The sequence below is a fragment of the Bartonella schoenbuchensis R1 genome (genome assembly GCF_002022685.1).
In the GTDB taxonomy this organism is placed as follows: domain Bacteria; phylum Pseudomonadota; class Alphaproteobacteria; order Rhizobiales; family Rhizobiaceae; genus Bartonella; species Bartonella schoenbuchensis.
This window is the reverse complement of the sequence record NZ_CP019789.1, coordinates 1,367,844-1,425,514: the sequence shown is the minus strand read 5'-3', so window position 1 is coordinate 1,425,514 and position 57,671 is coordinate 1,367,844. Positions and strand designations below refer to the sequence as shown.

Below are 57,671 nucleotides of genomic sequence, written 5' to 3'. Positions count from 1 at the left end.
CCAGGGCCCGGGCGCTTTCGTCAATTTATGCAGTTGGATGCTGATATTGTAGGGGCATCAACAGTGGCTGCTGATGCAGAAGTCTGCATGATGGCAGCAGATAGTTTAAATAAATTGGGATTTGAGTGTGATGAGTATGTCATTCGTCTAAGTAATCGGAAAATTTTGGATGGTGTTTTGGAGGAAGTTGGTTTGGGGGGAGATGAACAAGCTGACAAGCGCTTAATTGTTATGAGGGCAATCGATAAGCTTGATAGACTTGGTTTGGAGGGAGTGGAGTTGCTTTTAGGGGAAGGCCGTTTGGATGAAAGCGGTGACTTCACGAAAGGAGCCGGACTAACTGATGACCAGATTAAGTATATCCTTGGTTTTCTGTCTATGAGGGATGATGAGGTAACGATTAATTATCTCAAAGCAATGATTGGTCATAATGCTCGCGCGTTTGAAGGGATCTGTGAACTTAAAGAAATGCAGGAAATTTTTGACGTCAATGGTTATCAGAAATGCATAAAGATTGATCTGTCGGTTGTAAGAGGATTGGATTATTATACGGGGCCTATTTTTGAAGCTGGATTGATCTATGATTCTTATGAGTATGAACATGAAAAAGTTGTCTTTGGATCTATTGGTGGGGGTGGGCGCTATGATGGGTTGATTGCACGCTTTCGTGATGAAAATGTCCCTGCAACGGGTTTTTCAATTGGTTTGTCACGTTTAAGATTAACTTGGCAAGGTATTGGGAAATTTCCTGTGTATGAAAAGACGGGTCCGGTTGTGGTGTTGGTAATGGATCAAGAGCCAGGCAGTGTTGCACGTTATCAGAACATGGTGAAGCAATTGCGCAATGCGGGTATTCGCTCTGAAGTATATTTAGGGGAGTCGGGCATTAAAGCACAAATGAAGTATGCGGATCGGCGCCGTGCACCTTGTGTGGTGATTCAAGGGTCACAAGAGCGCCAGTACAGGGAGGTTCAGATTAAAGATTTGGTGGAAGGTGCGCGTTTAGCCAATGAAATTAAGGATAATCAAACATGGCGTGAAAGTCGCCCAGCGCAAATAACCGTTAAAGAAAATCAATTGGTTCAAGCTGTGCAGGATATTTTGAGAGACCAAAAAAGGTAGATGTTTTTCCTTTTTGAAGGCTTAAAAACAAAAACAGCACAAATTCCTTAAAGGCGGTTTGTGCTGTTTTAATGTGCATTTTAAAAAATATAATCTTCTTTAAAGAAGTGATCTTTGTTTAACACTTAACCTTGAAGTGCTTTTAAGATATGTTGTGGTGATGAGACTTCGTATGGGTCTGTTGGGCAATTATCTGAATAGCCTTTTTCTTCAAACCAATGTTCAATAACCCCATCATTAATGACCGCTGCATAGCGCCATGAGCGCATTCCAAAGCCGAGGTTTTCTTTAGCAACGAGCATTCCCATTTTACGGGTAAATTCCCCAGAACCATCAGGGATTAATTTCACATTTTTAATGCCTTGCTTTTGACCCCAAGCATTCATCACGAAGGAATCATTAACAGAAAGGCAGTAAATTTCATCAATACCGACTTTTTTAAATTCGTCATAAAGTTTTTCAAAATCAGGAAGCTGAAAGGTTGAACAAGTGGGTGTAAACGCTCCCGGGAGAGAAAAAAGAATAACCCGTTTCCCTTTAAAGTAAGTGTCACTATTGACATCTTGCCACCGATAAGGATTATCCCCGCCGACTGATTCATCCCGTACACGTGTGTGGAAAGTTACGTTGGGAACTTGTTTTTTTATCATAATTACGCTCCTATAAGCCTTTTGGGATTGTGTTGCAAAAACGGTTTTTGTTTTTCAACGACGAATGTTGGAAGTGTAGTAGATTGTGATAAATTTGCAAGTATTTCATGTTTGGCAAAAAGGTTGAATGAAAGCTGCTCGAATAGGTAGCCCCCCTTAAATAAAAAGGGCTGCAGGGGGGGCGATCATTTAACTAAAAGGTGGTGTGGGAAGTTTCTGCATAAGATAAGCTATTTGATGAAATGTTAATTGTAGCAGATGTTCCCTTTCAAGTTGAGAAAATAGTAGGAAGGTTATTTTTATGATCGTCAACACTGTTTTGACAACAGCTTTTCATGATCAAAAACTGGGAACATCTGGTTTACGCAAAAAGGTATCTGTGTTCCAACAGCCCCATTATGTTGAAAATTTTATTCAGTCCATTTTTAACAGTGTTGGACCTCTTGAGGGAAAATTATTCATCCTTGGTGGGGATGGGCGCTATTTAAACGACAGCCTTATTCAGCTTGTGTTAAAAATGGCGGCTGCAAATGGTGTGGGCTGTGTTAAGGTGGGAAGAGGGGGCATTTTATCGACACCTGCTGTGTCGCACCTTATTCGCAAATATCATGCACATGGTGGGATTATTTTATCAGCAAGCCACAATCCTGGCGGTGTGAATGGTGATTGTGGTATAAAATATAATATTTCCAATGGTGGCCCGGCACCTGATTATTTGTGTGATGCTATTTTTGCAGCATCGCAACATCTTTCTTCTTATAAAATTGTTGAAGCTCCAGACATTGATTTAGAAACACAAGGGCGAAGTTTTATTGGCTCCATGCAGGTAGATGTTATCGACCCTGTGGCAGATTATGCTGCTTTAATGGAAGAGCTTTTTGATTTTGACTGCATTTTTCAAGCAGTGAAAAAGGGCTTAACCTTGCGGTTTGATGCTATGCACGCAGTTACAGGGCCTTATGCGCAAGAGATTTTTGAAAAGCGCTTAAACTTTCCTCAAGGAACAGTGGTCAATGGAACCCCTTTACCAGATTTTGGGGGCTCTCATCCTGACCCTAATTTGGTGCATGCAAAGGACCTTTATTGTTTGCTCATGTCTGATCAAGAGCTTGATCAAGGGCCTGATCTTGGCGCTGCTTCTGATGGTGATGGTGATCGCAATCTCATTATTGGTCGCAAACAATTTATCACGCCTTCTGATTCACTGGCTATTATGGCAGAACATGCGCACCTGATTAAAGGGTATCGCCAGGGCATTGCTGGAATTGCACGCTCAATGCCAACAGGGCGTGCTGCTGACCTTGTGGCACAAGAAAAGGGGATCAATCTTTTTGAAACGCCAACGGGATGGAAATTTTTTGGTACGCTTTTAGATGCCGGAAAAGTTACCTTGTGTGGTGAGGAAAGCTTTGGAACAGGCTCACACCATGTGCGCGAAAAGGATGGCTTATGGGCCGTGTTGTTTTGGCTAAACCTTTTGGCTCTAACAGGGCAAACAGCAGCACAAATTGTACAAAAACACTGGCACAAATATGGGCGTTTTTATTATTCACGTTATGATTATGAAAATGTTGAAGCACAAAAAGCTTATATGATGATGGAGCATGTGCGCACATTGTTACCCTTAGCAGGGGCAAAAATTGCTGGATTAACTGTTACACACTGTGATGATTTTGCTTATCATGACCCCATTGATGAAAGCGTTAGTGTAAAGCAAGGGGTGCGGGTGTTTTTTGAAAATGGGGCACGACTGGTCGTGCGTTTATCTGGAACAGGAACGGGGGGAGCAACTGTACGCATTTATCTGGAACAGTATGAAAGCGACCCCCGCAAATATACTCAAGATCTGCAAAAAGTACTTCAACCTTTATTTCTAGCAGCACTTGAATTGTTAAAAATAAAAGACTATTTGGGCCGTGAACGGCCCGATATTATAACGTGAAACTGTCATTCATCATGACATCAATTCATCCATAACATAAAATAGCCTTATTGTGAGTGGATCATCTTCTTTGGATCAACCAGTCGGTCGTAGTCAGCTTCAGTAATTCCGGCTTTTAAAGCTTCTTCCCGTAAGGTTGTTCCATTTTTATGGGCTGTTTTAGCAATATCAGCAGCTTTTTCGTAACCAATTTCTGGCGCAAGCGCTGTAACGAGCATAAGAGAACGCTCAAGAAGAGATTGGATATGATCTGTATTAGCACGCAGCCCTTTGATGCAGTTAGTATCAAAGGAACGCATAGAGTCACCAAGAAGTGAGAGAGACTGCAAAACATTATAACCAATAACAGGCTTAAAGGCATTGAGTTCAAAATGGCCTTGGCTTGCAGCAAATGTCACACTCGTCTGGTTTCCAAAGACTTGGCAGGCAACCATACTTAAAGCTTCACATTGGGTGGGGTTGACTTTTCCTGGCATAATGGAAGAACCAGGTTCATTTTCTGGCAAGCTCAATTCGCCTAAGCCTGAGCGTGGCCCTGACCCTAAGAAACGAATATCATTTGCAATTTTAAACAAATCAGCTGCTAATGCATTTAAGCTTCCGTGGAAATTGGCAAGAGCTCCATGGTGAGCGAGAGCTTCAAATTTGTTGTTGGCGGTTGTGAAAGTTACTCCTGTAAGTGGACTAATTGTTTCAGCAAATGCAACATCAAATCCTTTTGGTGCATTAAGGCCTGTTCCAACGGCAGTTCCCCCTTGCGCAAGCATTTGAACATCAATAAGAGCCATTTCAATGCGTTGGCGGTTGGCTTCTAGTGCAGCACGGTAGCCTGAAAATTCCTGCCCTAAAGTAAGCGGGGTGGCATCTTGCGTGTGCGTGCGCCCCAATTTTATGATGTCTGCAAATTCTTCTTCTTTTGTTTGAAGACTGGCAATAAGAGTATCAAGAATTGGAAAAAAATGTTGGCGTGTTTGCAGTGTGGTGGCAATATGAAGCGCTGTTGGAAAAGAATCGTTTGACGATTGGCTCATATTCACGTGGTCATTAGGGTGCACGGGTGCTTTGCTGCCAAGCGTTCCACCCAAAAGCACGCTAGCGCGATTGGCGATCACTTCATTGACATTCATATTGCTTTGTGTGCCAGACCCTGTTTGCCAAACAGCGAGGGGGAAATGTGTATCAAATGCACCAGAAAGCACTTCATCAGCAGCAGTGACAATCGCTTGCCCTATGTCTTGCGAGAGTTTCCCTTTTTGCATATTCACAAGAGCTGCTGTTTTTTTGATAAGACTTAAAGCATAAATCAATGAAAGAGGCTGTTTTTCTGAGCCAATATTGAAATTATGTCGAGAACGTTCTGTTTGTGCTCCCCAATAACGGTCATGAGGAACCGAAACTGTCCCCAAACTATCGGTTTCTTGGCGTGTTTTAACCATCATAAAATCCCTTAATATATATATTCATTAGTTTAGTAAAAGATAAGCATTTTTTGACCAGAATCAAAGAGCCAATTAGAATCAATGTAAAATGAATTATTTTATTTAGAATCCTTGACATTATGGATCAATATTTTTATATAAAATTTATTACTAGCACTCACCACTAGAGAGTGCTAATAAAATTTAAGATTAATCAGTTATACTAAGTTTTAAGGGTTTAAAACATGGCTAACACACAATTCCGCCCACTTCACGATCGTGTTGTCGTTCGTCGGGTTGAATCTGAAAATAAAACCGCTGGTGGGATTATCATCCCCGATACAGCAAAGGAAAAACCTCAGGAAGGTGAGGTAATCGCTGTTGGCAATGGCGCTCTTGATAATAATGGAAAGCGCGTGCCTCTCGAAGTGAAAGCAGGAGACCGCATCTTATTTGGGAAATGGTCTGGAACCGAAGTGAAGATTAATGGTGAAGAACTCTTAATCATGAAAGAATCCGACATTATGGGGATTTTGGGTTAATCCATTCTCTCAATTTGTTTCGTTTATTATATCCAAGGAGAAATTAAATGGCTGCTAAAGAAGTCAAATTTGGCCGTGAAGCACGTGAGCGCTTGGTGCGCGGTGTTGATATCCTTGCTAATGCTGTTAAGGTAACACTCGGTCCTAAAGGCCGTAATGTGGTGATTGACAAATCATTTGGTGCACCTCGTATCACGAAGGATGGTGTGTCCGTTGCAAAAGAAGTCGAGCTGGAAGATAAGTTCGAAAATATGGGCGCACAGATGTTGCGTGAAGTTGCTTCAAAGACTAACGATATTGCTGGTGATGGAACAACAACAGCAACTGTTTTGGGCCAAGCTATTGTGCAAGAAGGTGTAAAAGCTGTTGCTGCTGGTATGAACCCAATGGACCTCAAGCGTGGGATCGATTCTGCTGTTGCAGAAGTTGTTGAAAGCCTTTTCAAAAAAGCGAAAAAAATCCAAACTTCTGCTGAAATAGCGCAAGTAGGAACGATTTCTGCTAATGGTGCTTCAGAAATTGGTAAAATCATTGCTGATGCTATGGACAAAGTTGGCAATGAAGGTGTTATCACTGTGGAAGAAGCAAAAACTGCTGAAACGGAATTAGAAGTCGTTGAAGGTATGCAGTTTGATCGTGGGTACCTTTCACCTTATTTTGTCACAAATGCTGAAAAAATGGTGGCTGATCTCGACGATCCTTACATCCTTATTCATGAAAAGAAATTGTCTAATCTTCAATCCTTGCTTCCTGTTCTTGAAGCTGTTGTTCAGTCTGGTAAGCCTCTTCTCATTATTGCTGAAGATGTGGAAGGTGAAGCTTTGGCAACGCTTGTGGTTAATAAACTGCGTGGTGGTTTGAAGATTTGTGCTGTTAAAGCACCAGGCTTTGGTGACCGCCGTAAAGCGATGTTAGAAGATATTGCAATTTTGACATCAGGTCAGGTTATTTCTGAAGATGTTGGCATTAAGCTTGAAAATGTCACTTTAGATATGTTGGGCCGTGCAAAGAAAGTGCATATTTCTAAAGAAAACACAACCATCGTTGATGGCTCTGGACAAAAAGCACAAATCAGTGCTCGTGTAAGCCAGATTAAAGCACAGATCGAAGAAACAACTTCTGACTATGACCGCGAAAAACTGCAAGAAAGACTTGCTAAACTTGCTGGTGGTGTTGCTGTTATTCGTGTTGGTGGTGCAACAGAAGTTGAAGTGAAAGAAAAGAAAGACCGTGTTGATGATGCCTTGAACGCAACGCGTGCAGCGGTGGAAGAAGGTATTGTTGCTGGTGGTGGAACTGCACTCTTGCGGGCTGCAAATGCAATTACTGTTAAAGGAAGCAATGCAGACCAAGAAGCTGGTATTAATATTGTCCGTCGTGCTCTACAAGCTCCAGCACGCCAAATTGCGACTAATGCCGGTGAAGAAGCAGCGATTATTGTTGGCAAAGTGCTTGAAAATAATTCAGACACTTTTGGTTACAACACTGCAACAGGTCAATTTGGTGATTTGATTTCTTTGGGGATCGTTGACCCAGTTAAAGTTGTGCGTTCAGCTTTGCAAAATGCTGCATCAATTGCTAGCCTTCTTATCACCACAGAAGCAATGGTTGCTGAACTTCCGAAAAAAGAAACTCCAATGCCTCCAATGGGTGGCGGCGGAATGGGTGGAATGGGCGGAATGGATTTCTAAGCGCCTTAAACCCATAGGTAAAAAGAAACGGGCCATTTTGGCCCGTTTTTTATTGTGTTTTGAAAGTCTTACAAGTGTTTAAAAGCCTCATAAGGCATGTATATTACAAGGCATTCTTATACCTTGAAGCATTGTTGTATTTACAACTTTATATTTCACGCGCTTTTGGTGATCTTTGTATAATGTCTTTATATAATGCAGACTTTCGTGTGGTGCAGACTTCTTTCGTGTAATGCAAGCCTATTGGTCTTCTTTAATTGCTTGTCTGTTTTTCCTGCTATATTTTTTGTGCTGATAGGTTGCAACAGTTTGCGATACATACGCAACAAGTTCCCATAGCTTTTAAAAAATGATTTTCAGCAAATGATTGGTATGGGATATTTGTACAAGATGGCTTTTTTCTATTTGCTTATTTCTATTTGCTTGGGCGGGGGTACTTTCAAATTTATAGAATAACGTCTTGTGGCATGGCTTCAACGCCTAAAACTTCTGGAATGAAATGGCGCAAAAGATTTTCAATTCCGTGTTTGAGCGTGGCTGTTGAGGATGGGCACCCAGCGCATGCACCGCGCATATTTAAATAAACGATACCGTCTTCAAAACCACGAAAAGTAATATCCCCACCATCATTGGCAACAGCTGGGCGAACACGTGTTTCAAGAATCTCTTTGATTGTCATGACAATATCTGCATCTTTTTCGTCATAAAATTCTTCATACGCCTCAGGTGCTTGTGTTTGGAGAGTGGCATCATTGATAACAGTTGGGTCATTGGAAAGAAAATGTTCCATAATTGTGCCCAAGATCGCTGGTTTGAGATGCTGCCATTCCCCGTCATTTTTTGTTACAGCAATGAAATCATGTCCTAATAAGACACTGCTGACATTGGGAATTGTAAACAGTTTAGCAGCAAGAGGTGAATTTTGATCAGCTTCTTTGCTGTTGTGAAACTCTAACACACCTTTGGCAAGGACCACGCGGCCTGGTAAAAATTTGAGTGTTGCAGGGTTTGGTGTGGTTTCAGTTTGAATAAACATATATTATCCTTTTGTTGCGTAAGCTTTAAGGAAACAATTAACGCAAAAAAACTTAAATATTGATATAATCGTTTCAATATTTTTATTCCAAAAAATCGTTTAGAAGCACAATAATGGTAAAAACACCTTCTATTGACGATTAATGATTTAAATAAGCTCACCTGTTTTATGTTATCATGAAGAAGGTAAAACATGGTAGCGATATCTTGATGCTTGTTAATCAATTTGCAAATTTTATCCGTTTTTGAACTTGCATGCATAAGCAGTTTTATTAAAAGAACTGCTTTTAAAGGTTTAAAATGCACGTTATCAAGCATTTGTTCCTTTATGAATAAAGGTATATGTTTGCACTTGAAGATATGGGGGCACTTAACCTAACAAAAGGCAACAAGGGGTATTGTTTGCATCAAGTGCGGTTTTAGTTTGCACTTGTCATCGGCTATAGTTTTTTTCAATCAAAACTTATTGTTTATGAATGATGTAAAAAGCCAACAATTTCACGAACGTGCTTCATTGTGTTTTCAGCCAATAGGCTAGCACGCTCAGCCCCATCACGCAAAACAGAATCAATATAAGCATTATCTTGATGAAGACGGCGTAATTCTTGTGTAATTGGTGCCAATTTATGGACGACAAGATCAGCTAGAGTCGCTTTAAAAAGCGAAAATTGTTGACCTGAAAACTCTAAAAGCGCCTTCTCTTTACTGATTTGCGCAAAGGCTGCATAAATACCAAGTAAATTGTCAACTTCTGGGCGCCCTTCTAAAGCAGTAAGCTCATCGGGGAGGGGGGCGGAGTCTGTTTTTGCTTTGCGTATTTTTTGAATGATAAGATCAGCATCATCAGTTAAATTAATTCGTGAAAAATCTGAAGGATCTGATTTTGACATTTTCTTTGTGCCATCACGTAAAGACATAATGCGCATGCCCGTATCACCAAGAAGAGCTTCTGGTATTGGGAAAAAGCCTTGTTCTTTGTTTTCTCCCTCTTTTATGGGTTCTCCCTCTTTTATGGGTTCTCCCTCTTGTATGGGGATGCCAACATTTAAATGTGCAATCCGCTCAGCGTAATCATGATTAAATTTTTGCGCAATATCACGTGTGAGTTCAATATGCTGCTTTTGATCTTCTCCTACTGGAACATGTGTTGCACGGTAGAGCAAAATGTCAGCAGCCATAAGGCTTGGGTAGGCAAAAAGCCCAACAGATGCTTGTTTACGGTTTTTTCCAGCTTTATCTTTAAACTGTGTCATCCGTTGGAGCCAACCGATGCGGGCAATACAGTTAAAGATCCACGCTAATTCAGCATGTTGAAAAACCCGTGATTGGTTGAACACAATATGTTTTTGTGGGTCAATACCAGCAGCTAAAAAGGCTGCTGTAACTGCACGGGTTGAGCTTTCTAAGGTGAGTGGGTCAGGGTTAACCGTTAATGCGTGCATATCCACAACACAATAAAGGCATGTATAAGATGCTTGCAGTTCAACCCAGCGCTTAATTGCACCTAGGTAATTACCAAGATGCAAATTGCCACTTGGTTGCACACCAGAAAAGACGAGGGATGCGCAAGTGTCCATAAGAATAAGCCTTTCTTTAATGATGTTACGTATTGCTTTTGTTGTGGTAAAGCTTCTTTTTTGAAAGTCAAATAGGATATTATAGGCGCTGTTTCAAATTTTTACGTAAAAAAGGGAAATAGCTCATGCCAAGGGAAAAGCAAATGATACAATAAAACAATAGAATAGAGAAAATTAAACCTGCTAAAGTTCCTATTCGCAAGAAAAGTGGTGCTTGTGAGGATAAAGGAAAAGATAGAAACCCGAGTGCATAATACAAAGCTGCAGCCATTAAGAGAATGGCAACAATCAAACACCCAACCCACTTGATAAGCTGCATATCACATTTCCAATAACCGCGTTTGATAAGGGTGCTACAAAGCAAAAGTGTGTTAACCCATCCAGAGGTAATTTCTGCAATCACAATGCCACGTGCTGATAAAAGCGGAAATAATGTGAGCGCTAAACCAATATTGATCAAAACACAAATGCCTGCAAAAATCATGGGTGTTTTTGTATCTTCATGGGCAAAAAAGTTTGGAATGAAGACCTTTATGAGCACAAAAGCTGGAAGCCCTAATCCATAAAGTTCAAGCAGGTGTGCAACAGTGTGTGTTGATTGGCTTGTAAATTGACCACGCTCAAAGAAAAGGCTGACAATGGGGTTGGATATCAAAAAAAAGAGGATCGATGCCGGTAAGGTTAAAAACAGGGTAAATGCAATGGCATAGTTTTGCAAATAATTGGCTTCTTTATTATTTTTATTGCGGAAGGCTTTTGTTAACTCAGGTAAAAGAACAGTCGCAACAGCAATACCAACAACGCCTAATGGTAATTGATAAAGGCGGTCAGCATAAACCAAAGAAGAAACAGCACCTGGGTGGCTGGATGCAATATTGGTATTGATCAATAAATTGATTTGCGTAATTCCCCCCGTAATGGCAGCGGGAAATGCCAGGGTTAAAAGCTGGCGAACATTGGGGCTCAGATAAGGAAGACGTAGGGAAATTTTCATCCCACTTTGACGCAAAGCAACTGCAATTAAAGTAAGTTGAAGAAGGCCAGCAACCATAACCCCCCAAGAAAGGTTTAGCCCAATCTGCCAAGCATCAAGCTGAAATATCCAAGCATAGGCGAGCACACCGATCATCACAATATTTAAAAAGACGGGGGCAATAGCTGCAACAAAATAACGTTGTAATGCATTGAGCATTCCCCCCATCATGGCTGCTAAAGACATGCACGCTAAATAGGGAAACATAATTGCAGTAAAACGAATTGTAGCCTCAAATTTTGTTGCATCTTCTGCAAACCCTGGTGCAATTACAGTACGCACCAAAAAAGGCATACTTACTTCTATAGCAATGGTTAAAAGTAAGAGTAGCGAGAACAAAACACCAAAAACCTCTTCTGCAAATTTGCGTGCATTTTCAGTTCCATTTTCAGTAATTTTTTTTGAAAACAGGGGAACAAAGGCTGCGTTAAAAGCACCTTCAGCAAAAAGACGGCGAAATGTGTTTGGAAAACGAAAAGCTGCGTTGAAAGCGTCAGCAGCAGGACCTGTACCAAAAGAAGCTGCCATGAGTATTTCACGCACAAAACCAAAAAGACGACTTGTGCAAGTTCCAGAAGCAACAGTTATAAATTTTTTAATTAAGCTCATAAAGATATATTATGTTTGGAAAACAAAAATAGAGTTTGAAAAAAGCAAAAATCACAAGAGACCATGCAAATATTATCACTCATGTTAGTCTCATAGTATTTTATGACGGTGTTTGCCCTTTCTGTCAATAAAATGCATCAAAGTTACATACATCAAAGTTATTTGAGTGATATTTGCTCCACTTCAAGTTATAGATTTTATCATTCCTCTTCAATTGATCTATAAACAGAACAAAAGACAATAAACATAACAAAAGACAATAAGGGCAATATTGATGCCTTTTTAAAATATCTCCACGAACATTTTAAAATCTTATGCTGGTGTTAGTCGCATTCTTGCCGGTTCTTGCCTTCCTGAATTTTATGGTGGTATGACACGCTCTTATTACGTTTAGCTCCTCCCTGGTTACGAGCTTATACTTTTTGACTAAATGAGAGCTCACTTTATTCATTTACACATCATTCAAAATAAGGGGCTTTCTGCCTCTCAATTAAGGACAACCTCTGTAGGTTGAAAACTGTTTTTATTGCCAATTTTTTGAAATCACTTTATGAGTTAAAAAGTGTGTTGATCGTATACGCTGCAATCAAAAAGGGATTCAAAAAACCCTAAAATTCAAGTGCAAAGATTAACCCACTCTATGGTTTTCTCCGCGATTCCGGGAGTTTTTGTGATGTCCAGGTGCTATAGCACTAAAAGCAAAAAAGCTGACCTAAACTCAGTATTTTTGACTCCCGGAATACCAATGCGAGGGCGCTCGCTACCGGCAGGCGGAGGGGGGTGACCTAGAAGTGCAAAAAACATGAATGCATCATTATTCTTTACTTTATTCGTACATCATTCAAAATGAGAGGCTTTCTGCCTTTCGTTAAAAAACTTCTGTAAGTTGAAAAACTATTTTATTGCCAATTTTCTGAAATTACTTTATTAATTAAAAGGTGTATTGATCGTATACGCAGCGATCAAGAGGGATTCAAAAGTCCTTCCAGTTCGAACACAAAAATTAACCCATTATCATATGGGGTTCCCGGGATTCCGGGAGTTTTTGTGATGTCCAGGTGCTATGGCACTAAAAGCAAAAAAGCTGACTCGAACTCAGTACTTTTGACTCCCGGAATACCAATGCGAGGGCGCTCGCTACCCGGCGGGGGGTTGATCTAGAAGTGCAAAAAAATCCTCATAATGATATTTTTGTAGGCAAAAAAATCCGATATAGAAGAAGAATGTTGGGAATGTCTCAAAAAACATTGGCTCATCATTTAGGTATAAGCTTTCAACAAATCCAAAAATACGAAAAAGGATTAAATCGTGTAGGAGCTGGACGGTTGAAAGACATTGCCGATATATTTGATGTTCCTATTTCCTTTTTTTACCCTGACACCACAACAAAAGAAGGTGGTGTGCACCATCATGATGAAATTATATCGAGCAAAGAAGAATATCTGCTTTTAAAAAGTTTTAGAGTTCTTACATCAGTAAAACAGAAAGCAATTTTAGAATTAATTTCTGATCAGAAGTAAAACTTATTAAATTATAATATAGCGCTATTCTTTCTCATAAGTATTCATGAGAACTTCTAAAAACTCCTCATGGCGATAACAGTTCTGTTTAGCCATGGCCATGATGCAAAAATGATTAATGGCAACCGTGCTGCTCTTTAGTATTAATCTGTGCATCATCTGGCTTGTTCATGGTTTGAAAAAGCAGATGCAAATTTGGGTTTACCTGTCTCTTGAACTGTTAGTTATGCTTAGATGCAAGCTTGAAGTTAACATGTATATCTATAACCATAACGATGGAAAGATTTGTGGAAAAAATTACTTAAGAGTTATGTATGTGATGTAAAACGTAAAGAATTCCGGGCAGGGGGTATCTCAATATTTGTGCTGTTAAATCAGATGTGGCTTTTAAGGTGGAAGCATCCAGGTATATATGATTGAAATGGTGAAGCTGTTTCGGTTTATATAGCCTATATACTCTTGTTTCTTAGGTGTCATAGTGATACTCAATTTATTTTAATTATTAAAAGTATAAGTCATGCAATTATCTCCAATTTATTTTAAGAATAATCCATATAATCAAATTACAATTCTCTTTACTTTAGGCATTGTCTTTCTGTTGTTTTTTATTTTAGGAGATTCCGCTTATGCTGCTGGTGCACCAGTTGGATTACCATGGGAAACACCTTTAAAAAGAATTATGAGATTAATATCAGGACCTATCGCTTTTGGTATTTCTTTAGTTGCTATACTTATTGGTGGAATTGTTTTAGTTTTTGGTGGTGAGATTAACAGGCTTGTAAAGTGGGCTGTTCGTGTAGTTTTTGTTGTCAGTGTGGTCGTTTTTATCAACGCGCTCTTTGCAGGTGCTCTCTTGTAAATATGGTGATTGGAGAAATGCAATGGATGAAGAGTTAAGATGTACGCCCATATATCGTGCTCTTTACGAACCTAAGCTAATTATGGGAGCAGAGCGCGAACCAGTGCTGATTTTAACGCTTTTAATTGGCGTTTTTATTATTTCAGCAATGAGCATTGTTGCAACAATTATTGGCACGTGTATTTGGTTGATTGGCCTTTATGTGCTACGCAAAATGGCAAAAATTGATCCTATGTTGTTTCGCGTTTACATTCATTACTTGCGTTATCAGCGTTATTATCCAGCTCGCTCAAGCCCTTTTCGGGTTGCACGATCAAAATGGCCTTATTAGATGTTTTAATTAAAACATTCTCGTTTTAGTCTGGCTCGGTTTCTGATTTTTTAAATTTTGCCATCTTAATTGATGAAAGCTAAAATTATCCTCAAAAATTTAATTGGTTTTTGGGGTGGGAATATGGTGGTTTAAGAAAGCAGATGACAAAAAAATGATCTTGCGATAAGAAGTTTAAAGACTAAAAAGCGGGCACAATATAATATAAATAGATAATCATGAAAGAACTCACCCATATTGATCCTATAATTACCCATTATGATGCTGTATTTTGTGATGTTTGGGGGGTTGTGCACGATGGTGTGCGCGTTTTTGATTCAGCTGTGAAAGTTTTGCAGAAAATGCGCAAGATGGGGAAAAGCGTTGTTTTGCTCACCAATTCACCCCGACCACGTGAAGATGTTATAGCCCAATTGCAAAGGCTGAAGGTTGCCAGTGATTGTTATGATGCAATTGTCACTTCAGGTGATGTAACGCGTGATCTTATTTTGAGTGCACCGCAGAAGATCTTTTTTATTGGTCCGCAACGTGATTTGGCTTTGTTTAAAGGGTTAGCATGTGAGCTGGTTGAAGAAGAGGAAGCTGGTGCGGTGGTTTGCAGTGGCTTTTTTGAAGATTTTGGGGAAACGCCACAGGCTTATGAAGGTATGTTACAGCGCCTACAAGAACGGGGGTTGCCTTTTATTTGTGCCAATCCTGATATCACCGTTCATTGTGGTAATCAAACATTGTGGTGCGCTGGTGCATTGGCACAGCTGTACCAACATTTAGGCGGTGAGGTTCGTATTGCGGGTAAACCCCACGCACCTATTTATGAATGTGCTTTTGAAAAGCTAAAAAACATCCGCGGGACAATAGAAAAAAGTCGGATTTTGGCTATTGGAGATGGCATTTTGACCGATGTTAAAGGCGCTATCGATTTTGGTATTGATGTCCTTTATATTCTGGGTGGGATCCATTGTCATGACTATACGCACAATGGTGTGATCAATAAAGAAGCTTTGCACTCTTTTCTTGACCATTATGGTTATCAGCCACAAGTGATGATGTGGGCGCTTCAATAATGGATAATTTTTTGCGTCTTCAAGGGCACACAGAGATTCCTGAAATTTTACGTGGTGCAGTTTTAGCTATTGGGAATTTTGATGGTGTTCATCGTGGTCACCAAGCGGTGTTGCAAAAAGCGCTAGATTTAGCACGTGTAAAAAACAAGCCAGCTCTTGTGTTGACATTTGAGCCACATCCAAGAAGTTTTTTTCAAGGTTCAGATTGTATTGATCGTTTGACACCGGCAACTGAAAAAGCCGAAATCTTCAAAATTTTGGGTTTTCATGGTGTTGTTGAAGAGCCTTTTGATGCACAGTTTGCTGCTCTTTCAGCTGATGAATTTATTAGCGTTGTTTTAAAACAAGCTTTTGATGTTTGTGTTGTGGTAACGGGGGATAATTTTCACTTTGGTCGAAAAAGAAGTGGAAATGCACAGTTTTTGCGTCAAAAAGGGGAAGAGTGCGGTTTTGAAGTTGTTCAAATTCCTTCTTTATGCACCCTACAGGGGGAAAAAATTTCTTCTAGTTTTATTCGTCAGCTTTTATCACAAGGGCAGGTGGAAAAAGCAGCCCATTTATTAGGGTACCATTATCGTGTGCGCTCAAAAGTTATACATGGTAAAAAGCTTGGTCGGTCTTTGGGTTTTCCTACTACCAATCAAGTGTTGCCTTCCCAAACAAGCTTAGCGCATGGTGTTTATGCAGTACGATTGCGCCGTTTAAGTGGTGTTTTGCATGATGGTGTTGCAAGTTTTGGCTGTCGCCCAACAATTGTTGATGGTGGAGCACCACTTTTAGAAACTTATTTGTTTGATTTTACTGACGATCTTTATGATGAAAACTGTACAGTTTCTTTTTTGCAGTTTTTACGAGGGCAAAAAAAGTTTGATGGACTAGAGCTTTTGAAAAAACAAATGCAACATGATGAAAATGAAACAAAAGCGATTTTAAAGACAATTCAACCGCTTTCATCATTAGATCAGCTGCTGACTTTTAAAAAAACATCATGATCCGATCTAAAAAGGAAAAAAGAATCGCAAAAATAGAACTTAAGCTGATTATGAGAATAAAAATATATTCCAAAACGTCATGAAAAAGGTGAATTTTTCGTTTATGAGTAGGGGAATCAGCGGTTTGAATATCAGATTTCATCATTGTTTTTGTCGCTTTTTAGATAGCCTCATATTTTTAATAATAAGAAAGTTTAATGTTTGTTTCTTTCTGTTTTATTAAAACACAAGGTTAAATAATGCGCGCTAAAGAGCAAAGGTGAATTGAGCGTGTGCCATAGCAGCAATAAGCGAGCAGAGGAAGTGGTGCTGTTTTTAAAATTGTTTGCATAGCTTCAATGTGAGATTTTTCTATAACCGAAGGTGTAATAGGAATATAATGAGCTTGTATTCCATATTGATGAGCGGCTGCTTGAATGGTGGCAAAATCAGGCTGGTCAGGCTCTTCTTGATCGGGCCTGTTGCAGACAATAGTTTTAAATCCAGTTTTTGCGAGCGTTTTAATATTTGCAACGCTGATTTGGGCACTAACAAAAATACCATCTTCAATTTGCTGCAACTTCATTTTTGTTTATCCTTGTTGAGTATACTGCTTTGGTGCAACTATTTATGTTGCTCTCTTGTTTTGTGCCTTTAAATAGGCAGTATAATTAAATAAACAGTGTGATAAATGAGATTTTTATGAGCGGCTTGAGTTTAACAAAAATTTATAGCCTGTCTAGAAAGATGAAAAGCCTCAAACGGCATTAATGGTATAAAGTGAATGGTATAAAGTGGTTGCCAATTTAGTTTTATAAATTATCGTTAATGTCTTTAAAAAGTAATCTGCTGAAGTCAGATCAAACTTAGTGATCAAAGTGCTTTTATTGTGAGATCAATTGATAAAGATGTTGTTATAAAAATGCTTAAATCTTTGAAAGGGTAATATTGCGGTAAAAGTTACTTATTAAGAATTACTTGTAAAAAAAACAGGCCTTTAAAAAACAGGTCGCTCTTAAAATGCCTTAGTAACAAAAATTTTTACACAAATTTTTAAGGCAGTAATTACGTATCAATAATACAACTTAAGCAAAGAAAATACACTTCCCTCTTCTTAATTTTTATGAACTACTTTTCAAATTCTATGTACTTTCTTTGCTTGTATATAACACTCTTATTTTAACTGCTCAAAATAGCTCAGATTTTGCTATGGATGTGAAGAGCTTATAAATGAGCCTCTCTCAATGAGACTTTATTTTATTGAATGCCAAGCACCAAAGCTAAAACAATAATAGCATTGGCACTGATAATCAGTGTCGAATAAAGCATAGCAGTTTTTACAATATCAGTCATAACAAACCTCTCATTGTTTTTAGAAACCTCTCGCGGTTTCTCATTGTATCAATGTATATTCACACAATGTTACAAGCTGTAATATACGCTGATATCAAACATTCGGCAAGCTTAAAAATTTTTTTTGAATTAGGGGTGGGTAGGTGTGCTTTATGTTATGGTTTATAGGGGGTAAAAGGTTTGTTATAGTGATGTGTAAATTTTAAAATATGTAAAAATTGTGTAGCCACGACCCCATTAATTGTGTAGTTACAACATCATTTTCACACAAGCTTTGTCACTTAAAGTTTGTGAGAAAAAATGCGCTAAAGAGTTTTTTAAAGTTCTTTTGGCAAAGGGGGTTGAATGTAATTGTTTAAGGAGAAAAGTGTGCAGCGTAGTCCGGGTACCCATATTGGAGACCAAAATCAATTTTCTGGTCGAGATATTGCGTTTGCGATGGGAATTATCATTATTCTCACGGTTCTCTTTTTACCTGTTCCTGCCTTTATTTTAGATTTGGGGCTTTCCTTTTCCATTGCATTTTCTGTTTTGATTTTAATGGTTTCGTTGTGGATTCAGCGGCCACTTGATTTTTCAGCTTTTCCAACAGTTTTGTTGATTACGACCTTATTGCGCTTATCCCTTAACATTGCGACAACTCGTGTTATTTTAACCCATGGTGATGAAGGCTATAAAGCCGCAGGAAATGTGATTCACGGTTTTTCGCAATTTGTGATGGGGGGGGATTTTGTTATTGGTCTTGTTGTTTTTGCCATTGTTATTATCGTCAATTTTTTGGTGATCACCAAAGGTGCAACGCGTATTGCTGAAGTGGGTGCACGTTTTACTCTGGATGCTATTCCAGGAAAGCAAATGGCTATTGATGCTGATCTTTCATCAGGCCTTATTGATGAGAAAGAAGCGCAGCGTCGCCGTCATGAGCTTGAAGAAGAAAGTTCCTTTTTTGGGGCAATGGATGGTGCATCAAAATTTGTGCGTGGTGATGCTATTGCCGGGCTTATTATTACGGCTGTTAATATTGTTGGGGGTATTATTATTGGTGTTACACGCCATGGAATGACATTATCTGGTGCGGCTGATGTTTTTACTAAACTTTCAGTGGGTGATGGTCTTGTTACACAGATACCGGCTTTGATTGTTTCTTTGGCGGCAGGTCTTTTGGTTTCTAAAGGGGGTACCCGTGGTTCAGCTGAAAAGGCTGTTTTGGGGCAACTTGGAAGGTATCCCAAAGCGCTTTTTGTATCTTCTCTTCTTTTATTTATGTTAGGGTTGATGCCTGGTCTGCCAGCTGTTCCTTTTATTCTTTTGTCTTTGCTTATGGCTTCGATTGGTTATTCTATTCCACATCGCTTGCGCAAAGAATCTCTTGCACAAGAAGCACAGTTGGCACAAGATGCACAAAAGGCTCATCAAGAAGAAAGCCAGTCACTTAAAGCATCGCTTGAAACGGTGCGCGTCGAAATTGCTATGGGCAAGCAATTGTCTAAACATTTATTATCCAAAAAGGTTGAGCTGGCTGACCGTGTTGCAAAAATGCGCCGTAAATTTGCGCAAGAATATGGTTTTGTTATTCCTGAAATACAGATATCAGATGATTATAAAGTGCCGGCAAAAAGCTATTGGATCAAATTATATGGTACGGTTGTGGCATCTTACGAAATGCGCATAGGTGAGGTTCTCATTATGCCGGGCAATAAACCTATTCCCAATATTCCAGGTGAGCAGGTATGTGAGCCGGCTTTCGGTATGCGTGCTTTTGCAACCTCAGAAACATTTCGCTCTGAATTGATGCGTGAAGGTTATATGGCGGTGGATAATCTTTCAGTATTATTAACCCATTTAAGTGAAGTTTTACGCAATAATTTAGCGCAATTATTTTCTTATAAAGATATGCGCATTCTTCTAGAGCGTTTGGGGGGCGAATACCGTAAATTGTTAGAAGAAATTTGTCCTGCACATCTTTCTTATTCTGGTTTACAGGCGGTTTTAAAACTTTTATTATCAGAACGTGTCTCCATTCGTAGTTTAAATCTTATTTTAGAAGCGGTGGCTGAAATTGCACCCCATGTGCGACGTTCTGATTTGATTGCTGAGCATGTGCGGTTGCGTTTATCGCAGCAAATCTGTGGTGACTTGTCTGAAGGCGGTGTATTACAAGTTTTACGGATGGGAAGTTACTGGGACCTTGCTTTCCACAAATCTTTAAAACGTGATGCAAAGGGTGAAATTATTGAATTTGATATGGATCCCGTTGAACTTGAAAAATTTGGAACCGAGGCAACAGCTATCATTCGCCAATATATGGAAAAAGCGGTGCGTTTTGTGCTGATCACATCGCCTGAAGCGCGGCCTTATGTTCGCATGATTATGGAACGCCTTTTCTCGACGTTGCCTGTTCTTTCTCATGCAGAAATTGCTCGTGGTGTTGAAGTTAAAACATTAGGAGTTATCTCTTCACAGGAGAAGAGTTGATGTCATTGACGTCTTTATTACCTGTGACGTCTTTGCCAATTGACCAGTTGGTTATCATTGCCATGTTAGTTTTTGCACGGGTAGGGGCTTGTTTGATGCTTATGCCAGGCATATCAAGTCTACGTATTCCCATGAATTTTCGTTTATTTCTTGCCATTGCTTTTTCATTTGTAATGCTTCCTTTGGTTGTTGATTTTTTTAAAGAACTTGGTGATAAGCCTGATATTGCAGTTCTTACACGCGCTTTGTTTTCTGAAATGCTTATTGGGGCTAGTTTGGGGGTTATTGCTCATGTTTATCTGTGGGCGTTACAATTTATGGCGACAATTATTGCCATGTCTATGGGATATTCAGGTCAACCTGGCCATAGTGTGATTGACTCAATGCCAGAAACTCAAATTGCGCATTTGTTTGTTTTGGCGGCTGTCATGCTTTTTTTGCAAGTGATTTGCATATGGTGACTATTCGTGGCCTTTTAGCTTCTTATGATGTTGTTTCACCATCTTTTGTTCCAAATCCAGAAGCCGCTTTGATTGATTATCGTGATGTTTTGTCACGAGCATTTTTAACCACACTATCTATTGCAGCGCCTTTTATTACTTATGCGATTTTAATCAATATTGGGATTGGATTGGTCAATAAATTAACACCTACCATTCCGGTTTATTTTATTTCATTGCCTTTTGTTGTCGCAGGGGGGGTATTTTTACTTTATTTCTTGATACCAGAGCTTTTACATTTTTTCAGTTTAGAGCTTCAAGATTGGCTCAATAGGGGACCTTAAAAATGCAAAAAGGCAAACGCTACCGTAAGCTTCTTAAGATACAAAGTTTTATGAAAACTTATCATAAGATTGAATTAGAAGGTTTACACAATGAGCTTTCTGCTTGTGAAGAGGAGACGCGAGCACTTTTTTCCTTAATGGAAAAGGAAAAAACTCCTGATTTTTTGGATGCCAGTTTTTTAGCACGGCGCTTACAACGTATAGCCAAAACAGAAAAACATCTTCAGGGACAAATTGTACAAAAAAAACAAATTGTGCATGAAGCTTCTAGCTGTTTGCAACGATTAGAAGAAAAGTGTAAAGAGGTTAAAGTTATAGAAGAACGTCAACAATTTAGTAATATGCTTGAAGATTATATTGCAGATAAAATAATAAAAGACGTCAGTTTGACATAAGTTTGGTGTTTTATAGTGCTTAAATGTTATAGGGTTTACTTTATTTTTTACAGCTATTGAAAGAATAAAAAAAATCCTATCTTTGTAGAAAATATGCATTACAAAGAAAAACGAGTTTAAAAAGAGGCAGCGTATGGTGCTTTAGTTGCTTTACATAATGTTCTTATAGTGATCCACGCGGGGTGATTTATTTAAATATTGTGTTTTGTTTAGAAATACATTATGTGCAAAAGCTCTACGCACGCAAGACGCTTTGTGCACGAAGAGTAATTTTACTCAAATGAATACAAACCGTTTCTATGAAATTAAAGAAAAACATACATTATTGTCAAATTTAAGACGAAACTTAAAAATTTGAAACAAAGAAAAGCGAATGGTAGTTAATAAAGGGGAAGCTCATGGCTATTCAGCCACCTTCAGATATTGTTCTTGATGTTGCGCGCGCAGCTGACCCAGTTGAATATCGCGCTTCTGTTGAAAAATTGCGTGATTTACGCAACACAGCACGCACACAAACTGTTGCACACCAAGAAAATAATTTTGCTCAACTCGTGCACGCTGATTACACAAACTCACATACCGTAACACAACACGAACTTCAACAAGTACACATAAAACCGCACAGCGTAGAGAACAAAAATACTGAAGCCTTTAAAAACTTTGAAGCCTTTATACTGCAGACTTTTGTTGAAAATATGTTCACAACTGAGATGCAATCCATTTTTGGAAAGGGGCAAGCAGGGCAAATTTGGAAATTTATGATGGCTGAACAATTAGCTAAAGAATTTGCTACGTCTGGAGGAATTGGCATTGCGCAAATGTTGATTTCTGAACAGGCTAAGAAAGAAGAGGGGTCATATAATGGAGAGAGAAATAGAATAAATGCTACCCATTAAAGACGCTGTTTATCATTAGTGCGGTCGTTCATAAAATGAGCTGATCTGGCACGTTAATACCGAACACAAACTATTTAATATGACAATTAAAATACCATAAAGGGGAATAAAAATGTCTGTAGCGCAATGTGATGATGAAAATGTTGCATTAAAAACAAAAGTTCTCAACAATGATCTAATTGGTCGTGATTGGGCAATAACAAAATTTATGGCTGCCGTTAAAGGGCTGACAGAAGTGGTTGATTATGAAAGCAATATGCTTGAAAGCCACGGTGTTCCAGATTATGAAGAGGTTAATTTACGTAAAACACGTGGTCTGCGTGATCTTAATCAGTCGATGAAAGATGTTATGCGGTATTTGGACCAAGATGTTGAAAATAAAATAGAAAGTTTACTATCTGATTTACAGGGAAAGTTACAGCGCAATAGTGAATTGCTTCAAGTGCATTTAGAAGCTGTTAAGGAACTTTCTCAAATTATGCAAACAGTTGCTCGCGCTGAAGAGACAGATGGAACTTATGATCCTGTTTTAGTTAATGCTGGAAGCCGCAAATGATTAAAATGATTGCGATGGGGGTATGGGGTTGTTTGGTAGCTCTTGGCATTTTAATGTTGAGTGTCAAAGTGAATGCTGTAAAGCCCGATATTTCAGAAGCGTCTGCTCCCGTCGTAGAAGAGGTTAGTTCTGGTCAGACAGAAGTCATCAGTGTTCCCATTTTAGTTGAGGGAGTTGTCCAGGGTTATATAATTTCACAATTAACTTATCTTATAGATAAGAAAGTTGAGAAAGATGTGTCCCTTCCTTTAAGTGTATTGATTAATGATGCTATTTTTAAATGTTTTTGGGACAGTTATTCAGATGTACGTGCTGTCGAGAAGATAAAATTTGAGACGGTTAAAAAACAGATTATAGATGAAGTTAATCAGCATTTTCCAACGCCTGTCGTGAAAGATTTGCTTGTGAAACAGTTTAATTATCTTCCAGCTGATCAAATACGCGATATGAAACATACGGGATAGAAATATTTAAACTATGGTATAAGAAGCTTTTTTGAAGCATAAAGTTTTCAAAAAATTGTACTTTAGAAAAGGGTTTTTAAAAGACTTCTGCGCAAGTTATTAGTGTTAGAAAATTATTTTTATATTAAATATGTCCACCTTAATAAGATCCACGCGGGGTGAGGGGGGGGATATTATAAAATAAGCCTCTTATTTTGTTATCAAATAGAGAGGCTTATTTGTATAATAACATTTAGCATCTTTGCTTTTTATCTTACATTCTTCTTATTTGTCTTGCACCCTTCTTATCTTTAAGGTGTGGTGCTTTAATCCACAATACAGTTCGTATTTTAATGAGGCAGTGCATATTTTAGTGGGTAAGTCTTTTTTGTATTCGTGCATTATTGAGTGCATTCATCAAATTACTGGTATTTGTTTCTTCATCGGATGGGTTTTCAAAATGCACTTATCCAATTCAACTCCAAATTCTTCTGATGACATGATGAGCCGGAAAAAGGCTTGTACGCCTTCATTTGAAAATTCCATATGAAGCAAGATTTTTGGTGTAGTGTTCCAATCTAATTCATAACTGGCATTACGCGCAAAACGCATGGTATTAGGGTAAAAACGCAATTCTGTGGCGCTTTCAATCAGTTCGGAAAGATGGTTAAAACGCTCTGTGTGGATACAGGCAATGAAGTCACCCACATCGATCAGTCGTAATTCTGGAATAAATTGCGCTACCTGTTTTGCCAGAAACATTTCACGGATTTCAGTTATATAATTTTTTTTCATCGTATGACTTTATGTTATTTATTGTTTTGGTATTTTAAAGTTTATATTAATTTGGTGTTGCATTTTGAAAAAGTTGCAAATGCTTATTTTAATGGATCTTCTGACTGTTGATGAAGCGAATTAAAGCAGCAACACTTTCATATAATTCAGGGGGATAACTTGGTCGACTTCAACTTGTTTATACAATGTACGTGCTAATTCTACATTTTCAATAACAGGGATGTCATTTTCGACAGCAATTTCACGAATTTGTAAGGCGAGAATATCTTGCCCTTTTGCAACCACAACTGGTGCATAATCAAGGGTGGTTTATAGCGCAAAGCAACAGAAAAGTGGGTCGGGTTTGCCACAATTAAGGTTGCAGTAGGAACATTAGAAATCATTCGCAGACGCATGCGGTCATGTGCTAAGGAGCGCATCCGTGCTTTGATCATAGGGTTTCCTTCAAGGCTTTTATGCTCTTCTTTAATTTCTTGTTTGCTCATGCGTAGTTTTTGGCGCCAGTGAAAACGTGACCATGCTAAGTCAAACCCTGCAATAGCAGCAACGGCCACAATGAAAGAGAGCGACAGACCGACGAGTTTTTCACGAATATATTCTGGTAAAGCTGGTGCATCTGTTAATAATGCATTGATGAAAATTGTATTGTTTTTAAAAAACATAATATAAACAATTATGCTCACACCGATCAGTTTGGTTAATGATTTTAAAAATTCCACTAACCCTGCTTTACTGAAAATGCGTTCAAATCCATTACTAAGTGAAACGCGCGACCATTGTGGGCGAATGCGCTCCATAATAATACGTGGTACATGTTGTATAGCTGATGCACTTATACCGATCAGGGGTATAATAATTAAAATAGGTGCTAAAGCTAAGCCTACATTACCACCTACTAAATAAATCAAATGTTTAACATCTTCTGCAGTGTTAATGCGCCACGATTCAGGGCGTTCAAGCCATTGAAGCAAAAAATGCGAAAGCTGTGATATGGCCGGAAAAGCAATAAAAATAGAAATTACGCTAAAGCTTAAAAGAGAAGAAAAAATAGGCAATTCACGAGAAAAGGGAAGATTTCCTTTTTCTTCTTCTTTATGAATTTTGTGTTCTGTTGGTTCTTCTGTTTTGCTCTCTTTATCGGGTTTTTCATCTGACATGTTGGTTTAAGCGCGCCTTTTAAGACGTTCCTTCTTCACCTGAGAGATTAATTGTTCCTTGTTCTGATAGTTTGATTGCTGTTTGGGCAATATTACGGCGTGCATTCATAATTGCTTCTTGTTGGATGGAGTCATTGCCAGAAGAAAGTTCTGCTTCCACTATACGCCGTGTACGTTGTGAAAGAGAATTTAAAACAAGGTCTTTCATCTGATTATCTGCACCATGCAAAGCTGTAATAACGGTATCAGCTGTAATCTTATCAAAAAGCAGTAATCGTGCTTGTTCTGTCAAACGCGGAATATCTTCGAAAACAAAAAGCTTTGCTTTAATTTTTTCCAGATCTTCTGAACTCAAATCATCAAGATTTGCAAGCATCTCGTCAACATCTGCTTTATCAAGCTCATTAAGGATGGTGGCCACTTGCCCGTGATGAGCTTTTTCTCCCACATTATTGTCTTGTGAGAAAACAGGACGCAGCGCTTCATCAAGGACTGTGTCTATTTCTGGCGAAACTGGGCGTAGATGTAACCTTCTACGGGTAAGATCAGCACGCACCGCCATAGGCTGCGCCATTAAAATTTTTGCTGCAATTTCAGAAGAAAGACGCGAAACAATGTAGCTAACCACTTGGGGATGTTCTTGCGCAAAATGCATTTGCAAAACATCAATGTTTAATTTTGCAATAATCTCCCAAAGGCTTTCGCGAGGTGGAGCTGGTGCCTTTGAAGGGTCAAGAACTAAAGCTGCTTCTTCTTCTGATAATGTTTCTTGTACCAGATTGTCAAAACGTGAACCAGCTTCAGAAAAAGAAGCTCCTTCAGCAAAGGCATCTTCAAATTGACGAACCAGAATTTCAAAATCAGCAAGAGAAATGTTGGGTAAAGTATGCGCCTGCCCACTCAGACGGCGTAAATCATCTGGAGTGAAATGTTTTAAAAGACGCGCAGCAGCAGGTTTTCCTAAAGCAACAAGGAGCGCTGCAACTTTTTGTTGCCCAGAAAGTGTATCAATAAGTTTAGAAGACACATGTGTATCAGGTAACGTATTTTCCAATTCGTCTTCTGGTACAACATTTATTACTTCTGTCATTTTTTCTTTCATTGCCTGCGTCATATTTGTTTTTCACATTTTGCAAGTTAATTTATTTGCCCATAACTTCGGTAAGGCTTACCCCAAAACGGGAAGGATCGTCTTCTAGAACGATAACCTCACCACGCGCGATAATACGACCATTGACGATAATATCAATAGGGTCTCCAATTTGCTTATCAAGCGTAATCACTGAACCGCGACCTAAATCCATTAGGTTTGCTACTGGCATAGTGGTTGAACCTAAGACAATTTGAACTTCAACTGGGATACTCATAATGAGTTCTGGATTGCTATGCACTTCATTTGTATTTTTTTGTGCATTTGTAGCACCCATGCTTCCAACAGTTTTTCCTGCTGATGCAGTAAAAGCAGGGCCACTGCTTGCTGTTGCGCCGGGGGTACTCATCCCTGGTTTTTGTGCACTTGCTCCGGCACCACCTGGCATCCCAGGTTTTGCTCCTACGGGACTAGGTGATGTTGCTGGACGGGGTGGCGTTGCTGGGTTTACCCCTTTAGCACCTCCAGGAGGATTTATATCATTTGTCATTTTTGTCACCATATTCTTTGTTTTTGCCTTATACTCTTTGGTTTGTAAAGGCTTTGAGGTTTTCTATTTTAAAATTGTATTTTATTATTCAGAGGATCTTAGTGCATTTTACGCTGCACAAAAACCGGAAAGTTTTTGGGAACAATGGGTGGCTGTTGGTGCGTATGTGGTGCACCAGCTTCTATTGTAGGCTCATGAGCTTTAGCAGTTAAAGTGGCACGAAAATGGTCAAAATCGCTTTGTAGTTGATTGCGGACATTTTCCATATGAGCAACAGAGCGATCAATGTTGCGCCGAATCCGTGTTGATTCAATAATACGTGCATCCATTTTGCGGTTTTCATCACGAAACTCTTGATGTTCTTCACGCAATATTGAAATTGCTCGATCAAGGCAAGCAGTTCCGGTCTGAACTTGTTTAGCCAATTCTCGACCCATGTGGATTGTTGTCGTCAATTTTCGTGTAGTTATAATAAAAACACCTAACGATACCAGTGCTAGAAGTGCACTTGCTATATTAACTATGAACCAGCTCATCAATCATTTCCTTTTCTTCATCAATAGGATCAGTGACCCGGATGGAAAAATTTGTCCCCATTTTACCAAGGGAGCATTTATAAAGAGATTTTTTGCCACTGCGTAATTTTATCTGTTTAACAGCATTGGCAGGAAGGGACAGAACTTGCCCTACTTGAAGTTTTGATAATTCATCTAAAGTCATTGATCCTTGTTGGATAAACGCTTCAATAGATACGTGTGCTCGGCTTACTTCTTGTTTTAAACGTTTAGCCCAAAGCGGATCTGTATGTTTTGCAGGTGCGCGCAAGGCCCGTGTAACGGCTTCTTGAATAGGGCGGTGGCAACTGCGTGGCATTAAGATATTCACGTTTGTTTCTATTTCATTGCATTTGACCCCAAGAGTGCAAGAAAACATCTGTGATTGATGAAAGGTTTCTGCATTAAACTCTTGCGCTTTGAGTATTTGCTTAAAAAGTAAAAGAGAGCCATCACCTGTACCAAATATTCCATCCATTGTGTTAGCCAACAATTTTCCAAAATATTCACTTATTTTGTATTCTGTTGGGCTAAAGGGGCGTCCATTACGGTTTATAAGCTTTGGCTCTGCTGCACCAAAAAACGCTTCTGTTATAAGATCAACCAAGGTTGCATCAAGAACAAAGATAACATCATCTCCCCAAAGACTAGAGCTAAAATAAATCAATAATGTATCTGTTCCGATCGTTTGAATAATCTTATCACTTTTAAGTGTATCAAGCGATTGTACATCGGTAGAAAATTCTAAGGATGTATAATGGCCTAACTGTGCACAAAGACTGCTCGCTGCATCACGAAACACATATTGAAATGACATAAGGTCATCACTTGACAGACCAGCCGCACGCAAAATGTGTTGGGCCAACACATCTTGCTTTTTCTCTTCATTGATATTGTGCTCAGTTTGCGCAGCCTGTTCGGTTTGCGCAGTCTGCTCTGTCTGCTCTGTCTGTTCAGTTTGTTCAGTCATGTTCAAGCGGCCTCTTTTTCAGCACCTGGACCAACGATTGTGTGTTGCTCTACAACATCAATTGTTGGACGATCTTTTGCTGAAATGGTTTTACGTCCATATTCTAGTGCAATTTGTGGTATTGCGCCGTTCATATAAGCCAACAGTGTTTGTTTCACGACAATATAAATACGTGTTTTTTTATGGCGCACCGTTTTAATTTTTGTGGCGATGGGGCTAAAGACACTGTAGGAAAAGAAAATACCTGCAAATGTTCCAACAAGAGCTGCTCCAATCAAACGCCCTAACACTTCTGGTGGCTCACTAATAGCACCCATGGCTTTAATCACACCCAAAACAGCTGCCACAATACCAAGCGCTGGCAGAGCATCAGCCATATTTTGCAGAGCATGAGAAGATTTTTCAGAATCTTTTACAATTGTGTGAATTTCTTCATCCATTAAGGCTTCAATCTCAAAAGGGCGAGCGTTTCCCATGATAATAAGACGACAATAGTCACAAATAAAACTGGTTAGAGAACTATCTTTTAAAACCAAAGGATATTGCTGAAAAAGTGCAGATTCTCTGGGGTTGTCAACATGACCCTCCATTTCGGAGCGTGATTTTGAGCGCATTTCCCGCATAAGAACATAGAGCAAACCTAAGGTTGCTAAAAAATCTTTTTGTTTGGGAACCGCGTCTGTTGTTGCTTCCAATGTTGCTTTCATTGCATCTTTAATCACACTAAAAGGGTTAGAGACGATGAAAATACCAATGGCTGAACCCAAAATAATAACAAACTCCCATGGTTGTACCAGAACATCAAGATGTCCGCCCATGGCTACGTAACCGCCAATTATGCATCCTAAAGTAAGCACTAATCCTATAATGACACCCAATACCGTGGTCTCCTATTTTCTAGTTTTGGTGAAAGATAAATCTTTATGCTTGTGTAAAGCTTACCAATTTTTCATGATGAATTATTTGTAATTTTATGCAATGCTATAAAAAAGTGTTAAAATGCACAAGAATTTATGAAAAAATTTTTAAGTATATCAACAACGCTAAATTGAAAATACTGTTATAATAAAATATTGTTGCAATAAAAAGCATTTTTATCATCAGTTTCAGACAAGTTTTATACTTTAAAGAAGTCTGCCTAGAAAGAGGTTTGCTATGATTAGCACATATATGAGTTATAGAAGTACAATCGATAATATGAAACAAACATCGAGTCAGCTTTTTAATGAGCCTCAGGTTAAGCGTGAGACAGACTATTATGTAAGTCATATTATAGGTATAAGGTCAGTTGATGATTTTTTGGCAGATGATCGAATCTATCGCTATGCTATGAAGGCTTATGGCTTGGAAGATATGATTTATGCAAAAGGTATGATGCGTAAAGTGCTTTCAGACCCTGATTATGCTTCTCAATTGACAGATAGGCGTTATCAGCAATTTGCAGCAGCTTTTAATTTTAGCGTTTATGGTGAAGAGGCCACTCAAAGAGAGAGTGCCAAAACAGGCACTGTAAATAAATATATGCAGCAAACTTTAGAAATAAAAGTTGGTGAAGAAAATGAAGGAACACGTTTGGCTTTGTATTTTACCCGTACTATTGGGGAAATGACAAAAAGTGGTGTTCTTTCAGAAAAAAGTTGGGCTTATCAAATTCTTGGAGATAAAGCTTTATCAGCGGTGGTTTTTACAGCTCTGAATATTCCAGAAAGTGTGCGTTCATCAAAAATTGAAGCGCAAAAATCTTTGTTAGAATCACGCATGTCCCTTGGAGATTTAGAAGACCCCAAAAAATTAGAGCAGTTTATTGCGCGTTTTTCTGCTATGTATGATGCACAAAATCGAACAGATACAAACCCTGCTCTCACACTTTTACAAGATTCAAATTTAGGAAGCGGATTAGCGTTTTCTCCTGAGACAATGGTGGCTTTACAATCTCTTAAGCGGGGTAATGCTTAAAGAGTATCGTTAAATAGTATAAGAAAAAGAGGCAGATTTATGCAAAATCCGATTTATGTGGGAGTGTCGGGTCAAATCAGTTTGGCACGCCGGATGGAAACAATTGCACAAAACATGGCAAATGTTAATACACCAGGTTTTCGCGCTGGTGGTATGAAGTTTGACACATTGGTATCTCCCGTTGCACGCGAGCAAAGAGATCAGGTCGTTTTTGCGAGCGCTGGTAAGGGATATATTTCAACAGATCGAGGTGCTTTGGTAAAAACCGGTAATGCTCTTGATGTTGCTGTAGGGGGTGATTCATATTTTTCTATGCAAGCTTCTTTTGGGCCAGTTTATACCCGCGATGGTCGAATGATTATGACACCAGAAGGTGGATTGGTTTCAGTAACAGGACTGCCTTTTTTAGATGATGGGGGCGCACCAATCCAGCTTAATCCTGCAGGGGGTACCCCTCGTATTTCAGCAGATGGAAGCATTTATCAAAAGGATGTTTTGGTTGGAAAAATTGGTCTGTTTCAATTTCAAAAGGGGACTCAATTGCGTTATGGCCCTAATGCTTCTGTTATTCCTGATAGACCTGCCATGCAGTCAGAAGGGGGGATTGGTGATAAGGTTGTACAAGGTTACATTGAAAGCTCTAATGTGAATGGTGTGTCTGAGATGACGCGTCTTATCGAAGTAAGTCGCGCTTTTGAACGGGTTGAGGCAATGTTGCGTCAGCAGGAAGAAATGCGTTCTAAATCTATTCAAATTCTTGGTGGAAAATCTTAAAATGATTGATCACACAAGTCTTTTATAAAGAGTTATTATGCAATGCAAAAAAGCAAAAATGATTCTGCACCAACGGATGTTTTAAAAGATACTACGCCAATGGTTTCTTCAGATACAAAGGCTTCTCCTGTAGGTGCAGATTCTACAGATCCAGATCTTACGAATGCAGAGCTTAAAGATACAGATCTTACGAATGAAGAGGGTGGCGTTCCATCTGTTAAGGAAAAACAGGCAGATGCTCCACCTACAGCTTTGAGCCGGTTACTTTCTTTTGTTACACATCAAGATGACCCTTCCTCTTGTTTGGTTAATCAAGGGGGGTTATAAGCGATGTGGCGCGTGGTACATTGGTTGCGCGTGGTTTATCACAATCTGTATTGCTTGGTGATACAGTGTGTATTGATTGTGATGGGCAGGCAGTGCGGGGTGAAATTATTCATGTTAATGAAGAAAATGTTTTGATTAAACCTTATGATGAAACGGTTGTTCCTGTTCTTATGGCTTCTGTTTTTCCGAAAGGTCCGCTTTTTGTAGCGCCAGATCGTTCTTGGTGTGGTCGTGTTGTTAATGCTTTGGGAGAGGCTATCGATGGTAAGGGGGCACTGCTTTCTGGCCCACGCAATATGGCAGTTGAAGGTGATGTGCCACCAGCACTCAAACGTGCACGTGTGAAAAAGGGGTTACGTACAGGCGTTAAAGTGATTGATATTTTTACACCTCTTTGTTTTGGTCAGCGTATTGGAATTTTTGCTGGCTCTGGGGTTGGAAAATCAACCCTTTTGTCGATGATGATGCAAGCTGATCATTTTGATACAGTTGTTTTAGCACTTACAGGTGAACGTGGCCGTGAAGTGCGTGATATGCTTGATGATACATTGCACAACAAATTAGACAAAGTGGTTGCAGTGATTGCAACAGGTGATGAAAGCCCAATGATGCGGCGTTTAGCTCCAATCATGGCTACAACAATTGCAGAATATTTTTCCTCCTTGGGTGACAACGTTTTACTCGTGGTCGATTCGGTTACACGTTATGCATTAGCAATGCGTGAAATTGCTATTTCTGCTCATGAACCACCTGTTTCACGTGGGTTTCCCCCCGGGTTTTTAGTGAGTTGCCACGTTTATTAGAACGAGCAGGCTCTGGTAGAGAAGGCAAGGGGTCTATTACAGGTGTTTATGCAGTGTTGGTTGATGGTGATGATCATAATGATCCTATTTCTGATGCAATTCGCGGGATTTTAGATGGCCATATTGTGCTTGATCGTGCTATTGCTGCCCAGGGAAGGTTTCCTGCTGTTGATATTCCAGCTTCTATTTCACGTTTGGCACCTCATAGCTGGACAGATGAACAACGCATATTGGTTCAAAATTTGAAGGAAATGATTTTTCGATACGAAGAAACACGTGATTTGCGTGCAATGGGTGCTTATCGTGCGGGGACAGATCAGGTCCTTGATCAGGCAATCTTTTTAGTGCCATCTATTTATGCTGCTATGAAACAAAGCCCTGATATGCCCCTTGTTCATGACCCTTACGATGAATTGGCAAAGTTATTGAAAAGTCAATAATTGCCTATGAGAGACAAAGTTAAAGAGCATCTTTCCAAGAGGTTATTTTATTTATCAATAGAGATTATTCAATATCTATAAGAGAGATGGTTTTTAGTTTATGAAGGTAGAAAGACAAGTTTCAGTAAGAACCAATGTTTTGATTTTATGACTTACAAAGGGCAAAATTGATATAAAATTTATACATTATATATTATGTTTATATTTATTTTTAGATTACTGTTCTTAAAATTATAAATATAAGTTGATATTTATACTTTATTTTACTTTAAAAAACATACAGACAAGGCTCGCGCAAGATTGTTTTCTTATCATCTCTCCCAAGGATTTAAGGATTATAAAATTATGGATTCAGTCAATCTTTTTGATATTGCCAACAAACAAGCAGATTGGTTAACTGTGCGCCAGAAGGCAATTGCTAGCAATGTGGCTAATGCTAATACACCGGGGTACAAAGCCCGTGACGTGCAAGATTTTCCGACTGTTTTGCAAAACCAAACGATTTCCATGGCTGTTACCAATGTCCGTCATATAGATTTGACGGACAATGGTATGGAAGCCCAAGCTATTCGCTCTGAAAATATCATGGAGATTACGCATTCTGGAAATAATGTTGATTTAGAAGAAGAAATGCGTAAAGGCGGAGAGGTTAATCGTGAGATGTCTCTCAACACTGCCATTGTTAAGGCTTTTCATCGCATGATGATGGTGACGGTTAAAGGAGGGTCATAATTATGGCTGATAGACTAATTGCAGCAGAGCAAGTTGCCACAACAGGTTTAAGTGCACAGTCAATGCGTTTGCGTATTATTGCTGAGAATTTGGCTAATGCCAATTCAACGGGGAAATCCCCAGGTGCATCACCTTATCGGCGCAAGACTGTCAGTTTTGAAGCTGCTCTTAATCCGCACAGTGATGCACAAGGTGTGCAGGTGACACGTATTGGCAATGATAAAGCGCCTTTTATTATGCGTTACGAACCAGGGCATTTGGCTGCTGATAGTAATGGCTATGTGAAATATCCCAATGTCAATTCTATTGTAGAGATGGCAGATATGCGTGAAGCAAATCGTTCTTATGAAGCGAATTTACAAGTTGTCCGCCAGGTGCGCGATTTGGTTTCACAAACAATTGATTTACTGAAATGATAAGGCAATTCATTGCGTTATCGGCGAATTTTATATTTGAATTTTTGTAGGAGCGTTAAAAAAATGATTCAGGCCCTCACTTCCATAATCTCTAGCAGTTCTTTGGATTCATCAAGCCAAGTAAGCGGGCAGATGAATAGTGCTGCTATGCAACATTTACCTGTTCAGGCAGCTGAAGAGAGCAGCAGTGTCAGTTTTAGTAAAATTTTGTCTGAAGTTGTAGGAACAGCTGAAATGAAATTACAAAATGCAGAAAGTCTTTCTATTGGTAGCTTGGCTGGCAATGATGTTGGTGTGCGTGAAGTTGTGAATTCTGTGATGGAAGCTGAACGGTCTTTAAGTACAGCTATTGCTTTACGTGATAAGATGGTACAAGCATATCTTGAAGTGAGCCGGATGCAAATTTAAGATAGGCTGAACAGAGTTTAAAAAAATATAGGAAAAAACCATGGTCATGAGATCACTTTCAATTGCTGCAACAGGTATGGCTGCTCAGCAAACCAACCTTGATGTTATTGCTAATAATTTAGCAAATATTAACACAACAGGTTTCAAACGTGCGCGCGCAGAATTTGCCGATTTAATGTATGTGGCAGATCGTGCAGTTGGTGTTCCCAATATGCTCAATCAAGCTATTGTGCCTGAAGGTGCGATGATTGGAATGGGGGTGCGCACTGCAGCAGTTCGTAAGGTTAATATGCAAGGGGCTTTTGTTCAAACTGGTAATGCATTGGATTTAGCTATTAACGGAAATGGCTGGTTTGAAGTGCAAGATCCTAATGGCAATGTTTTTTACACACGTTCAGGTGCTTTTAACTTAAGTGAAACAGGGCAGATTGAAACATTGGATGGCAATTTAGTGCAACCTGCTATCACAATTCCTATAGGAAGTAAGAATATAACAGTAAGCCCTGATGGAACTGTTTATTATCAAACTGATATGGATCCCACCCCTGTGGAAGCTGGTCGCCTTAATTTGGTTAACTTTGTCAACGCAGTTGGTTTGGAAGCAGTAGGGGATAATCTTTTCCGTGAGACACCTGCTTCTGGCGCGCCGGTACCAGGTTTTCCAAAAGATGATGGGTATGGCGGCATTATGCAGGCAATGCTTGAATCTTCTAATGTTGATCCTGTAAAAGAAATCACAGAACTGATCGCAGCGCAGCGTTCTTATGAAATGAATTCTAAAGTAATTCAGGCGTCAGATGAAATGGCGGCGGTTGTTTCTAAGAATTTAAGGTAAATGCTATGAAAAAGCTTTTGCTTCTACTTACAGCCTTTTTGTTATCATTCTTTTCATTGACAGTAGTTTATGCTGATCGGGTCAATTTTATTGTTCCTAACAAGTCCGTTTATGCTGGGCAGCGTGTGAGTGATGTAGGTTTAAGTGAAAAAAGCTTTTTTATAAAATCTGAAGCTGCTTCTTTGTATGCTACACAGATGAATCAGCTTCTTAATAAGGTTGCAAAACGCACCTTAACAGCTGGTCGCCCCATTTCACTTGCTTCTTTGGGGGACCCGGTTTTAGTCGAGCGTGGTCAAACAACCAAATTAATTTTTCAAATGAATAATTTGCAGATCACTGCTTTGGGTGTGGTTTTACAGTCGGGATCCTCAGGCGATCTTATTCGAGTTCGTAATGCCGATTCAGGCCGTATTGTAATGGGCACTGTTTTACAAAATGGTGACGTGAGAGTAGGTTTTTAATGGTTACGCGTTCTCTTTCTCGTTTCTTTTTTGCTTCTTTGATAGGCTTTTTTCCAGTCTTTATTCCAGCATTTGCGGATGAAGGGGGCAAAAATGTAGAACAGTATACCTCTCCAGCGGCAGCTGATGCTGCTTGGTTAGGGGCTGGTGGTGATCCTGCTAAAATGCATTACGCAGATTTGGCTCGTCCAGGTGCGGTCGCACGCTTGAAAGATATTGCAGAAATTCAAGGTGTGCGTTCTAATCAATTAGTAGGTTATGGTTTGGTGATTGGTTTGAATGGTACGGGTGATTCTTTACGAAATGCACCCTTTACAGAGCAAGCTATGCGAGCCATGCTTGATAATTTGGGGATGAGCCCTCCTGCTGGTGCATCACGTGCCAATAATATCGCTGCTGTTATCGTTACAGCTGAGATGGTGCCTTTTGCCACCCCAGGATCACGCATTGATGTGACGGTTTCTGCATTGGGAGATGCAACATCTTTACAAGGTGGAACATTGGTGATGACACCGCTTCTTGGGGCGGATGGTAAAACTTATGCGGTAGCGCAAGGCAATATGGTTATTTCTGGTTTTGGTGCTCAAGGCGTGGCAGAAAGTGTGACGCAAGGTGTTCCAACATCGGGTCGTATTCCTAATGGTGCGTTGGTAGAGCAGAAGATTGAAGGCAATTTCAACCAGGGTAATGAGGTTATTTTGGAGTTGCGCAACTCTGATTTTTCAACAGCTGTTCGTGTGTCAGATTTAATTAATATTTTTGCCAATAAGCGTTATAAGCACAATGTTGCTAAAGAGCGTGATGCAAAAACTGTTGTTTTGAATAAACCCCGCAATATTTCAATGGCGCGTTTTATTGCTGAAATTGAAATGCTTCCTATTCCTACAGATGAAGTGGCACGTGTGGTTGTTGATGAACGTACAGGGACTGTTGTCATTGGTGAAAAGGTGCGTGTTTCACGTGTGGCGATTTCACACGGAAGTTTGACAGTTCGTGTAACAGAAGAGCCAGAAGTTTCACAGCCAAATCCTTTTAGTGATGGAGATACGGTTGTTGTGCCCAGAACATCTGTTGATGTTGATCAGCCAGTATCCAACATTGGTATTTTAGATGGGGTAGATTTAGATAATCTTATTAAAGGGCTTAATCAGATTGGTGTCAAACCAACAGCCATTATAGCAGTTTTGCAGGCTATTAAAACTGCAGGTGCTCTTCATGCGGAGCTTGTTGTTCAATGATAAAATTACAGTTTTATTCTTCTTGGTTTTATGTAGCGGTTCTCATTGTGTGTGGAGCGGGCAAGGGTTATGCGCAAGATGCACTTGATCTAAGCCCTGAGCCAATGTTCATTTTTGCTTCTGTTACCGATCCAGCACAAAAATCGGCACCAGCTCCTTCGCCCGCAAAGAAGGTAAAATCTGCAAACCGGTTGGATCAGGCAAAAGCGCCAACAAAAGCGCCTACAAAAGCACCTACAAAGGCACCTGCAACAACATCTACAACAACACCTGCAGATAGTACTTCAGAGATAAAGGCTTCACCTGTTTCATCGACACAAGGTTTGTCTAAGAAAGATACAGAAGAAGTAGAACGTTTTTGTGATAATATTGGCAGTCAGGCTGCAGATGCGCGCTTTCAATTACAACGTCAACAATTACAACAATTGCGTGATCAAATTGATGAACGTGTAAAAACTTTAGAAGAAAAACGGCGCGAGTATGAAGTTTGGCTCGAAAAGCGTAATGAATTTTTGTCAATGGCAGAAGATTCTTTGGTTGAGATTATTTCAAAGATGCGTCCCGATGCAGCAGCTGCTCAATTAGCTTTAATGAGTGACCTGGTGGCAGCTTCACTTGTGCTTAAGCTTAGCCCTAAAATATCAAGTGCTATTATGAATGAGTTGCCTCCTGAAAAATCAGCTGAATTAACGCAAATACTTGTGAGTGCACAACAGACCTCGTCAAAAAAGAAACAAGCACAACAAGTGATTGATACAAAGTAATGATGAAAGTGAAAAAGATGAAACACAGTCAAAAACGCTCTTTGCACTTTTTTTTAAAGGCTGGCATATCTTTGATGTTAATGCCATTGGCTGCGTGTTCTTATAATCCAAAGGATTTTAATTCAACACCAGATTTTTCTCCCGTACGTGCAGATTTAGGTTTTGCGCCTTCACGTGCAGCCCATTTTTATCCACCGGCACCAAAAGAAAGCAAATATTCGCTCTATCGCCCCAATGTTGTTAATAACTTTTATCGTGATCCACGGGCAATGAAGCCTGGTGATGTATTGACTGTGCAAATATTTATTAATGATCGTGCCAGTTTCAACAATAAAAGTGATTTAAAGCGGGATTCAAGTTCCAAATATACTGTTGGAACAGAGTATTCATTTTTAGAAAAGCTTGCAGGTGGTGTTGAAGCATCATCATCAAACCAATCTAAAGGTGATGGTAAAGTAGAGCGGCAAGAAAACATTCGCCTTTCCATTGCTGCTGTTGTAACAGATGTTTTGCCAAATGGTAATTTGGTTATTAGTGGTTCGCAGGAAGTGCGGGTTAATTATGAAATGCGTATTCTCAATATTGCGGGGTTGTTCGCCCACGTGATATCTCTGCCAATAATATGATTGATTACGACAAAATTGCTGAAGCACGCATTTCATATGGAGGGCGTGGGCGTATGAGTGAGATACAACAACCTCCTTACGGTCAACAGTTACTCAATCAAATTGCACCTTTCTAATTCAATTATACTGTAAGGGTCTTTTTAAAATTTGAGATTTGTTCAATAATAATCGCAGACAATCAATAAAATAACTGCATTTCATTATTTGTGATAATAAGGGGTTCTTTATGGCAGAAGCGCCGAAGGAAGAAGAAAAAACAGAAAAAGAAGACAATAGTGTGAAAACATTATTGATCGTTGGGGTTGTTTTGACAGTCGTTGCTGCAGCTTCTGGGTGGCTTCTTGGTATGTGGGTGAGTAAAGAAGTAACACCAAGTTCCAATGATTCTAAAGAACCAGTGGCAAAAGCTTCAGCAAGTTTGATTATGGACGATTCACGTATGATTATTTTGCCTCCTATTTTGACTAATATAGCGGTGCCGGATAAAACGTGGATTCGAATGGAGATTGCGTTAGTTGTTAAACCTGGTGAAAATATTTCGCCGGATATGGTCGCTGATATATCGAATGATTTTGTATCGTTTTTACATCAAATGACGATTGAACAAGTAAAGGGCCATCGGGTTTAATGAATTTACGTAGCGATCTTTTTGATCGCGCTAAAATTCGTTCTGATGATAAAATAAGCAATATTTTGATTTCGAGTTTGGTAATAGAACAATGAAGAAATTTGTCGGTTTTGTATTCATGATGCTTTTGTTGGTAACAACAGATGCTACAGACGTGTTTGCACAACAAACAAATTTGGCAAGCACTGGCGGCCTTTCAGGACTCCTCGCACCAACTGACGGCAAAATCAGTGGACGGATTGTTCAGCTTTTTGGTTTGTTGACTGTTTTGTCAGTGGCGCCTGGTTTGTTAATTATGGTGACAAGTTTCACTCGTTTTGTTATTGCCTTTTCGCTTTTGCGTTCAGGTTTAGGGTTGCAAACAACACCTTCCAATCTGGTGATGATATCATTGGCTTTATTTATGACCTTTTATGTGATGGCGCCAACATTTAATACTGCTTGGGAGCAGGGGGTTCAGCCTTTAATAAAAAATGAAATCAGCGAACAAAAAGCGATAGAAAAAATTAGCCAACCTTTTCGTGAATTTATGATATCGCAGGTTCGTGAAAAAGATCTTGATTTGTTTGTGGATCTTTCTGACCCTTCTTTTAATGTTAAAACAGGGGCTGATATCGATTTTCGGGTTTTAGTTCCTGCTTTTATGATTTCTGAATTACGCCGTGGATTTGAAATTGGCTTTCTTATTGTTTTACCTTTTTTGGTAATAGATCTTGTTGTGGCGACATTGACAATGTCAATGGGGATGATGATGCTTCCACCAACAGTTATTTCTTTACCATTTAAAATTTTGTTTTTCGTGTTAATCGACGGTTGGAATCTGCTCGTTGGAAGTTTAATAAGATCTTTTTAGATATAGTTAATACAGCCATTAACTATATTTAATATATATTTGTATTTAAAACACAAATATACTTTACAAAGTACTTTATTATTATAAACATAAAAATATACTTTAATTTATATTTCTAATAGATATTTATTTTTTTGATGCAAGCTTGGGGGAGGGCCCCTAGCATATCCCATCTATTTTTTTGGGGGCTATAATTATGGCTATAAACTTATTTGCAAATCAGTCAGCGGTTGCATTGCAAACAGTACAATCAATTGATAATCATTCAAGCCGACTACAAGATCAGCGTGAAGCAGAGTTACAAATTCGCAATACGCCAGATCACGCTGCTTATGAATCAATTTCACCAATGATGAAATATGATAGTGCTACAATAGTTTCAGTTGTTGATGCTATTAAGCAGAGCAAAGAGCAGGTTGAAGTTGCAAAAACTGTGGTTGAGCTTACCAAAGGTTCGTTAGACACAATCGAGAAGTTGGTGATTTCTGCATACACCAAGGGGGCTGAAGATTTTTCAAAGATTCAAGATCATATTGCAGAACATGTGAAAGATCTCTCTTATGCCATTGAAGAGGCTGCTATTAGTGCAGGAAATATTGTTGCCAATGGTGGGATGAAAGCCAAAATTCCTTCTTCTTATAGGCATGAGGGTTTAACTGTTTATGTTGATAGCATTGAAATTGGCGGTCCAGAATTGAACTTTGGTGTTTTAAATATCGATGGCACAATCGATATGTCTAAAGGCATTTTGAAGAATATTTTTAATACAGGTACAACAACAAATTTTGATGCGACCAAAGTGGCGTTTGATACAGCGCAAAAAGACTTTCAAAAATTAAAAGATACTCTTATTCAAGCAAAAACTCATTATGCTACTGATCCTTTGTTGACTCATAAAGTGGTGTATAATGATGCTCAGCAAGCTATTGATGACAATGCAAGAAATAATGAAGCTTTAAATAAGGCAAAAGCTGAACTTAAGACAATTGTAGATGGTATTTCTCTGGTAGATTTTGTAAAAATGAGGGATGTTAATCAATTATCTACTGAAGTACGTGATATCCTTTTTGAGAGTCTTCAGAACAATATTCAAGATTCAATTACTGCAACTTTAACTGCAGAAGCTAAAATTAATTCTACAATTGATTTAATTAATATTCAGCCTGAACTTGTCAAAACATTGGTTGGGAATATTGATTCAAATATTAGGGCTTTAGTTGATATTAATATGGATGCTCAATCAGCACGTCTATCAGCTTTACAGATACAAAAACAACTTAGTGCTCAGACACTCCCAATTGCTAATCAAAATACCTATCACACTTTAGCTCTTTCCCAAAAATAGAAAAGCAACTTTTTAGGTAGATTAATTCCTTTTTGGTAACGCAATAAAACCCCCCCTATCAAAAAGACAAGCACATAAAATTATCTTTTTGATCAAAGTAAAATAATATTTTTAAAAGCGATAACGCAATGTTCCTGAGAAAATAGCTCCAGATAAGCCAGCTTTTTGAAGTTTTTGCTGATAGCTAACATCTCCATGGAATGTAACGTTTTGGATAAGTTCTGCATTAACACCTATTCCCCCTTCAATTGCAGGTCCTATAGGGTCAAAATAGAAACTCTTCTTGCCAACTTGTACTGTTCCTCCATCACCAAAAACACTGATAAGATTGAGCTTACCATAGAAAGAAAGGGTACGACCGTCTTCAAACTGGTTAACATTCTTAACCAAACGCCCACCCATACGAATTGACCACTGGTAAGGATTGCTCATATCCACCTTAAATTTATCGGTATCTTGAATGGTATTAAACATCAATTGCTGATAAGCAATCTGTGTCTGTGGTTCAAACACCAAGTCTTCGATGCTGGTTATAAGCTGTTTTCCCAAGGTAGCAGACGCACTCCACGTTTTTGCATCATCCACTCTTGCAGTTTGACCGATAATGGCATTGGAGATATTTCCTCTAAACAGACCATAGGATAAGAATGTATTGATGTACACTCCACTGTTATGCTGTATACTGCTATAGGCTGTGAAGAGCCATTTATCGAATGTAGACTTTTTAACATCTGCTATATTTTGTGGCGTGAAAGACAATTTTCCATAAGTGCCTAAAAGCCCGAAATATGAAGAAGTGTTTTGCCCTTCCAATGCAGCCAATGCAACACCTGTTTGTAAAGCAGCATAGCCGATATCAGCATCATAACCGTATTCAAGCGCAGTACGGTTAGATGATAAAGTCGCTTTGTTTCCATAAGAAGATATAAAAAGAAAAGTTTCTTATCATTTTTCATTTCCCATGGCATTGGGCGAATATTGGTTAAGAGAGCATTTTGATTTTCAATATCAGTAAAACCTGCAGCAAATAAGGCATTTGGCATCACTAAATAGTTTGCCATTTGCGGTAAAAGAGCCTTTACGTTTGAGTTGGGGAGGTATTGATTTTGCAGGCGGAAATCCCAAAAAGCATTATTATATGAATTTACGTTAAAAAATCTTTGGTTGATATCAGCTAAACCATTACGTGATGTTGGTCCATAGGCATTCAATGTATATTTGTAAGGTGAACCGCTAACTGTCATATAACCCTTCGCTAGTTTGAAGGAATTTTCTGTTGCTTGCCCAACAACTTGGATAAGAGAAATCCCACGCTTATTTGAAGGAAGAGAGCCAGTTAAAAAGAGTAAATTAGCTATATTCGGAATATTTCCCTGGATATTAACATGTACTGTTGTTGATCCTGATACATCTCCATTAACAAATAGGCAGTCAGCTTTTCGCCCATTAGTATTTAAATAGAGTTTAGCATTACTTCCTGCATTATAGACTTTTTGGGTTTCAGGATTTCCTGCTCCTACATACAATGTTTGATAATGACCCTCTGTTGGGCTTTCGAAAATAATAGAACTATTGTCGACATGAAGCACAGAAATATCAGAATGAGCTCTTTGAGCAATACTAAGAATAAATGCTTTTGGAACAGGACCAAGCATCTTATCTCTGTCATCTGTTTCTGTTTTACTGACCCTTAAGATCCACTTGGAACCATTGTTGAGATGTAAAACTGTTTTTTGCTTTAAAATCCCCTCCGCATCACGTTGATCACTCCTATAACGTGCTTGTGCTGCTTCTCTAGCTTTTTCTGCTCTCTTTTTAGCTTCTTTTATAGCTTCTGCTTTTGCTATAGCTATTCTCACTTTTTCTTCTTCTATAGCTTTTATAGCTTTTCCTACTTCTATAGCTTTGAATGCGTGAATAACTTTTGGATTGTATTCGCGGTAATTATTATTATGTCTGCCATTATTAAGCTTTTTAAAATTAAAAGCGTGGTGATTTCTTAAATTTATTTGACCTCGTAGTAAAGCGTCGTAGGCATTTGCTGAGTCAGGATTGATTTGAGCAATCATATCACGCTCACGTATCAATCGTGCTTCCGCTTTGTCTAAATCTTTTTGTTTTGAAATCTCTAAATCTTTTTGTTTTGAAATCTCTATATCGTTTCGTTTTGAAATCTCTATATCGTTTCGTTTTAAAGCCTCTATATTTTTTCGTTTTAAAATTTCTATATCATTTTGTTTTAAAATCCTTGTACCACCTTTTAAAATAGAATGATCTGCGATTAGTGTAAGAGTACCAATATTATCCCCTCTACGCATTCTATTTTTTACTAAAACATCGGCATCAATTTCTGAATTTTTAAGGAATACTGTGCCGTTTGCAGAAGGCCCTAAAATACCCATACCACTTTTAACAAACAACTTTGTATTGAAAAACTTTACTACATTGTTATCTTCTGTATAGGTTCTTGGTTTGTAAGAAAAGAAGGTGATACCAGCTCCACGCTCGACAGTTACGAGTGAATCTTTAAGGTTGATCTTACCATCTGAGACTAGCAAACCAACTTGTCCACCTGTTACACGAATGTTTTCACCATTAATAGTTGCATTCGTTGCGTCAAGAGCATAAAAACCTGAAACATCTTTTCCTATTATTGTTTCTGTTTTTGGCGAAGAAAGAGAAGAGCCATCAACTCTTATTGCGTTTCTTGCATTAATAGTCTGTTTATAAGGGTTATCCACACTCCTTTGTACTTGTTGTGTACGACTAAGCTGTTGTCCATGAGAAGAAGAGTCAGCAATAACAGTTGATGCACTGCGTATTTGCTTCCCACCATTCTGTGCATAACTTGTGCTATAATAAGAACATAAAAAAAACCCACTGACGGTACATAATAAAAGACTTTTTTTACGCATGTATATATCCTTAAGTATGTATTTCCCTTCTAAGAGCTCTAACGAATCATTTAACTTATTCTGTGTTTTATGTAAAGTATAAAACACAATATATATTTTATAACTTAAAGATATGTAAACACTTTTTAAAAGCGATAACGCAATGTTCCTGAGAAAATAGCTCCAGATAAGCCAGCTTTTTGAAGTTTTTGCTGATAGCTAATATCTCCATGGAATGTAATGTTTTGAACAAACTGTGCATTAAAACCTATTCCCCCTTCAATTGCAGATCCTATAGAATCAAATTGAAAGTTTTTCTTGCCGGCTTGTATTGTTTTTCTTTCGCCAAAAACATTGACAAGATTGAGCTTACCATAGAAAGAAAGGGTACGACCGTTTTCAAATTGATTAACATTTTTAACCAAACGCCCACCTATACGAGCTAACCACTGATAAGGACTGCCCATATCTACCTTAAATTTATTGGTATCTTGAATGGTACGAAATATCAACTGCTGATAAGCAATCTGTGTCTGTGGCTCGAATACCAAGCCTTTAACGCTGGTTGCTAGCTGTTTCCCCAAGGTAGCAGACGCACTCCATGTTTTTGCATTATCCACTTTTGCAGTTTGACCGATAATGGCATTGGAGATATTCCCTCTCAAAAAACCATAAGACAGAAGCATATTAACATACACCCCACCATTATGCTGTATACTGCTATAAGCTGTGAGGGTCCATTTATTGAGTGTAGTCTTCTTAACATCTGCCATATTTTGTGGTGTGAAAGACAGTTTTCCATAAGTGCCAAAAAGCCCGAAATATGAAGAAGTGTTTTGCCCTTCCAATGCAGCCAATGCAACACCTGTTTGTAAAGCAGCATAGCCGATATCAGCACCATAACCGTATTCAAGCGCAGTACGGTTGGATGATAAAGTCGCTTTATTTCCATAGGAAGACAAGAAGAAAGAGCTCTTTTTATTGCTTTTCATTTCCCATGGCATTGTTCGAATGTTAGTTAAGAGAGTATTTTGATTTTCAATGTCAGTGAAACCTGCAGAAAATAAAGCACTCGGCATCACTAAATAATTTGCCATTTGCGGTACAAGAGCTTTTATCTTTGCACTGGAATCGAGGTATTGATTTTGCAGACGGAAATCCCAAAAAGCATTATTATGTGAATTTACACCAGACAACCTTTGGTTGATATTAGCTACACCATGGCTTGATTTTGGCCCATAAGCATTTAACACATATTTATAAGGTGAATCGTGAACGGTGGTATAGCCATTTGCTAATTCAAAGGAATTTTCTTTTGCATTTCCATAAACTTGAATTAGAGAAATCCCGCGTTCATTCCCAGGACGAAATACAGCTACGTCTTTAGGGTCTCCATAAACATTGGTATGAACTGTTGTTGATCCTGTTACATGACCAGAAACAAGAACACGGTCAGTTTTTTGCAGATCTGCTCTTCTATCATCACTCCACTGAGCATTTAAGTGGAGATTTACATGACCTTGTGCATTGTAAACTGCTTCACGGCCATCTGTTCCTGTTCCTACATACAATGTTTGATAATGACCTTCTGTTGGGCTTTCAAAAGCAACAGTACTATTGCTGAGATTGAGTATAGAAATGTCAGAATGGGACCTTTGAGCAATATCAAGAATCAATGCTGTTGGAATAGGACCAAGCATACTATCTTGCGCATTTGTTTCTGTTTTACTGGCTCTTAAAATCCATTTGGAACCATGGTTGAGATTAAAAATTATTTTTTGTTGTAAATTTGTCGCAGGGATTACAGATTGGTTATTACGATGTTGTGTTCCATTTGCAGTTTCTTGTTGTGATGCAGCTTCTTGTTGTAAAAGCCTTGTACCACCTTCTAAAGTAGAATGATTTGCGTTTAGTATAAGAGTAGTATTATTGTTTCCTGGATGTGCTTTATTTTTTACTAAAACATCAGCATGAATTTTTGAATTTTGAAGGATTATTTCACCGTCTGCAAAAGGTCCTAAAATACCTATACCACTTTTAACAAATAGTTTTGTATTGAGGAACGTTACTACATTGGTATTATATCCTCCGTGAGGTATTGTTTGCGGTTGAAAGGCGATACCGAATCCACGCTTAACAGTTATGATTGAATTTTTAAGGCTAATTCTACCATCTGAGGCTAGCAAACCAACGTGCCCTGCTTTTGCATGAATGCCTGAGCCACTAATACTTCCACCATTCGTTGCGCTAAGAGCATAAAAACCTGAAACACTTCCTCCATTCATTGTAATTGTTAAAGGATAGCGATCAGCCTCTATTGCAATTTCCCTGTCATAAACATTTAGATTATTTAAGACTATTGGCTGGCTATTAATATTAGCTGAGATTCTCTCTATCGTATCGCTATCTGCATAACTTATGTTATAATAAGAACAAAATAAAACCCCACTCATTGTGCATAATAAAAGACATTTTTTACGCATCTATGTACCCTTAAATATTTATCCCCCTCCTAAATTTGTTAAAAGCGTTTAACTTATTCTGTATTTTATGTAAAGAATAAAAAACGATATATATTTTATTATTTAAAAGATAGGAACATTTTTTTAAAATGGTAGTACAATATTGCTAAAAAAATTTCCGGATAATTCAGCTTTTAGAATTTTTTCTGATGATTAAATTTCTAGGGAGTGTGATATTTTGAACGCGCTTCATATAAATTTTCTCCCTTTTAAAGGCTGATTCTATAGAATCAAAGGAGAAGTTATTGCAGGCTTATATTATTATAATCATCAGAAGTTTTGGTAATGCTCAATTTACCATAGAGAGCAATGTTACGATTGTTGATGTTAGGGCACTTTCAATCGTTAATCATGGCAACATCGTGTATTAGTTTTTCCCAAAAATAAGGAGGAAGTTTCTTTTTGATGATCAGTTTTTGTATGATGAGGTAAAAAGATTTCAACATACTAAAAAGGCAGCACAATGTGCTGCCTTTTTAATTAAAGTGAATATTATCACTGTTTTAGAAACGATACTTCAATCCGCCTGAGAGAGTTGCTCCAGATATACCAGCTTTTTGAAGCTTTTGTTGATAGCTAATATCTCCGTGAAGTGCGATATTCTGGAATAGTTGCGCATTGACACCTACTCCTCCTTCAATTGCTGACCCCATAGAATCAAGACGGAAGCTATCACCAACGCGTATTGTTCCTTCATTACCAAAAGTACTGATAAGGTTCAGTTTACCATAGAAGGAGAAGAGATGACCATCTTCAACACGGTTGTTAACATTTTTAGTTAAACGTCCACCCATACGAACGGCCCACTGATGAGGATTACCCATATCTACCTTAAAGTTATCAGCATCTTGAATGCTGCCCAACAACAATTGTTGGTAAGCAATCTGCATCTGTGGTTCAAAAACCAATCCTTCAGCACTGGTTGTTAGTTTTTTACCCAGAGTAGCAGATGCACTCCATGTATTCGCATCGTCTAACTTTGCAGTACGACCAATGACGGCATTGAAGACATTTCCCTTCAAGAAACCATAGGATAAGAGCGCATTGAGGTACACCCCACTATTGTGCTGCACGCTACTATAAGCTGTAATACCCCATTTTTCGAGTGCAGTTTTGTCAACATCTGCCATATTTTGTGGCGTAAAAGATAACTTTCCGTAAGTCCCTAAAAGCCCGAAGTATGAGGAGATATTTTGGCTTTCCAATGCAGCTAATGCAACACCTGTTTGTATTGCAGCATAGCCAATATCAGCTCCATAGCCATATTCGAGACCAGTGCGGTTAGACGATAAAGTTGCTTTACTTCCATAGGAAGATAGGAAGAAAGGATTCCTCTTATCATTTTCCATATTCCATGGCATCGCTGCCCGAATATCAGTTAAAAGAGCATTTTGATTTTCGATATCAGTGAAACCAGTGGAAAATAAAGCGCTTGGCATCACCAAATAGTTTGCCATTTGTGGCACAAGAGCTTTTACCTTTAAGTTGGCAAGGTATTGATTTTGTAGACGGAAATCCCAGAAATCGTCACCTTTATTACCTTCATCGCGACCATCTAGTACAGCAGGATCTTTCTCAATCAACATTTGGTCAGCATTAGCTGAACCTTTACTGGATTCTGGCCCATAGGCATTTAGTGTATATTTGTAAGGTGAACCACCAACTGTAGTATAACCATTCGCTAATTTGAAAGAATCTTCTTTTGCTGTTCCAGAAACTTGGATCAGAGAAATCCCACGTTTATTCCAAGGGACAAAACTGCTTGCTTCTGTGGCATTTCCTTGAACGTTAACATACACTGCTGTTGATCCTGATACATCACCTTTAATGAGCAGGTGATCAGCTTTTTGCTCATCTATCTTCTTACCATCACTCCATTCAGCATTTAAATAGAGTTTAGCATTACCTGTCGCATTATAGACTTCTTTGGTGACATCTTTTCCTGTTCCCACTTGTAATGTCTGATAATGACCTTCTGTTGGACCATCAAAAATAATGGAACTATCATTAAGATTAAGCACAGAAATATCAGAGTGGGATCTATTAGCGATAGGAGCTAACTGATCTTTCTCACCTTTTTCTGTTTTACTGGCCTTTAAAATCCATTGAGAGCCATTGTTGAGATCGAAGATTATATTACCTTCCTCTCCAGTACCTACACGACCTTCTAAGATAGAGTGATCTGCGGTTATAGTAGCTTTAGCCTTATCTGTGGCTGTCAACAGAACATCAGCACGAATTTCTGAATTTTTAAGCGTGATATTATTATTAAAAACCTTAGGGGCACGCTCTTCAGATGATCTAAGATTTTCTTGTTCTTCATCTTCATCGTGAGAAACATCAGTAAGATAAATACCAATACCATTTTTAACAATAAGTTTTGTATTGGTAAAATTGACTTTATTATCTCCCTTTTCTTGGTTGTGTAATTCCAAACCAATTTTATCCGCTGTTGCAGAAACATTGGTAGTATCAATTTGCCCTCCCTCTTTTACATAAAAGGCAACACCATCTTCTTGTGTGTGAGGATCATCTCCTGCAATTGCAGTAACAGAACCACCATTCATTGTAACTTTCGTGTTTTCACCTTCTGCAAACAAACCAAAACCTTGATTGGATGTAACGGCAACGTTTGTAAGAGCAATTTGTCCTCCATCTTTTGCATAAACTGTGTTCTTTCCGCTAACTTTTCCTCCCACCATTGTAATTTGTGCTTCTTCATCTTTTGCAGATAGTCCTTCTGCTTTAGACGTGATTGCTACACCGTTTAAGTTAACAGTACCCTTCTTTTTAACGTTTACTGCTGCACTTTCACCAGTTACATCAATAGAGCCACCAGTCATTGTGATTTGCGCTTCGCTTTCTGCAACAAGCCCAACATCTTCAGACGTGACCTCTACATTATTAAGCTCGATAGAACTTTTACTCTTCACTGCTGTTTTAGTTGCTTCAATAGAGCCACCATTCATCACGATTTGCGCTCCGTTTTTCGCGAGCAGCCCAACATTCTTAGACGTGATTTTTACACCATTGTTTAATTCTACAGTACTTTTACCCTCAGACTCTACTGCTACACCTTTTTCACCAGTTACATCAATAGAGCCGCCATTCATTATAATTGTGGCTGCGTTATCTGCAGATAATCCTTTGGTTTTAGATTCAATTGTTACAGCACCGTTTAAAGTGATAACACTATTGTGTTGAGATTTCACTGCTGCATTTTTATCAGTTGCTTTAATAGAACCACCATTCATTGTGATTTGCGATTCGTTTTTCGCGAGTAGCCCAAAATCCTTAGACGTAATTTCTACACCGTTTAAATTGATGATACCTTTATCGTCAGCCCACACTGCTGTTTTAGTTGCATCAATAGAGCCACCAGTCATTGTGATTTGTGCTTCACTACCTGCAAGTAATCCATATTCCTTAGATGTGATTTTTTCAACGTTGTTTAGTGTGATAACACCATTGGTTATAGCTCCTACAGCCACTTTAGCTGCATCAATAGAGCCGCCAGTCATTGTGATCATACCACTGTCTTCTGCTTTAAGGCCAGTTGTAACTTCTTTAATGGTTGTGTTATCTTTTAAGTCAATCACACTTCCAGAGCCACTAGCATATGCACCCCTTCCTTTATCTCCCTTACCAGTCAACGTTAATTTAGTACCGTCGATTTTACCACCCGCTGTCGCGCTAACAGCATTCTCATCTTTACCCTCACCTGTGGCTTGATAGCTCTCACCAGAAACTACCTGTGGATCATCATCACTAGCAGAGCTAAGAGTTCCTGCGTGTGCATTAAGATGAGCGCTAAACAATACGATAGCTACTGCTGTGGATAATAAAAGGGACTTTTTATGCATGATACTTTCCTTACTTATAAACCCCATATTGACCCCTCCCCGCTTATAAGAAGGACACAATGGATTATTTAGAAAAACAAATATTTCATTATAACTTATCTGTAAAGATAAAAAATAATTCTATACATTTAAAGATAAATTATAATAAAATACAGATTGTTTATTTATAAAATACATATTGTATTTATATGTAATTATGTTATAAGCATAGATATAGTTTAAAAGTTAATTTTTTACTGCTTTCCTTTATTAAAAGACGAGATTGTTATTTACATAATGCTTTAAGATAATAGTCAATGGGTATTATGAGATTTTTTGTTGAGAGTGGGCGTCATTTTCGCGCAAGTTTTATTTTTTATGACTTTAGGGAAAGAGAGTAGATAAGCAACTATAGGAAAGTTGTCTTTATTTAGCTCGAAATGGGTTTTTTCAATAAAAATGGTGCAACTATATGCTTGATAAACTTTTAGCTTTTCTTTCTTCTTCCGGGCAGGCTCTTCAGAAATTAGGGGTGAAGCGTCTTGTTGCGCTTGGTCTGGTTGGAATCACGTTGTTTGGAACGATTTTATTTTCCAGTTTTTATTTAACACGTCCTTCTTATGAGACACTTTATATTGGTCTTTCTCGTGATGATGTGAATCGTATGGGAGTGGCTTTGGGTGAAACGGGAATTGCTTTTGATGTTTCTTCCGATGGAAGTTCTATTCAAGTTCCTGTGGGGCAGGCGGAAAAGGCTCGGATGTTTCTTGCAGAAAAAGGGCTTCCTACATCAAATAATGCAGGGTATGAATTGTTTGATAATATGGGGTCATTGGGGTTAACATCTTTTATGCAGGAGATTACCCGCCAACGTGCTTTGGAAGGTGAGATTGCCCGCACAATTCAAGTTGTGCAAGGTGTAAAGGCTGCACGTGTTCATATTGTTTTGCCAGACAAAGGATCATTCCGTAAGGCTAATCAGAAGCCTACCGCTTCTGTTGTAATTCGTACAGATGGTGGTTTTTCAGCCGAGTCTGCTCAATCTATTCGCCAGTTGGTATCTGCAGCGGTTCCTTCGCTTGAAGCAAGTTCTGTTACAGTTATGGATACACGGGGGCAGTTATTGGCTTCTGGGGTTGATGCGGCGAATGGAGCTTCTGTTCGGATGGCTTTACTTGAACAACAAGTTGCATCGCAAATTGATGCTAATATTCGTAAGCAATTAGTACCTTACCTTGGTCTTGATCATTTCCAAACTAGTGTGCAAGTTGATTTGGATACAAACCGTCAACAGATCAATGAAACTGTTTTTGATCCAGAATCGCAGGTTGTACGTTCTGTGCGCTCTGTGCGTGATCAAGCGGATAGTCAAAATAGCCGCAATAATGATGCTGTTGGGGTGGAACAAAATATTCCACAAGAGGAAATTGCTAATGGTGGTGGAGAACGCTCAACTGATAAAAAAGACCGTCGTGAAGAAACTACTAATTATGAAATTAACTCTAAGATTATTTCCACTGTTAAAGATGGTTATAGCGTGAAAAAACTGGCTGTTGCTATTGTGGTAGATCGTGCACGTTTGGCTCTTGCAAAAGGTAACAATGGAGATTCTGAAAGTTTCATTAATGATGAAATTAACCGTATTCAGCAGATGGTAGCAACAGCTGCAGGGCTTGATCCAAAACGTGGTGATGTTATCAATGTTACAGCAGTTGATTTTATGGGCTATTCTGATAAAGATCTAACACCTATGCAAACGCCTATTTGGAAATCATTGTCACCTTATTTATCCACTTTCGTTAACGGATTGGCTTTGGTTGTTGCTGTCTTGTTGATTTTGTTCTTAGGTGTGCGCCCATTGATGCGTGAAATGCGTGAGGGACAAAAGGCTCTTGATAATGAACAAAATGCTTTGGCAGGTCTTCAAGATGTGCCTGCTTTGGAAAATCAATCTAACATTAATGGAGAATTTGGTGGAATTGCAGGTGCAAAAGATGATACGCTTAATGACTTGCGTAGTCGTATGCGTGTAGCTCCTCAAAATCGTTTGGAGAAAATGATAGAAATAGATGAACAACGCTTTGCTGAGGTTTTACGCGAATGGGTTAATGACGCCAATGCAACTGTACAACCCGCATAGATTTACCAAAGTGAGATGTTGAATGGAAGCGATCAATGGAATGGAAAAGATAGGTGAAGAATTTAAAAGAGAAGCAAGTGTATCACTTGCTTCATTTCTGAGTGATTTTTCACCTATCGATGAAGATACAGAGATTTTACTTTTTAGTGATGAAAGTGAACAGGTATGTGATAACGAGAAATATGAAGAATTTTTGTTATCTAGTACTGATTTTGTAGAAGAAGATATGGAAGAAATATTGCCTCTCCATGTTGCTTCTGAAAATGATGTTGATTTTGAAGTTGTCGAACAAAAGACTTTTGATCAGGTTGAGCAAGAAACGACAGAAAAGTTACAAAAACAATTTGCAGCTGAAAAGCAGCAAATGGAAGAAGAGTATGCCAAGGCTATTGAAGTGGCCAAGCAAGGTGCGGTTGAAAACCTGGGTGCTCAGATGCACAGCCAATTAATGGAAGGGTTTGCTGATTTGCGTCAAGGGATTGCTAAAGATATTGCGCAGGTACTTGCTGCCTTTATTGGTGAGAAAATTACGCAAGAGGCACTTCAGCAATTTGCTACAAAGATGGCAGATCAAGTTATTGATGAAGAGCAATCTTTAGTGCTTGAAGGAAATGAAAAACTGTTTGAACAGCTCAAAAAACAGGAGGGGTTTGATGCTTCTAAATTTGAATTTCAATCAACTAACAGTACAGAAATACGTTTGCGTCGCGGTAACGTGGTTACCGCTACACAACTGACTCCATTATTAGCAAACTTGCAGGAGTTGGTTCAATGAAATCTGAAGATGAACAGTCTCACTCTGAAATTATTATTGTTCGTCGTGGTGGGCATGACGATCATGATGAGCACCATGGGGGCGCTTGGAAAATTGCTTATGCTGATTTTGTGACAGCAATGATGGCGTTTTTTCTTGTGATGTGGCTTGTTAACGCAAAAGATGAAGAGACTAGAGAAGCTATTGCAAATTATTTTAATCCAATCAAACTTACGGATTCTCAAACAAGTAGCCGTAGCATTCAGAAAAAAAATGATGTTGAGGATGACAAAATTTGTCCTGTTGGTCAGACATGTGGAGGCGATAGCAAATCAGAAAATGTTCAGCTGGTTTCTTTGGAAGAAACAGAATTAATGCGTGATCCCTATAGTGGACTGGACAAAATTGTTCAATCTCAACAAAATGTGCAAAATATGCAAAGTCTTCCTGATAGTGATGGGAAGCATGAAACTCTTATGGGTAATAGTAAGGGTGATTCGAAAGAAAATTTACCAGTAACTGATTATCGGGATCCATTTTCACCTCATTATTGGAAGGAAAATGTGGCATCTCATAACAATACGTTGAATGCACAAGGAATAGAATGGAAGGAAGGTCAGGCCCAGCAACAGCTTGCGCAAGAAGATGCCCCTTCTCAGGAGTCACGTGATTTTGCAAAAGAGCTGGCAGATCTTATCAAAGAAATAACTGATGAAAATCATTTATCGGCTAGTGTGTTGCCAATCAGAGAAGGTGTTATGATTGAGTTGATGGACCAGCCTGAGTATGAAATGTTTAAAGTTGGTTCATCTGTTCCTACGGCACAAACAGTTGAATTTATTGATCGTATAGCAAAAGTTATTGCAAAGCATCCAGGAAATGTGGTGGTTGGTGGGCATACTGATGCACGCCCTTACCGTAGTACAACTCGTGATAATTGGCAACTTTCAACATCACGTGCACAGATGGTTTATTATATGTTAGTGCGCGGTGGTTTGGATGAAAAACGCATTTTGCGTGTTGAAGGTTATGCAGATCGGAATTTGAAAAACAAACAAGATCCTTATGCTTCTGAAAATCGACGTACATCCATTTTTGTACGGGATCCAAATGTTGATCTTACACGGAAAATGCCTGTATTAAAAAAGGCCTTGTCTAAACATCCAAGACAAATGGAGCCAGTTTCTCAAAAGGAAAAAACACCATGATTGTGAAAAAGGCATGTGGTGCTGGTCTTTTGTTTTTTATAACATTTACACAAGGGATTTTTGCACAAGGAGCAGGGGGGCTTTACAAAAAGAAGAATCAGCTTCTTATGCAAAAGTTGGGGAAATGTTTGTAGTGCAGGCGGCGCCCTTTTCTAAATCTGAGAAGTCTTCTGTTGGGTCAGAGGCTGTTTTGTCTCATCCAATGCAGCTTGTTCGTTCTTTACAAAATTTACAAGATCAAATTGTATCAGGCCAAGAGGAAGTACTGCAAAAACAACCGCAGCTTTTAAGGGAAATTGGTGAAAAATTTTTAAGTTTTAATCCTAGCATTTGGAAAGATAAGCAAAATCTTTATGCATTATTGATTTACCTTTTTAATGGTGGCAACCCTTCAGTTGTGCGCGTAATTTTAAAAAGTTATGGGCAAGGGGTGATTGCAGAAAATATAATGACTGGTGTTTTGGCTTATTTGTCTCATAAACAAGAAGTCTTTTTTAAAACTTTTGCAAATTTAACCGATGAAGATATTCAATCTATTCCACCTGCTTTATTCTTTTCTATAGTTCTTTCTACGGTTGGTAATACGATTATGAAAGATCCTGTTCTAGCTATGAAGCAATTGGATCAAGTAAGGCTTCTTTCCCCGGGGACTTTATTTGAAGAAAGTGCAATTCGTCGTGAGATTAAGGTTGCGACAATTCTCGGTCAGACGGATCTTTTGACTTTATTAGTGCGCAATTATGCAAGTCGATTTGGGAAGTCACCTTATGCGAAGGATTTTTGGCGTGAGTTTGGAATTGCTATACCACGCATTGATGAGAAATTAGATGATCAACAGTTAGAAGCACTGATTTCATATGCGCCGCCTATGGTACAATTGATGGCATATATGGATGTTAGTCGCACTGCATTGATTAATGCGCGTATGGAAAGGGCGCAATTGAGTGCTCAAAAAGCTTTAACATTGGCGCATGAACTTAATGTAAATGATGCACCGGCTCGCCTTTATTATGCTGCTAGTTTAGCTAGTTCTGTAACAGCACATGAAGCAGAACAATTGTTACAGAATATTTCAAGCAAAGATTTATCAGAAAAAGATCGCTTATTATTTATTGCTGCGCAAGCTGTGGCACAAAAAGTTACTTCTTCTCTAGTGGATGGTCAAAAAGAAGTTAAGACACAAGATTCTACACAACCACAAAGTCAAAAAGAATTAGATACAATGTCAAAAGAAACTGTGTCAAAAGAAGTTGAAGTTGTGTCGAAAGAAGCTAAAGAAGCTGTTGAGCAACAAAATGCTCCATCTTCTACATCAACAGAAATAAATCAGCTTATCGAGCAAGCACAAGAAAAAATAGACGAAGTCGATAAATTATTGGGAACATAGATATGATGATAAATACTGATGAATTGTGTGATATTCTTTCTACATCAGTGTCTAAAGTTAATAAGACTTTGGTTCAACCAAAAGAAGGCGGAGACAATCAGCTGCGTGAAGCGTTTAAAGCGCTGGTTAGCCAAGGTATGAAGCTGTCGGATGAAAAGATTCTTGAGGAAGATTTTTCTCAGGCAGTAGAAGAAGAAGCTTTAAAAGAAGATCTAGAACAAGATGATGCTGAAACTGTAAAAGCAAAAGATAAGCATTTAAAAGATAAAAAGAGAGCTTCTCTTCAAGATGTTTCTTACCCTTTATGCTTGGTACAGCAGTTTATGAAACAAGAAAAAATTGCACAAGAATCAGACAGATTTGAAAAAAATGAGAACGTACCATCTTCTATGAAGAGTAATGTGCAAGATCAAAAGATTGCAGATATTCAAAGAACGGATGTGGTTAAGGATGAAGTCCAAGGAGAGAACCAAGTTAAAACCGTTGAGAAAAATCCGCTTGCACAAAAATTTGTACCAAATTTTACGCACAGTGTTACACAAAATAGTGAACCATTAATGGCTCGTTTGGAGATGGGTGTTGAAAAATCTCAACTTCTAGAAGACCTGGAAATAGGTGATAAACTTACTCTTGAAAAAGAAAATTCTAATTTAATCAATAAGTTAAGCGATGTTGACATTACGTTGAATAAAAAGGTTGGCCATGTGCAGCTTTTACGTTTGAAGTTAACACCTGCTGAGCTTGGAACGATTGATGCTAAATTGCGCATGAGTGCACAAGGGCTTCATGTTGAATTGCATATTCAACGTCAAGAAACAGCACGCCTTTTGGCTGACAATCAACAGATGTTGGTCCGCATTTTGGAAAAGGTGCCTGTTAATGATGACAGTCGCGTGTTAGTCAGTATTATTGATAAAAATGCTCAAACTATCCAGCATGGTCAGTCTTCGCAGATGGATCAGGGGGCAGGGCAGAATGATAGTGGACAAAATTTCAATGGTCAGCGTCAGGCTTTTGGTCATAAGGGTCAGAATGAACAAAATGAATCAAAGCAATTTTTCAAACAATTTTTATTGGTGGATTCATCGCTGTTGGATATTTCCGTTGACAATGTTCACCCACACGATCCTTATCGGTTGGTTGTGTAGCTTTGTTACACTGAGCAGTGCTATAGCTGCTGGAAATGTGTGTGAAGCGGAAATGATTGACGCCTCTAAGCGTTATGGTATTCCTTTGGGTATTCTTTATGCGATTGGTTTAACAGAAACAGGTCATAAAGAATCACTTCAACCTTATGCATTAAATATTGATGGCAAAGCTGTTTTTGCTAAAACGCAAGCGGAAGCTTTACGTATTTTTAAAACTGCCCAACAGCGTGGTGCTAAATTAATCGATGTGGGTTGTATGCAAATCAACTATTTTTATCATCGTAAGCATTTTTCTTCTGTGGCAGAGATGCTGAAACCTCATGTTAATGTAGATTACGCAGCACGCTTTTTACGAAGTTTACGTCAAAAAGAAGGCAACTGGACTATGGCAGTTGCACGTTACCATGCTGGCCCCAATAATGACCCAGCTCAAAAACGTTACGTATGCCGCGTTATGCGCAATATGATTGCAAGTGGTTTTGGTCAATGGACTCCTAATTCTCGAGCATTTTGTAAAAACGCACCTTGAATCACTTTTTGAGAAAAATGGCATATTGTTTCATTTTGAACAGTTTTACATGTATTAAACAAGTATAAGTTGTATAATTAAATTAATAATACAATTATAAATAGTAAATTATTGATTTATATAAGATAAATTAGAAAAATAACTTGTGTTTTTAAAGATTAAATTATACGTTTTGTTAAGATTTAGATCTTTTCAAAAATAGATTTTAAGTTAAGTTAAATTATTTGAGTGAGAAGCGCATGATAGTTGTAGTAGA

General features: G+C 38.6%; 49 protein-coding genes and 5 pseudogenes (2 of these 54 cut by a window edge). 37 read left to right on the top strand and 17 right to left on the bottom strand.

The annotated features are described in order from the left end of the window. Positions 1-1,122, top strand: the 3' portion of a protein-coding gene (gene hisS, locus BscR1v2_RS06370) for a histidine--tRNA ligase (RefSeq protein WP_078690131.1). It extends 360 nt beyond the left edge of the window; the window shows 1,122 of its 1,482 coding nt (coding positions 361-1,482); its start codon lies off the left edge, out of view; its stop codon occupies positions 1,120-1,122. A 125-nt stretch (positions 1,123-1,247) separates the two neighbouring features. On the opposite strand, the gene BscR1v2_RS06365 is transcribed toward hisS, so the two are convergent. Then, positions 1,248-1,772, bottom strand: coding sequence for a peroxiredoxin (locus BscR1v2_RS06365; RefSeq protein ID WP_078690130.1), 525 nt, complete (start codon positions 1,770-1,772; stop codon positions 1,248-1,250). Positions 1,773-2,073: 301 nt separating this feature from the next. On the opposite strand from BscR1v2_RS06365, the gene BscR1v2_RS06360 reads away from it, so the two are divergent. After that, entirely contained in the window at positions 2,074-3,714 is a 1,641-nt protein-coding gene (locus tag BscR1v2_RS06360; protein WP_078690129.1) for an alpha-D-glucose phosphate-specific phosphoglucomutase, read from the top strand. Positions 3,715-3,761: 47 nt separating this feature from the next. On the opposite strand, the gene fumC is transcribed toward BscR1v2_RS06360, so the two are convergent. Beyond that, positions 3,762-5,150, bottom strand: a complete 1,389-nt coding sequence (fumC, locus tag BscR1v2_RS06355; protein WP_034990181.1) for a class II fumarate hydratase — start codon at positions 5,148-5,150, stop codon at positions 3,762-3,764. A gap of 227 nt (positions 5,151-5,377) precedes the next feature. Here fumC and groES point away from each other — a divergent pair, with 227 nt between their 5' ends. Together groES and groL are read left to right on the top strand one after the other, a co-directional pair. After that, positions 5,378-5,674 (top strand): co-chaperone GroES, encoded by a 297-nt coding sequence (groES, locus tag BscR1v2_RS06350; protein WP_010701621.1) that lies wholly within the window; start codon positions 5,378-5,380, stop codon positions 5,672-5,674. Positions 5,675-5,721: 47 nt separating this feature from the next. Further along, on the top strand, positions 5,722-7,365 hold the full coding sequence (groL, locus tag BscR1v2_RS06345) for a chaperonin GroEL (RefSeq protein ID WP_010704263.1): 1,644 nt from the start codon (positions 5,722-5,724) through the stop codon (positions 7,363-7,365). 445 nt (positions 7,366-7,810) lie between these two features. Here groL and BscR1v2_RS06340 read toward each other — a convergent pair whose 3' ends face one another. The 3 genes from BscR1v2_RS06340 to murJ form a co-directional block, all read right to left on the bottom strand. Continuing rightward, complete coding sequence (locus tag BscR1v2_RS06340) at positions 7,811-8,401, bottom strand: NifU family protein (protein ID WP_010704262.1); 591 nt, start codon at positions 8,399-8,401, stop codon at positions 7,811-7,813. 469 nt (positions 8,402-8,870) lie between these two features. Beyond that, positions 8,871-9,977, bottom strand: a complete 1,107-nt coding sequence (gene trpS, locus BscR1v2_RS06335; RefSeq protein ID WP_078690128.1) for a tryptophan--tRNA ligase — start codon at positions 9,975-9,977, stop codon at positions 8,871-8,873. Between the two features lie 79 nt (positions 9,978-10,056). Next, entirely contained in the window at positions 10,057-11,619 is a 1,563-nt protein-coding gene (gene murJ, locus BscR1v2_RS06330) for a murein biosynthesis integral membrane protein MurJ (RefSeq protein WP_078690127.1), read from the bottom strand. A gap of 1,232 nt (positions 11,620-12,851) precedes the next feature. Between murJ and BscR1v2_RS06325 the strand changes: the two genes are divergently transcribed. From BscR1v2_RS06325 to BscR1v2_RS06305, 5 genes are all read left to right on the top strand, one after another. Continuing rightward, positions 12,852-13,139, top strand: a complete 288-nt coding sequence (locus tag BscR1v2_RS06325) for a helix-turn-helix domain-containing protein (RefSeq protein ID WP_418214929.1) — start codon at positions 12,852-12,854, stop codon at positions 13,137-13,139. Between the two features lie 517 nt (positions 13,140-13,656). After that, positions 13,657-13,998 (top strand): TrbC/VirB2 family protein, encoded by a 342-nt coding sequence (locus tag BscR1v2_RS06320; protein WP_078690125.1) that lies wholly within the window; start codon positions 13,657-13,659, stop codon positions 13,996-13,998. A gap of 22 nt (positions 13,999-14,020) precedes the next feature. Further along, the gene (gene trbD / locus BscR1v2_RS06315; RefSeq protein WP_078690124.1) at positions 14,021-14,329 is read left to right on the top strand and encodes a conjugal transfer protein TrbD; all 309 of its coding nucleotides are present in this window, start codon (positions 14,021-14,023) and stop codon (positions 14,327-14,329) included. A 218-nt stretch (positions 14,330-14,547) separates the two neighbouring features. Further along, positions 14,548-15,393: a TIGR01459 family HAD-type hydrolase gene (locus BscR1v2_RS06310; protein WP_078690123.1), complete on the top strand. Its 846-nt coding sequence runs from the start codon at positions 14,548-14,550 to the stop codon at positions 15,391-15,393. Continuing rightward, complete coding sequence (locus BscR1v2_RS06305; RefSeq protein WP_078690122.1) at positions 15,393-16,385, top strand: bifunctional riboflavin kinase/FAD synthetase; 993 nt, start codon at positions 15,393-15,395, stop codon at positions 16,383-16,385. Before BscR1v2_RS06310 ends, BscR1v2_RS06305 begins: the two co-directional genes overlap by 1 nt. 232 nt (positions 16,386-16,617) lie before the next feature. Here BscR1v2_RS06305 and BscR1v2_RS06300 read toward each other — a convergent pair whose 3' ends face one another. After that, positions 16,618-16,950: a protein tyrosine phosphatase family protein gene (locus tag BscR1v2_RS06300; RefSeq protein ID WP_078690121.1), complete on the bottom strand. Its 333-nt coding sequence runs from the start codon at positions 16,948-16,950 to the stop codon at positions 16,618-16,620. A 1,205-nt stretch (positions 16,951-18,155) separates the two neighbouring features. Here BscR1v2_RS06300 and flhA point away from each other — a divergent pair. The 6 genes and pseudogenes from flhA (at position 18,156) to BscR1v2_RS06270 (ending at position 23,287) form a co-directional block, all read left to right on the top strand. After that, positions 18,156-20,192 carry a flagellar biosynthesis protein FlhA gene (gene flhA, locus BscR1v2_RS06295; RefSeq protein WP_236829025.1) on the top strand — a complete coding sequence of 679 codons (2,037 nt, stop codon included), beginning with the start codon at positions 18,156-18,158 and terminating at the stop codon, positions 20,190-20,192. Beyond that, a pseudogene (gene fliR / locus BscR1v2_RS08515) lies at positions 20,192-20,976 on the top strand (flagellar biosynthesis protein FliR). The gene flhA and the pseudogene fliR overlap by 1 nt, the downstream one beginning before the upstream one ends. A 2-nt stretch (positions 20,977-20,978) precedes the next feature. Further along, positions 20,979-21,371 (top strand): hypothetical protein, encoded by a 393-nt coding sequence (locus BscR1v2_RS06285; RefSeq protein ID WP_078690119.1) that lies wholly within the window; start codon positions 20,979-20,981, stop codon positions 21,369-21,371. A 398-nt stretch (positions 21,372-21,769) separates the two neighbouring features. Further along, positions 21,770-22,267: a rod-binding protein gene (locus BscR1v2_RS06280; RefSeq protein ID WP_153302003.1), complete on the top strand. Its 498-nt coding sequence runs from the start codon at positions 21,770-21,772 to the stop codon at positions 22,265-22,267. A 112-nt stretch (positions 22,268-22,379) separates the two neighbouring features. Next, positions 22,380-22,823, top strand: a complete 444-nt coding sequence (locus BscR1v2_RS06275; RefSeq protein WP_078690118.1) for a flagellar protein FlgN — start codon at positions 22,380-22,382, stop codon at positions 22,821-22,823. Beyond that, the gene (locus BscR1v2_RS06270) at positions 22,820-23,287 is read left to right on the top strand and encodes a hypothetical protein (protein WP_078690117.1); all 468 of its coding nucleotides are present in this window, start codon (positions 22,820-22,822) and stop codon (positions 23,285-23,287) included. Before BscR1v2_RS06275 ends, BscR1v2_RS06270 begins: the two co-directional genes overlap by 4 nt. A 396-nt stretch (positions 23,288-23,683) precedes the next feature. Here BscR1v2_RS06270 and BscR1v2_RS06265 read toward each other — a convergent pair whose 3' ends face one another. The 7 genes and pseudogenes from BscR1v2_RS06265 to motA form a co-directional block, all read right to left on the bottom strand. After that, positions 23,684-24,061 (bottom strand): hypothetical protein, encoded by a 378-nt coding sequence (locus BscR1v2_RS06265; protein WP_236828996.1) that lies wholly within the window; start codon positions 24,059-24,061, stop codon positions 23,684-23,686. A gap of 88 nt (positions 24,062-24,149) precedes the next feature. Further along, positions 24,150-25,218, bottom strand: a pseudogene (flhB, locus tag BscR1v2_RS06260) (flagellar type III secretion system protein FlhB). 19 nt (positions 25,219-25,237) lie between these two features. Further along, complete coding sequence (locus BscR1v2_RS06255; RefSeq protein ID WP_236828995.1) at positions 25,238-26,308, bottom strand: flagellar motor switch protein FliG; 1,071 nt, start codon at positions 26,306-26,308, stop codon at positions 25,238-25,240. Positions 26,309-26,360: 52 nt separating this feature from the next. Further along, positions 26,361-26,645, bottom strand: coding sequence for a flagellar motor switch protein FliN (gene fliN / locus BscR1v2_RS06250; protein WP_078690333.1), 285 nt, complete (start codon positions 26,643-26,645; stop codon positions 26,361-26,363). 311 nt (positions 26,646-26,956) lie between these two features. After that, positions 26,957-27,394 carry a BAB2_0123 family type IV secretion system effector gene (locus BscR1v2_RS06245; RefSeq protein ID WP_010704244.1) on the bottom strand — a complete coding sequence of 146 codons (438 nt, stop codon included), beginning with the start codon at positions 27,392-27,394 and terminating at the stop codon, positions 26,957-26,959. After that, entirely contained in the window at positions 27,375-28,382 is a 1,008-nt protein-coding gene (locus BscR1v2_RS06240) for a FliM/FliN family flagellar motor switch protein (RefSeq protein ID WP_078690115.1), read from the bottom strand. Before BscR1v2_RS06240 ends, BscR1v2_RS06245 begins: the two co-directional genes overlap by 20 nt. Before the next feature lie 2 nt (positions 28,383-28,384). After that, complete coding sequence (gene motA, locus BscR1v2_RS06235; protein WP_010704242.1) at positions 28,385-29,260, bottom strand: flagellar motor stator protein MotA; 876 nt, start codon at positions 29,258-29,260, stop codon at positions 28,385-28,387. 277 nt (positions 29,261-29,537) lie between these two features. Here motA and BscR1v2_RS06230 point away from each other — a divergent pair, with 277 nt between their 5' ends. From BscR1v2_RS06230 to BscR1v2_RS06160, 14 genes and pseudogenes are all read left to right on the top strand, one after another. Continuing rightward, entirely contained in the window at positions 29,538-30,338 is an 801-nt protein-coding gene (locus tag BscR1v2_RS06230) for a DUF1217 domain-containing protein (protein ID WP_078690114.1), read from the top strand. A gap of 39 nt (positions 30,339-30,377) precedes the next feature. Further along, positions 30,378-31,112 carry a flagellar basal-body rod protein FlgF gene (gene flgF, locus BscR1v2_RS06225; RefSeq protein ID WP_078690113.1) on the top strand — a complete coding sequence of 245 codons (735 nt, stop codon included), beginning with the start codon at positions 30,378-30,380 and terminating at the stop codon, positions 31,110-31,112. A gap of 252 nt (positions 31,113-31,364) precedes the next feature. Further along, a pseudogene (locus BscR1v2_RS06215) lies at positions 31,365-32,682 on the top strand (FliI/YscN family ATPase). 345 nt (positions 32,683-33,027) lie between these two features. Then, entirely contained in the window at positions 33,028-33,414 is a 387-nt protein-coding gene (flgB, locus tag BscR1v2_RS06210) for a flagellar basal body rod protein FlgB (RefSeq protein WP_010704238.1), read from the top strand. 2 nt (positions 33,415-33,416) lie between these two features. Further along, complete coding sequence (flgC, locus tag BscR1v2_RS06205; RefSeq protein WP_010704237.1) at positions 33,417-33,830, top strand: flagellar basal body rod protein FlgC; 414 nt, start codon at positions 33,417-33,419, stop codon at positions 33,828-33,830. Positions 33,831-33,893: 63 nt separating this feature from the next. Continuing rightward, entirely contained in the window at positions 33,894-34,238 is a 345-nt protein-coding gene (fliE, locus tag BscR1v2_RS06200; RefSeq protein WP_078690111.1) for a flagellar hook-basal body complex protein FliE, read from the top strand. Between the two features lie 46 nt (positions 34,239-34,284). Then, complete coding sequence (gene flgG, locus BscR1v2_RS06195) at positions 34,285-35,073, top strand: flagellar basal-body rod protein FlgG (RefSeq protein WP_034990291.1); 789 nt, start codon at positions 34,285-34,287, stop codon at positions 35,071-35,073. Positions 35,074-35,078: 5 nt separating this feature from the next. Continuing rightward, positions 35,079-35,537: a flagellar basal body P-ring formation chaperone FlgA gene (flgA, locus tag BscR1v2_RS06190; RefSeq protein WP_078690110.1), complete on the top strand. Its 459-nt coding sequence runs from the start codon at positions 35,079-35,081 to the stop codon at positions 35,535-35,537. Next, entirely contained in the window at positions 35,537-36,775 is a 1,239-nt protein-coding gene (locus tag BscR1v2_RS06185) for a flagellar basal body P-ring protein FlgI (RefSeq protein ID WP_078690109.1), read from the top strand. The genes flgA and BscR1v2_RS06185 overlap by 1 nt, the downstream gene beginning before the upstream one ends. Further along, positions 36,772-37,539, top strand: a complete 768-nt coding sequence (locus BscR1v2_RS06180) for a MotE family protein (protein WP_078690108.1) — start codon at positions 36,772-36,774, stop codon at positions 37,537-37,539. The genes BscR1v2_RS06185 and BscR1v2_RS06180 overlap by 4 nt, the downstream gene beginning before the upstream one ends. A gap of 74 nt (positions 37,540-37,613) precedes the next feature. Further along, positions 37,614-38,281 (top strand): annotated as a pseudogene (flgH, locus tag BscR1v2_RS06175) (flagellar basal body L-ring protein FlgH). Between the two features lie 110 nt (positions 38,282-38,391). Then, a complete protein-coding gene (locus BscR1v2_RS06170; RefSeq protein ID WP_236828994.1) occupies positions 38,392-38,793 on the top strand; it encodes a flagellar basal body protein FliL in 402 nt (133 codons plus the stop codon). A 91-nt stretch (positions 38,794-38,884) separates the two neighbouring features. Further along, positions 38,885-39,646, top strand: coding sequence for a flagellar type III secretion system pore protein FliP (gene fliP / locus BscR1v2_RS06165; RefSeq protein ID WP_010701587.1), 762 nt, complete (start codon positions 38,885-38,887; stop codon positions 39,644-39,646). Positions 39,647-39,842: 196 nt separating this feature from the next. After that, positions 39,843-40,991 (top strand): hypothetical protein, encoded by a 1,149-nt coding sequence (locus BscR1v2_RS06160; protein ID WP_078690107.1) that lies wholly within the window; start codon positions 39,843-39,845, stop codon positions 40,989-40,991. 111 nt (positions 40,992-41,102) lie between these two features. On the opposite strand, the gene BscR1v2_RS06155 is transcribed toward BscR1v2_RS06160, so the two are convergent. The 4 genes and pseudogenes from BscR1v2_RS06155 to BscR1v2_RS06145 all read right to left on the bottom strand — a co-directional run bounded on the left by BscR1v2_RS06155 (position 41,103) and on the right by BscR1v2_RS06145 (position 50,270). Continuing rightward, positions 41,103-41,918, bottom strand: a complete 816-nt coding sequence (locus tag BscR1v2_RS06155) for an autotransporter outer membrane beta-barrel domain-containing protein (protein WP_078690106.1) — start codon at positions 41,916-41,918, stop codon at positions 41,103-41,105. A gap of 293 nt (positions 41,919-42,211) precedes the next feature. After that, positions 42,212-42,646 (bottom strand): annotated as a pseudogene (locus tag BscR1v2_RS08340) (autotransporter outer membrane beta-barrel domain-containing protein); the annotation flags it as partial. A 1,385-nt stretch (positions 42,647-44,031) separates the two neighbouring features. After that, entirely contained in the window at positions 44,032-46,368 is a 2,337-nt protein-coding gene (locus BscR1v2_RS06150; protein WP_078690105.1) for an autotransporter outer membrane beta-barrel domain-containing protein, read from the bottom strand. Positions 46,369-46,910: 542 nt separating this feature from the next. Beyond that, complete coding sequence (locus BscR1v2_RS06145) at positions 46,911-50,270, bottom strand: autotransporter outer membrane beta-barrel domain-containing protein (RefSeq protein ID WP_078690104.1); 3,360 nt, start codon at positions 50,268-50,270, stop codon at positions 46,911-46,913. A gap of 451 nt (positions 50,271-50,721) precedes the next feature. Between BscR1v2_RS06145 and fliF the strand changes: the two genes are divergently transcribed. From fliF to BscR1v2_RS06110, 8 genes are all read left to right on the top strand, one after another. Beyond that, positions 50,722-52,389, top strand: a complete 1,668-nt coding sequence (gene fliF / locus BscR1v2_RS06140) for a flagellar basal-body MS-ring/collar protein FliF (RefSeq protein ID WP_078690103.1) — start codon at positions 50,722-50,724, stop codon at positions 52,387-52,389. Between the two features lie 22 nt (positions 52,390-52,411). Continuing rightward, on the top strand, positions 52,412-53,164 hold the full coding sequence (locus BscR1v2_RS06135) for a hypothetical protein (protein WP_078690102.1): 753 nt from the start codon (positions 52,412-52,414) through the stop codon (positions 53,162-53,164). Beyond that, a complete protein-coding gene (locus BscR1v2_RS06130) occupies positions 53,161-54,351 on the top strand; it encodes a flagellar motor protein MotB (RefSeq protein ID WP_078690101.1) in 1,191 nt (396 codons plus the stop codon). Before BscR1v2_RS06135 ends, BscR1v2_RS06130 begins: the two co-directional genes overlap by 4 nt. After that, entirely contained in the window at positions 54,348-54,485 is a 138-nt protein-coding gene (locus BscR1v2_RS08030) for a hypothetical protein (RefSeq protein ID WP_153302002.1), read from the top strand. Before BscR1v2_RS06130 ends, BscR1v2_RS08030 begins: the two co-directional genes overlap by 4 nt. Then, a complete protein-coding gene (locus BscR1v2_RS06125) occupies positions 54,476-55,738 on the top strand; it encodes a chemotaxis protein (RefSeq protein WP_153302001.1) in 1,263 nt (420 codons plus the stop codon). Before BscR1v2_RS08030 ends, BscR1v2_RS06125 begins: the two co-directional genes overlap by 10 nt. A 2-nt stretch (positions 55,739-55,740) precedes the next feature. Beyond that, the gene (fliK, locus tag BscR1v2_RS06120) at positions 55,741-56,886 is read left to right on the top strand and encodes a flagellar hook-length control protein FliK (protein WP_078690099.1); all 1,146 of its coding nucleotides are present in this window, start codon (positions 55,741-55,743) and stop codon (positions 56,884-56,886) included. After that, positions 56,849-57,415, top strand: coding sequence for a lytic transglycosylase domain-containing protein (locus BscR1v2_RS06115; protein ID WP_078690098.1), 567 nt, complete (start codon positions 56,849-56,851; stop codon positions 57,413-57,415). Before fliK ends, BscR1v2_RS06115 begins: the two co-directional genes overlap by 38 nt. A 239-nt stretch (positions 57,416-57,654) precedes the next feature. Next, positions 57,655-57,671 carry the beginning of a response regulator transcription factor gene (locus tag BscR1v2_RS06110; protein WP_078690097.1) on the top strand. 670 nt of this gene lie beyond the right edge of the window, so 17 of the gene's 687 nt are visible here — the first part of the coding sequence; its start codon is at positions 57,655-57,657; its stop codon lies beyond the right edge, outside the window.

Excerpts from the sequence above, each read along its gene's own strand:
- BscR1v2_RS06365 (WP_078690130.1), bottom strand. The coding sequence starts at position 1,772 with ATGATAAAAAAACAAGTTCCCAACGTAACTTTCCACACACGTGTACGG.
- BscR1v2_RS06360 (WP_078690129.1), top strand. The coding sequence starts at position 2,074 with ATGATCGTCAACACTGTTTTGACAACAGCTTTTCATGATCAAAAACTG.
- fumC (WP_034990181.1), bottom strand. The coding sequence starts at position 5,150 with ATGGTTAAAACACGCCAAGAAACCGATAGTTTGGGGACAGTTTCGGTT.
- groES (WP_010701621.1), top strand. The coding sequence starts at position 5,378 with ATGGCTAACACACAATTCCGCCCACTTCACGATCGTGTTGTCGTTCGT.
- groL (WP_010704263.1), top strand. The coding sequence starts at position 5,722 with ATGGCTGCTAAAGAAGTCAAATTTGGCCGTGAAGCACGTGAGCGCTTG.
- BscR1v2_RS06340 (WP_010704262.1), bottom strand. The coding sequence starts at position 8,401 with ATGTTTATTCAAACTGAAACCACACCAAACCCTGCAACACTCAAATTT.
- trpS (WP_078690128.1), bottom strand. The coding sequence starts at position 9,977 with ATGGACACTTGCGCATCCCTCGTCTTTTCTGGTGTGCAACCAAGTGGC.
- murJ (WP_078690127.1), bottom strand. The coding sequence starts at position 11,619 with ATGAGCTTAATTAAAAAATTTATAACTGTTGCTTCTGGAACTTGCACA.
- BscR1v2_RS06325 (WP_418214929.1), top strand. The coding sequence starts at position 12,852 with ATGTCTCAAAAAACATTGGCTCATCATTTAGGTATAAGCTTTCAACAA.
- BscR1v2_RS06320 (WP_078690125.1), top strand. The coding sequence starts at position 13,657 with ATGCAATTATCTCCAATTTATTTTAAGAATAATCCATATAATCAAATT.
- trbD (WP_078690124.1), top strand. The coding sequence starts at position 14,021 with ATGGATGAAGAGTTAAGATGTACGCCCATATATCGTGCTCTTTACGAA.
- BscR1v2_RS06310 (WP_078690123.1), top strand. The coding sequence starts at position 14,548 with ATGAAAGAACTCACCCATATTGATCCTATAATTACCCATTATGATGCT.
- BscR1v2_RS06305 (WP_078690122.1), top strand. The coding sequence starts at position 15,393 with ATGGATAATTTTTTGCGTCTTCAAGGGCACACAGAGATTCCTGAAATT.
- BscR1v2_RS06300 (WP_078690121.1), bottom strand. The coding sequence starts at position 16,950 with ATGAAGTTGCAGCAAATTGAAGATGGTATTTTTGTTAGTGCCCAAATC.
- flhA (WP_236829025.1), top strand. The coding sequence starts at position 18,156 with ATGGGAATTATCATTATTCTCACGGTTCTCTTTTTACCTGTTCCTGCC.
- BscR1v2_RS06285 (WP_078690119.1), top strand. The coding sequence starts at position 20,979 with ATGCAAAAAGGCAAACGCTACCGTAAGCTTCTTAAGATACAAAGTTTT.
- BscR1v2_RS06280 (WP_153302003.1), top strand. The coding sequence starts at position 21,770 with ATGGCTATTCAGCCACCTTCAGATATTGTTCTTGATGTTGCGCGCGCA.
- BscR1v2_RS06275 (WP_078690118.1), top strand. The coding sequence starts at position 22,380 with ATGTCTGTAGCGCAATGTGATGATGAAAATGTTGCATTAAAAACAAAA.
- BscR1v2_RS06270 (WP_078690117.1), top strand. The coding sequence starts at position 22,820 with ATGATTAAAATGATTGCGATGGGGGTATGGGGTTGTTTGGTAGCTCTT.
- BscR1v2_RS06265 (WP_236828996.1), bottom strand. The coding sequence starts at position 24,061 with ATGAAAAAAAATTATATAACTGAAATCCGTGAAATGTTTCTGGCAAAA.
- BscR1v2_RS06255 (WP_236828995.1), bottom strand. The coding sequence starts at position 26,308 with ATGACAGAAGTAATAAATGTTGTACCAGAAGACGAATTGGAAAATACG.
- fliN (WP_078690333.1), bottom strand. The coding sequence starts at position 26,645 with ATGGGTGCTACAAATGCACAAAAAAATACAAATGAAGTGCATAGCAAT.
- BscR1v2_RS06245 (WP_010704244.1), bottom strand. The coding sequence starts at position 27,394 with ATGAGCTGGTTCATAGTTAATATAGCAAGTGCACTTCTAGCACTGGTA.
- BscR1v2_RS06240 (WP_078690115.1), bottom strand. The coding sequence starts at position 28,382 with ATGACTGAACAAACTGAACAGACAGAGCAGACAGAGCAGACTGCGCAA.
- BscR1v2_RS06230 (WP_078690114.1), top strand. The coding sequence starts at position 29,538 with ATGATTAGCACATATATGAGTTATAGAAGTACAATCGATAATATGAAA.
- flgF (WP_078690113.1), top strand. The coding sequence starts at position 30,378 with ATGCAAAATCCGATTTATGTGGGAGTGTCGGGTCAAATCAGTTTGGCA.
- flgB (WP_010704238.1), top strand. The coding sequence starts at position 33,028 with ATGGATTCAGTCAATCTTTTTGATATTGCCAACAAACAAGCAGATTGG.
- flgC (WP_010704237.1), top strand. The coding sequence starts at position 33,417 with ATGGCTGATAGACTAATTGCAGCAGAGCAAGTTGCCACAACAGGTTTA.
- fliE (WP_078690111.1), top strand. The coding sequence starts at position 33,894 with ATGATTCAGGCCCTCACTTCCATAATCTCTAGCAGTTCTTTGGATTCA.
- flgG (WP_034990291.1), top strand. The coding sequence starts at position 34,285 with ATGAGATCACTTTCAATTGCTGCAACAGGTATGGCTGCTCAGCAAACC.
- flgA (WP_078690110.1), top strand. The coding sequence starts at position 35,079 with ATGAAAAAGCTTTTGCTTCTACTTACAGCCTTTTTGTTATCATTCTTT.
- BscR1v2_RS06185 (WP_078690109.1), top strand. The coding sequence starts at position 35,537 with ATGGTTACGCGTTCTCTTTCTCGTTTCTTTTTTGCTTCTTTGATAGGC.
- BscR1v2_RS06180 (WP_078690108.1), top strand. The coding sequence starts at position 36,772 with ATGATAAAATTACAGTTTTATTCTTCTTGGTTTTATGTAGCGGTTCTC.
- BscR1v2_RS06170 (WP_236828994.1), top strand. The coding sequence starts at position 38,392 with ATGGCAGAAGCGCCGAAGGAAGAAGAAAAAACAGAAAAAGAAGACAAT.
- fliP (WP_010701587.1), top strand. The coding sequence starts at position 38,885 with ATGAAGAAATTTGTCGGTTTTGTATTCATGATGCTTTTGTTGGTAACA.
- BscR1v2_RS06160 (WP_078690107.1), top strand. The coding sequence starts at position 39,843 with ATGGCTATAAACTTATTTGCAAATCAGTCAGCGGTTGCATTGCAAACA.
- BscR1v2_RS06150 (WP_078690105.1), bottom strand. The coding sequence starts at position 46,368 with ATGCGTAAAAAATGTCTTTTATTATGCACAATGAGTGGGGTTTTATTT.
- BscR1v2_RS06145 (WP_078690104.1), bottom strand. The coding sequence starts at position 50,270 with ATGCATAAAAAGTCCCTTTTATTATCCACAGCAGTAGCTATCGTATTG.
- fliF (WP_078690103.1), top strand. The coding sequence starts at position 50,722 with ATGCTTGATAAACTTTTAGCTTTTCTTTCTTCTTCCGGGCAGGCTCTT.
- BscR1v2_RS06135 (WP_078690102.1), top strand. The coding sequence starts at position 52,412 with ATGGAAGCGATCAATGGAATGGAAAAGATAGGTGAAGAATTTAAAAGA.
- BscR1v2_RS06130 (WP_078690101.1), top strand. The coding sequence starts at position 53,161 with ATGAAATCTGAAGATGAACAGTCTCACTCTGAAATTATTATTGTTCGT.
- BscR1v2_RS08030 (WP_153302002.1), top strand. The coding sequence starts at position 54,348 with ATGATTGTGAAAAAGGCATGTGGTGCTGGTCTTTTGTTTTTTATAACA.
- BscR1v2_RS06125 (WP_153302001.1), top strand. The coding sequence starts at position 54,476 with ATGTTTGTAGTGCAGGCGGCGCCCTTTTCTAAATCTGAGAAGTCTTCT.
- fliK (WP_078690099.1), top strand. The coding sequence starts at position 55,741 with ATGATGATAAATACTGATGAATTGTGTGATATTCTTTCTACATCAGTG.
- BscR1v2_RS06115 (WP_078690098.1), top strand. The coding sequence starts at position 56,849 with ATGTTCACCCACACGATCCTTATCGGTTGGTTGTGTAGCTTTGTTACA.